At 56.8% G+C, this 46,781-nt stretch carries 45 protein-coding genes and 1 riboswitch (1 of these 46 only partly in view); of the genes, 26 read left to right on the plus strand and 19 right to left on the minus strand.

All coding sequences use genetic code 11. The annotated features are described in order from the left end of the window. Positions 1-436, plus strand: the final stretch of a protein-coding gene (locus IM313_RS13410) for an alpha/beta hydrolase (protein WP_028012457.1). It extends 521 nt beyond the left edge of the window; the window shows 436 of its 957 coding nt (coding positions 522-957); the start codon falls outside the window, past its left edge; the stop codon is at positions 434-436. A gap of 44 nt (positions 437-480) precedes the next feature. On the opposite strand, the gene iroN is transcribed toward IM313_RS13410, so the two are convergent. From iroN to mntR, 7 genes are all read right to left on the minus strand, one after another. Further along, entirely contained in the window at positions 481-2,655 is a 2,175-nt protein-coding gene (iroN, locus tag IM313_RS13415) for a siderophore salmochelin receptor IroN (RefSeq protein WP_192972092.1), read from the minus strand. Between the two features lie 346 nt (positions 2,656-3,001). Further along, positions 3,002-4,042: an aldo/keto reductase gene (locus IM313_RS13420; protein ID WP_192972093.1), complete on the minus strand. Its 1,041-nt coding sequence runs from the start codon at positions 4,040-4,042 to the stop codon at positions 3,002-3,004. Positions 4,043-4,144: 102 nt separating this feature from the next. Continuing rightward, a complete protein-coding gene (locus IM313_RS13425; protein WP_028012454.1) occupies positions 4,145-5,668 on the minus strand; it encodes an efflux transporter outer membrane subunit in 1,524 nt (507 codons plus the stop codon). Continuing rightward, positions 5,668-7,239 carry a DHA2 family efflux MFS transporter permease subunit gene (locus tag IM313_RS13430; RefSeq protein WP_028012453.1) on the minus strand — a complete coding sequence of 524 codons (1,572 nt, stop codon included), beginning with the start codon at positions 7,237-7,239 and terminating at the stop codon, positions 5,668-5,670. The genes IM313_RS13425 and IM313_RS13430 overlap by 1 nt, the downstream gene beginning before the upstream one ends. Next, the gene (locus tag IM313_RS13435; protein ID WP_028012452.1) at positions 7,236-8,330 is read right to left on the minus strand and encodes an HlyD family secretion protein; all 1,095 of its coding nucleotides are present in this window, start codon (positions 8,328-8,330) and stop codon (positions 7,236-7,238) included. The genes IM313_RS13430 and IM313_RS13435 overlap by 4 nt, the downstream gene beginning before the upstream one ends. A 101-nt stretch (positions 8,331-8,431) precedes the next feature. Then, positions 8,432-9,541 (minus strand): anion transporter, encoded by a 1,110-nt coding sequence (locus IM313_RS13440; RefSeq protein WP_049136963.1) that lies wholly within the window; start codon positions 9,539-9,541, stop codon positions 8,432-8,434. Beyond that, a complete protein-coding gene (mntR, locus tag IM313_RS13445) occupies positions 9,538-10,011 on the minus strand; it encodes a manganese-binding transcriptional regulator MntR (RefSeq protein WP_028012450.1) in 474 nt (157 codons plus the stop codon). The genes IM313_RS13440 and mntR overlap by 4 nt, the downstream gene beginning before the upstream one ends. A gap of 183 nt (positions 10,012-10,194) precedes the next feature. On the opposite strand from mntR, the gene mntS reads away from it, so the two are divergent. Then, positions 10,195-10,323 (plus strand): manganase accumulation protein MntS, encoded by a 129-nt coding sequence (gene mntS, locus IM313_RS13450; RefSeq protein WP_014831181.1) that lies wholly within the window; start codon positions 10,195-10,197, stop codon positions 10,321-10,323. 269 nt (positions 10,324-10,592) lie between these two features. Continuing rightward, positions 10,593-12,176: a phosphoethanolamine transferase gene (locus tag IM313_RS13455; protein WP_192972094.1), complete on the plus strand. Its 1,584-nt coding sequence runs from the start codon at positions 10,593-10,595 to the stop codon at positions 12,174-12,176. 118 nt (positions 12,177-12,294) lie between these two features. Here IM313_RS13455 and ompX read toward each other — a convergent pair whose 3' ends face one another. Continuing rightward, positions 12,295-12,813: an outer membrane protein OmpX gene (gene ompX / locus IM313_RS13460; RefSeq protein WP_028012448.1), complete on the minus strand. Its 519-nt coding sequence runs from the start codon at positions 12,811-12,813 to the stop codon at positions 12,295-12,297. Between the two features lie 355 nt (positions 12,814-13,168). On the opposite strand from ompX, the gene rhtA reads away from it, so the two are divergent. The 6 genes from rhtA (at position 13,169) to ybiO (ending at position 19,774) form a co-directional block, all read left to right on the plus strand. Continuing rightward, complete coding sequence (gene rhtA, locus IM313_RS13465; RefSeq protein WP_041910716.1) at positions 13,169-14,056, plus strand: threonine/homoserine exporter RhtA; 888 nt, start codon at positions 13,169-13,171, stop codon at positions 14,054-14,056. Between the two features lie 299 nt (positions 14,057-14,355). Beyond that, positions 14,356-14,859 (plus strand): DNA starvation/stationary phase protection protein Dps, encoded by a 504-nt coding sequence (gene dps / locus IM313_RS13470; RefSeq protein WP_008501171.1) that lies wholly within the window; start codon positions 14,356-14,358, stop codon positions 14,857-14,859. A 361-nt stretch (positions 14,860-15,220) separates the two neighbouring features. Then, a complete protein-coding gene (gene glnH, locus IM313_RS13475) occupies positions 15,221-15,964 on the plus strand; it encodes a glutamine ABC transporter substrate-binding protein GlnH (protein WP_014831177.1) in 744 nt (247 codons plus the stop codon). Between the two features lie 93 nt (positions 15,965-16,057). Further along, a complete protein-coding gene (gene glnP / locus IM313_RS13480) occupies positions 16,058-16,717 on the plus strand; it encodes a glutamine ABC transporter permease GlnP (protein ID WP_003858462.1) in 660 nt (219 codons plus the stop codon). After that, positions 16,714-17,436 (plus strand): glutamine ABC transporter ATP-binding protein GlnQ, encoded by a 723-nt coding sequence (gene glnQ / locus IM313_RS13485; protein WP_028012446.1) that lies wholly within the window; start codon positions 16,714-16,716, stop codon positions 17,434-17,436. Before glnP ends, glnQ begins: the two co-directional genes overlap by 4 nt. Before the next feature lie 124 nt (positions 17,437-17,560). Beyond that, positions 17,561-19,774, plus strand: coding sequence for a mechanosensitive channel protein (gene ybiO, locus IM313_RS13490; RefSeq protein ID WP_192972106.1), 2,214 nt, complete (start codon positions 17,561-17,563; stop codon positions 19,772-19,774). Positions 19,775-19,819: 45 nt separating this feature from the next. On the opposite strand, the gene rlmF is transcribed toward ybiO, so the two are convergent. Further along, a complete protein-coding gene (rlmF, locus tag IM313_RS13495; RefSeq protein WP_192972095.1) occupies positions 19,820-20,731 on the minus strand; it encodes a 23S rRNA (adenine(1618)-N(6))-methyltransferase RlmF in 912 nt (303 codons plus the stop codon). Between the two features lie 243 nt (positions 20,732-20,974). Between rlmF and mcbA the strand changes: the two genes are divergently transcribed. From mcbA to ybiJ, 3 genes are all read left to right on the plus strand, one after another. Next, the gene (gene mcbA, locus IM313_RS13500; protein ID WP_049136969.1) at positions 20,975-21,241 is read left to right on the plus strand and encodes a DUF1471 family periplasmic protein McbA; all 267 of its coding nucleotides are present in this window, start codon (positions 20,975-20,977) and stop codon (positions 21,239-21,241) included. 125 nt (positions 21,242-21,366) lie between these two features. After that, the gene (locus IM313_RS13505; RefSeq protein WP_028012442.1) at positions 21,367-21,633 is read left to right on the plus strand and encodes a DksA/TraR family C4-type zinc finger protein; all 267 of its coding nucleotides are present in this window, start codon (positions 21,367-21,369) and stop codon (positions 21,631-21,633) included. Positions 21,634-21,919: 286 nt separating this feature from the next. Continuing rightward, complete coding sequence (gene ybiJ, locus IM313_RS13510) at positions 21,920-22,180, plus strand: DUF1471 family protein YbiJ (protein ID WP_014883102.1); 261 nt, start codon at positions 21,920-21,922, stop codon at positions 22,178-22,180. 120 nt (positions 22,181-22,300) lie between these two features. Here ybiJ and ybiB read toward each other — a convergent pair whose 3' ends face one another. After that, a complete protein-coding gene (gene ybiB / locus IM313_RS13515; RefSeq protein ID WP_048999192.1) occupies positions 22,301-23,263 on the minus strand; it encodes a DNA-binding protein YbiB in 963 nt (320 codons plus the stop codon). A 255-nt stretch (positions 23,264-23,518) separates the two neighbouring features. Between ybiB and IM313_RS13520 the strand changes: the two genes are divergently transcribed. The 5 genes from IM313_RS13520 to IM313_RS13540 all read left to right on the plus strand — a co-directional run bounded on the left by IM313_RS13520 (position 23,519) and on the right by IM313_RS13540 (position 28,889). Next, positions 23,519-24,055 carry a fimbrial protein gene (locus IM313_RS13520; RefSeq protein ID WP_028012440.1) on the plus strand — a complete coding sequence of 179 codons (537 nt, stop codon included), beginning with the start codon at positions 23,519-23,521 and terminating at the stop codon, positions 24,053-24,055. Positions 24,056-24,124: 69 nt separating this feature from the next. Then, positions 24,125-24,799 carry a molecular chaperone gene (locus IM313_RS13525; protein ID WP_048999193.1) on the plus strand — a complete coding sequence of 225 codons (675 nt, stop codon included), beginning with the start codon at positions 24,125-24,127 and terminating at the stop codon, positions 24,797-24,799. 25 nt (positions 24,800-24,824) lie between these two features. Continuing rightward, on the plus strand, positions 24,825-27,368 hold the full coding sequence (locus IM313_RS13530) for a fimbria/pilus outer membrane usher protein (protein ID WP_192972096.1): 2,544 nt from the start codon (positions 24,825-24,827) through the stop codon (positions 27,366-27,368). A 22-nt stretch (positions 27,369-27,390) separates the two neighbouring features. Next, on the plus strand, positions 27,391-28,380 hold the full coding sequence (locus tag IM313_RS13535) for a fimbrial protein (RefSeq protein WP_192972097.1): 990 nt from the start codon (positions 27,391-27,393) through the stop codon (positions 28,378-28,380). 5 nt (positions 28,381-28,385) lie between these two features. Continuing rightward, positions 28,386-28,889 (plus strand): fimbrial protein, encoded by a 504-nt coding sequence (locus tag IM313_RS13540; protein ID WP_048999205.1) that lies wholly within the window; start codon positions 28,386-28,388, stop codon positions 28,887-28,889. Here IM313_RS13540 and dinG read toward each other — a convergent pair. Further along, entirely contained in the window at positions 28,876-31,053 is a 2,178-nt protein-coding gene (gene dinG / locus IM313_RS13545) for an ATP-dependent DNA helicase DinG (protein WP_192972098.1), read from the minus strand. The two genes, IM313_RS13540 and dinG, sit on opposite strands and share 14 nt — an antisense overlap. 97 nt (positions 31,054-31,150) lie before the next feature. Then, the gene (rhlE, locus tag IM313_RS13550) at positions 31,151-32,533 is read right to left on the minus strand and encodes an ATP-dependent RNA helicase RhlE (RefSeq protein WP_192972099.1); all 1,383 of its coding nucleotides are present in this window, start codon (positions 32,531-32,533) and stop codon (positions 31,151-31,153) included. Positions 32,534-32,738: 205 nt separating this feature from the next. Between rhlE and cecR the strand changes: the two genes are divergently transcribed. Genes cecR through IM313_RS13575 form a run of 5 tightly spaced genes read left to right on the plus strand, consistent with a single transcriptional unit; the run spans position 32,739 to position 38,379 of the window. Next, a complete protein-coding gene (gene cecR, locus IM313_RS13555; protein ID WP_045630915.1) occupies positions 32,739-33,413 on the plus strand; it encodes a transcriptional regulator CecR in 675 nt (224 codons plus the stop codon). Next, the gene (gene hlyD / locus IM313_RS13560) at positions 33,413-34,408 is read left to right on the plus strand and encodes a secretion protein HlyD (protein WP_049136972.1); all 996 of its coding nucleotides are present in this window, start codon (positions 33,413-33,415) and stop codon (positions 34,406-34,408) included. The genes cecR and hlyD overlap by 1 nt, the downstream gene beginning before the upstream one ends. Continuing rightward, positions 34,401-36,140 carry an ATP-binding cassette domain-containing protein gene (locus tag IM313_RS13565; protein ID WP_192972100.1) on the plus strand — a complete coding sequence of 580 codons (1,740 nt, stop codon included), beginning with the start codon at positions 34,401-34,403 and terminating at the stop codon, positions 36,138-36,140. The genes hlyD and IM313_RS13565 overlap by 8 nt, the downstream gene beginning before the upstream one ends. Continuing rightward, on the plus strand, positions 36,130-37,263 hold the full coding sequence (locus IM313_RS13570) for an ABC transporter permease (protein WP_028012430.1): 1,134 nt from the start codon (positions 36,130-36,132) through the stop codon (positions 37,261-37,263). Before IM313_RS13565 ends, IM313_RS13570 begins: the two co-directional genes overlap by 11 nt. A 9-nt stretch (positions 37,264-37,272) precedes the next feature. Further along, positions 37,273-38,379, plus strand: a complete 1,107-nt coding sequence (locus IM313_RS13575) for an ABC transporter permease (RefSeq protein ID WP_041910726.1) — start codon at positions 37,273-37,275, stop codon at positions 38,377-38,379. Here the strand turns inward: IM313_RS13575 and IM313_RS13580 are convergent. Beyond that, positions 38,341-38,751 (minus strand): YbhQ family protein, encoded by a 411-nt coding sequence (locus IM313_RS13580; RefSeq protein WP_028012428.1) that lies wholly within the window; start codon positions 38,749-38,751, stop codon positions 38,341-38,343. The genes IM313_RS13575 and IM313_RS13580 overlap by 39 nt on opposite strands. A 133-nt stretch (positions 38,752-38,884) precedes the next feature. On the opposite strand from IM313_RS13580, the gene IM313_RS13585 reads away from it, so the two are divergent. The 3 genes from IM313_RS13585 to IM313_RS13595 are packed head-to-tail and all read left to right on the plus strand — an operon-like array spanning position 38,885 to position 41,843. Next, complete coding sequence (locus IM313_RS13585) at positions 38,885-39,646, plus strand: endonuclease/exonuclease/phosphatase family protein (protein WP_041910727.1); 762 nt, start codon at positions 38,885-38,887, stop codon at positions 39,644-39,646. Then, positions 39,643-40,881 carry a cardiolipin synthase ClsB gene (gene clsB, locus IM313_RS13590; protein WP_192972101.1) on the plus strand — a complete coding sequence of 413 codons (1,239 nt, stop codon included), beginning with the start codon at positions 39,643-39,645 and terminating at the stop codon, positions 40,879-40,881. The genes IM313_RS13585 and clsB overlap by 4 nt, the downstream gene beginning before the upstream one ends. After that, positions 40,881-41,843: a YbhN family protein gene (locus IM313_RS13595; protein ID WP_192972102.1), complete on the plus strand. Its 963-nt coding sequence runs from the start codon at positions 40,881-40,883 to the stop codon at positions 41,841-41,843. Before clsB ends, IM313_RS13595 begins: the two co-directional genes overlap by 1 nt. A gap of 105 nt (positions 41,844-41,948) precedes the next feature. On the opposite strand, the gene IM313_RS13600 is transcribed toward IM313_RS13595, so the two are convergent. The 6 genes from IM313_RS13600 to moaA all read right to left on the minus strand — a co-directional run bounded on the left by IM313_RS13600 (position 41,949) and on the right by moaA (position 45,428). Further along, complete coding sequence (locus IM313_RS13600) at positions 41,949-42,656, minus strand: Bax inhibitor-1/YccA family protein (protein ID WP_010428846.1); 708 nt, start codon at positions 42,654-42,656, stop codon at positions 41,949-41,951. 64 nt (positions 42,657-42,720) lie between these two features. Next, a complete protein-coding gene (gene moaE, locus IM313_RS13605) occupies positions 42,721-43,173 on the minus strand; it encodes a molybdopterin synthase catalytic subunit MoaE (protein WP_028012424.1) in 453 nt (150 codons plus the stop codon). Between the two features lies 1 nt (position 43,174). Further along, the gene (gene moaD / locus IM313_RS13610) at positions 43,175-43,420 is read right to left on the minus strand and encodes a molybdopterin synthase sulfur carrier subunit (protein WP_192972103.1); all 246 of its coding nucleotides are present in this window, start codon (positions 43,418-43,420) and stop codon (positions 43,175-43,177) included. Beyond that, complete coding sequence (gene moaC, locus IM313_RS13615) at positions 43,413-43,898, minus strand: cyclic pyranopterin monophosphate synthase MoaC (RefSeq protein ID WP_192972104.1); 486 nt, start codon at positions 43,896-43,898, stop codon at positions 43,413-43,415. The genes moaD and moaC overlap by 8 nt, the downstream gene beginning before the upstream one ends. A 3-nt stretch (positions 43,899-43,901) precedes the next feature. Further along, positions 43,902-44,414, minus strand: coding sequence for a molybdenum cofactor biosynthesis protein B (moaB, locus tag IM313_RS13620; RefSeq protein ID WP_192972105.1), 513 nt, complete (start codon positions 44,412-44,414; stop codon positions 43,902-43,904). Between the two features lie 24 nt (positions 44,415-44,438). After that, positions 44,439-45,428: a GTP 3',8-cyclase MoaA gene (gene moaA / locus IM313_RS13625; protein ID WP_059357980.1), complete on the minus strand. Its 990-nt coding sequence runs from the start codon at positions 45,426-45,428 to the stop codon at positions 44,439-44,441. Then, positions 45,416-45,549, minus strand: a riboswitch (molybdenum cofactor riboswitch). (Overlaps the previous gene by 13 nt.) Positions 45,550-45,774: 225 nt before the next feature. On the opposite strand from moaA, the gene yvcK reads away from it, so the two are divergent. Further along, complete coding sequence (gene yvcK, locus IM313_RS13630) at positions 45,775-46,683, plus strand: uridine diphosphate-N-acetylglucosamine-binding protein YvcK (protein WP_136343011.1); 909 nt, start codon at positions 45,775-45,777, stop codon at positions 46,681-46,683. Positions 46,684-46,781 lie beyond the last annotated feature (98 nt).

A 46,781-nucleotide genomic window follows, 5' to 3' on the forward strand; every position in this document is an offset into this window, starting at 1 on the left:
GGGATTGAATATCGATCGGCAGCGTCGCGGCCTGTGGGGGCACTCCTACGGCGGCCTGTTCGTGCTGGATGCATGGCTGTCTTCCCCTTATTTCCGGACGTATTACAGCGCCAGCCCGTCGTTGGGCAGAGGCCATGATGCGCTACTGAGCCGCATCACGGCGGTTGAGCCGTCGCAACACTGCGCCAGGCGCCTGATGATAATGGAAGGTTCGGCGACACCGGGCGATAACCGGGAAACGCATGCTGCCGGAGTGCTGACGAAAATTCATGCCACCCTCGCCACGCTGGAAGATAAAGGCGTCAATGCCGCCTTTTGGGATTTCCCAAACCAGGGACACGGGCCGATGTTCAACGCCTCCTTCCGCGGAGCGCTGTTAGATATCAGTGGTGAAAACGCAGGTAACACAGCAGGCTGTCATTCATTAAGCCGCTAAACACTGCCCGCCTTGATGCGGGCAGTATACCTGTAACACTACGATCAAAATGACGCGGTAACACCGGCATAATAAGCCCGGCCAGGCTCGTTATAGGTATTCGCCCCTTCGGAAGATCGGTAGATCTGTTTATCTAAGATATTGCTGACACCAATGTTAAGACGCAGATTTTTATTAATATCGTAATTGAAGTTCGTCCCCACCAGCGAATAAGCGCCCAGCTCTTTACCTGACAGACCGCCAGTATCTTCACTACGAGTTTCCGAATGAGTACGCGGTTTTTGTCTGCCGTATAACGTCCAGTTGACGCTGGCAGAGAACGCCTGGGTGATGGTCCAGTCAAGCGAGTTATTAATGGTGTATTTCGGGATGATCGACAGCGGGTTACCGGTGTCTTTTTGCTCCGAGGTGATCATCCAGGTGGCATTGGTATTCCAGTTCAGACGATCTTTCACCAGCGGGAACGCCATGCTGGCTTCGATACCGTCCACCAGTGCTTTCCCGCCGTTCTGCCACTGGAGAATATATGCGCCGGAAGCGGTTTGCCCGATAACATTATCGCCGGCCACGATCTTATTCTGGTAGTCATTGCGGAAGTAGGTCACGCTGGCATGGTAATCTTCCCAGGCGAACTCCAGCCCAATTTCTTTATTGATGCTGATTTCCGGATCGAGATCTTTATTACCGATCAGGTAGCAGCCGCCCGATGTAATATCTTTTGGACAACCGTTGCCTTTCGAGTAGAGCAGATAACCTTCGCTGGATTGGTACAGGTTTGGTGCTTTAAAGGTTCTGGCAATCCCCGCTTTGACTTTGAAGTAATCGCCCAATTCCTGCGAGAGGTTCAGGCTGGGGCTGAAGTTACCGCCGGACTCGTTGAGATAATCAAAGCGCAGGCCGGGAATGATATTCGTGCCGGGAACCGGCTCAATATTATCTTCAATATACAGCGCACTGATTTGGGAATGGTTTTTACTGCTGCGATCCGCAGCCGAGCCAGAAATGCCGCCGATATCACTGTCATCCACGGTCAGGCTGGTAGAGGAAGGATCGTCGAGCTCATCTCGGCTCCACTCCGCACCCACGGTCAGCGTTTGATCGACCAGCGCATTCAGCGGAATATTAAGCTCGCCGCTGGTTCGCCAGGAGCTCAGGCGATTGGTCGTGAACTTTTCATCCGCCGAAATACGCCCTTCACCGCCGCCGGATAATCCTTCATTCATGCGGGTGTTATTGGTTTTCTCGTAATAGACACCAAAACGGCTTTGACCCCAGTCCCAGATACCATTATGTGTAATGCCATAATTCTGCCGGTACAGGCGGTTCGTCTCTTCGCCGGATTTCGCCAGGCTTTCAGTGACGGCACTGGAAGAACTGTTTTGCGTATCGCCTGCATAGATATTCCCCTGGCGGCTATATCCGGCTTCGAAATCGATAATTTGCTGCGGATTTAATTTCCACGAGACAACGCCGTTAATATCTTTGTTGCGCACCCCTTCATGCCCGGCCGCGTTTTTCGTACCGGCCGAGGAGTTAATATCCCAGCTGTCGGCATCGGTTTTATTCAGGTTTCCGTACAGGCGCATGGCCAGCGCATCGCCAGCCAGCGGCCCGCTAAGGCTGAAGTTGGCGCGACGCGTAGCGCCTTCGTCGCTGCTTTCCGGCTGGTTGGTGTATAACGACAGCGAACCGTGCCAGTCGTTGGTAGGGCGTTTGGTAATGATGTTCACCACCCCGCCCGCTGCGCCCGAACCGTAGCGTGCCGCCGCAGGGCCGCGGATCACTTCAATACGCTCAACCTGTTCCGGTGGCACCCAGTTGGTGTCGCCGCGGGTATCACGCTCTCCACGCCAGCTATAACGCACGGCGTTGCGCGACGTCACCGGTATACCATCAATTAAAATTAAGGTGTTCTCCGGCCCCATGCCGCGAATGTCGATCTGGCGGTTATTACCACGTGTACCCGAGGCGCTGTTGCCGGTCAGATTGACACCGGGCATTTTGCGAATAATATCGGAGAGATCGTTGACCGGAGGGTTCTTTTTAATATCTTCGCTGGTAATAATCGACACGCCCGGCTGCTGTTTGAGTACCTGCTCAGCGGTGGCTTCCACCACCAGGGTCTCGTCGTTATCATCGGAGGATTTTGCCAGTGATACCTGACTGTTCAACCCTGCCAGGAGCGCAGTGAGCGGCCAGAAGATCTTGATAATTCTCATACCCATTCCCTAATACATGCCTAACGTAAAAGTGATCGATCGTTAAGCTCACATCCTTGCCAGATATTTTAAACTGCCATTATTTTTATAATAAGAATGATAATTAATATCATTTGGAGAGGATTAAGGCAATCCTTAATACACGGATGCGCGCATTAATGAAACGCACGCATTGGCCCGGAGTGATTCTTCCCGGGTACCGCCCTGTGCGTTCGTAAAGCTGGCATACTGAAACAGCGGAAGAAGAGAACAGCCCATTGGTATTTCGTGTAGTGACATAACGTTAATATGTCATTACAAGGGAACGCAGCCCCGGTAAGCGCAAGCGCCACCGGGGAAAGAAAGGTTATTGTTGCGCTAACTGATTGCGACGGTACTCGCCCTGGCGCTCCAGCATCCAGCCAGGATACTCGCGCGGCAGCGCGCTGACCGCATCCAGCTGTTTCAGCTCATCATCGCTCAGCTGAATGCCGGTTGCGGCAATGTTGTCATCCAACTGATCGACCCGTTTCGCCCCGATGATGACGCTGGTCACCGCTTTCTGGTGCAGCAGCCACGCCAGCGCGATTTGCGCCACGGAGGCGCCCTTACTTTCGGCAATCACGCGCATCACGTCCACGCAGTCAAAGGCGCGCTCTTTGTCCACCGGCGGGAAGTCGAACGCCAGACGGCGGCTACCGGCTTCGCTCTGCCCGTCGCGACCATATTTTCCACTCAGCAGGCCGCCCGCCAGCGGGCTCCAGACCATCAGCCCGACGCCTTCGCTCTGCATCATCGGCACCAGTTCGCGCTCAAGGTCACGCCCGGCGATGGTGTAGTACGCCTGCAATGAGGCAAAACGCGCCAGCCCCAGACGCTCAGAGATGCCGAGCGCTTTGGCAATCTGCCATGCCGCCCAGTTCGAGACGCCGATATAGCGCACGTGACCGTGCTGCACAAGATTATCCAGCGCGTAAAGCGTCTCCTCGATGGGGGTCGCGGGGTCGAAACCGTGCAGCTGATAGAGATCGATATGATCGAGCTGCAGGCGGCGCAGGCTCTCCTTCACGCCGCTGATGATGTGATAGCGCGAGCTACCGCGCGAGTTCACCCCCGCTGTGCCGGTTTCACCGAACACCTTGGTGGCAACGACCACGTTTTCGCGCGGAATTTTCAGGTTCTTCAGCGCCTGCCCGGTGATCTCCTCTGAACGCCCTTCCGAGTAGACATCTGCCGTGTCGATAAAATTGATCCCGGCGTCCAGCGCGCGGCCCACCAGCTGCTCGGCGTCGCTTTGCTGAAGCTGACCAATTTTGCCCCACATGCCGCCTTCTCCGCCGAAGGTCATGGTGCCGAGGCACAGTTCAGAAACGAACAGTCCGGTGCTGCCCAGTTTTTGATAATGCATAAGTCATTCCTCGCATGTCGTTTGGGTGTCTGTCAGTTATACCCGCCCATCAGCCATCGCGAATGTGGCGTTCCTGTCCGTTTCTTGCCCAATCCTCTGAATTTATCCGCGCGGGGCGTCGCCAAAGACGCTGTAGTCCGGCAGCTGCACCTGCTGATACGGCTCCCAGCCGCCGCCGAGCGCCTTGTAGAGCGCCACCAGATCGAGGGCGCTTTGCACCTGCGCCTGCGCGCGCTGCTGCTCGGCCTGCGCCAGCTGCCGCTGGGCGTCCAGCACGTCGATAAAGCTGGCGATCCCCTGGCGGTAGCTGTCGCTGGCTAAATCAAAGGCGTTTTGCAGGGCGTCGATGGTTTTCGCGAGGCCCGCTTCACGCTGCTGGTCGGTGCGATAGCTCACCAGCGCGTTTTCGACATCGCCGAGCGCGGTCAGCACCGTCTGCCGATAGTCCAGCACCGCGGCTCCCTGCTGCGCGCGCGCCACCTTGACGCTGGAGACCAGCCGACCGCCCTGGAAAATCGGTATGGAAACCTGCGGGCCGAAGCTGTAGAAGTGGCTGCTCCAGTCGGTCAGCCAGCCGGATTCGCTGTTGCGCAGGCCAAACTGTCCGGAGAGGGTAAAGCTCGGGAACAGCTCGGCCACCGACACGCCGATTTGCGCCGTGGCGGCATGAAGGTTGGCCTCCGCTTCGCGCACGTCCGGACGGCGGCGCGCCAGCGTCGACGGAATGCCGGTCTGCACGATATCCGGCAGCGCGGGCATTGGCTGCGCGGATTGCAGCTCGCTATCCAGCGCCCCCGGAGGCTTGCCGAGCAGAATAGCCAGCCCGTTCATCGCCTGGCGTTCCTGGGCCTGATACTGCGGCAGCTGGGCTTCAAGATTGCCCAGCTGCGCCCGGGCGTTTTCCACGTCCATCTGCGGCGACAGCCCGCCGCGCTGGCGGCTTTCGGTCAGGTCCAGCGTCTGCTGCGCGCTTTTAATCTGAGTATTCAGGGTAGCGATAATGCTCTGCGCCCCGCGCAGCTGGAGCCACGCGCGCGCCACTTCCGCTTCCAGCGACACCAGCGCATCGTTACGCTGTTCGATGGCGGCCTTCTGCTGCGCCTCGGCGGCTTCCACCTGACGGCGCACCTTGCCCCAGAGGTCGATTTCCCACTGGGCGTCGAAGCTGCCCTGATAAAGGTTAATCGGCTGCGTCAGCGGCCCCAGAGCGCCTCTGAGTTCAGGGTCGACATTATCCAGCTGGTCGTACACGCCGTGGGATTTTAGCTCCCCTTCCAGCCCGAGCTGCTGGCGCGTCGCCTGCAGATTGCCGTTCACCGACGGGAAAAATGCCCCGCCCGCCTGGTTAATCTGTTCACGCGCCCCGGCAATGCGCAGTACCGTTTGCTGCAACGTCAGGTTTCCGGCGATGGCGCGTTCAACCAGACTGTCGAGCTGCGGCGAGCCGAAGGTTTTCCACCAGCGCGGATTGGTCGCGGCGGAGGTGGTTTGCGATTTTACCGCGCTGTCGCCCTTATCGTTCCAGTGCGTAACGGCGGGTGGCGCAGGCTGCTGGTAGTCCGGCCCGACGGCGCAGCCCACCAGCAGCATCATTATCATCAGGGGGTGTAAACGTCTGTGTATCATCAGTGTGCTCCTGCACTCCCCTCGCTCTTAACCGGCGAGAGCAACAAACAAAACGGAATCAATAGCAAGGCCACGGCGCTCAGAATGGTGAAGACGTCGATGTAGGCCAGGAAGCGGGACTGCTCGATCATCGTCTGGTACATCCGCCCGGTGGCAATCCCGGTCGGATCGCCCACCTGGGTGGTGAAGTTCTGGATCGCCTGGGCGCTTTCGCGAATCGCCAGCTGGAACTGCTCGTTAAACGGCGAGGCGTGGTAGGCAAGGTGCGCGCTGTGCGCCTGCGCGCGCTCGGTGATGGCCGCCGTCGAGAGTGAAATCCCGATGGACCCCGCCACGTTGCGGAACATGGTAAACAGCGCCGCCGCATCGGCGTTGAGCCGTCTCGGTATCGAGATGAAGGCGATGGTGGTGAGCGGCACAAACAGGAACCCCAGACCAATCGACTGGGCGCTGCGGAACAGCACCAGGGTTTCGAAGTCAATATCCGGCGTCAGCGTGCGCGACCAGAAGAACGACACCGCCAGGCAGGTAAAGCCAAAGGCGATGATCCAGCGCGTCTGCACCACCGGCATCAGCTTCAGCACCAGCGGGATGGTCAGCACGATCAGCACCGCGCCGGGCGAGAGCACCAGCCCGGACCAGGTGGCGGTATAGCCCAGATCCTGCTGCGCCAGCTGCGGGATCACCACCGAGCTGCCGTAGAGGATCATCGCCATCCCAGCCATCAGCAGGCTGGAGATCGCGAAGTTGCGGTCCTTCATGCAGTGCAGATCCACCACCGGCTTTTTGGCATACATCAGCCAGTAGATTGCGCCGATAATGCCGACCAGCGTCAGCACCGCGAAGGTGCGGATAAAGTTCGAGTAGAACCAGTCGTCATCCTCGCCCCGGTCGAGCATCACCTGCAAACAGCCAAGGCCGAGGGCGATCAGGCCGATCCCCGTCCAGTCGATGGTCAGCTTCTCTTTTGATTTGCTCTCCCACGGCGGATCTTCCAGCAGCTGGTAGATCGCCAGTACCGTCACAATCCCCACCGGGATGTTGATAAAGAACACCCAGCGCCAGGAGTAGTTGTCGGTGATCCAGCCCCCCAGCGTCGGGCCGAGCACCGGCGCGACGATAATCGCAATGGAGGAAAGCCCAAACGCTTTGCCCCTGTCCTCCGGCTTGAAGTAGTCAAGCAGCACCGACTGCTGGGTGGGCTGCAACCCGCCGCCAAAGAAGCCCTGCATCACGCGGAACAGGATGATTTGCCACAGCTCGGTGGCGATGCCGCACAGAAACGAGCAGATGGTGAACATCACGATGCAAATGAGGAAGAACTGCTTGCGGCCAAACAGCCGGCTCAGGAACGCCGAGATGGGCAGCACGATGCCGTTCGCCACCAGGTAGCTTGTCAGTACCCAGGTGGATTCGTCGTAGCTGGCCGAGAGCGACCCCGCCACGTGCGGCAGCGCGACGTTGACGATGGTGGTGTCCAGAATTTCCATGAACACCGCCAGGGTGACGACAATCGCCACCGCCCACGGGTTACTGGCGGGCTTCCAGTTATCGTGGCTATGATCCGTCATTCCACGGTGACCTTCGGTTCAACCGACAGCCCCAGCGGCAGCGGCTTGTTCGGATCCAGACCTTTATCAATGACGATTTTTACCGGCACGCGCTGAACAATCTTCACGAAGTTACCGGTGGCGTTTTCCGACGGGAAGGCGGAGAAGCGCGAGCCGCTGCCCTGCTGGATGCTGTCGATATGGCCTTCAAGCTCCATATCCGGCCAGGCATCCACGGAGACGCTAACCTTATCGCCGGGCTTCATGCGCTCAAGCTGGGACTCTTTAAAGTTCGCCACCACCCACACGTTCGGGGAGACCAGCGAGAACAGCGCGGTGCCCGCCTGAACCAGCGTGCCGGGCTGCACGTTGCGTTTGGTGACAAAGCCGTCGAACGGGGCGCGGACTTCGGTGTAAGAGAGGTTCAGGTTCGCGGTTTCCAGCTGCGCTTTGGCCTGATCGACCTGACGCTCGCGGGCTTCGACGTTGGTCTCCTGTTGGCGGATTTGCAGCTGTACCTGCTCCGCCACTTCCAGCTGCGCCTGTGCGCTGGCAAGGCCAGCCTGGGCGCTGCGCAGCTGAGCGTTAGCAGAATCAATACTTTGCTGGGTGGTCGCGCGCGGGTCGACGCCGCGCTGGCGGCGGTATTCCGCCTGCGCGTTCGCCAGATCGGCCTGCGCTTTCAGCACCTGCGCTTTGGCTTCGTCACGCTGGGCGGGATACTGCACTTTTGAGAGCGCCAGCTGCGCCTGGGCCTGATGCAGCTGCGCGATAGCCAGCCCAAGCTGAGCCTGAGCCTGATCGCGCTGGGCGGTGGTATCACGCGGATCGATCACCACCAGCACGTCCCCTTTCTTCACGCGCTGGTTATCCCGTACGCGAAGCTCGGTAACGTAGCCCGCCGTTTTAGGGGCAATCGTCACCACGTCGCCGTCGGTAAAGGCGTCGTCGGTCGTCTCTTCGTTGCGGGTTAAAAACCACCAGACCAGCGCCACGATCACCATCACGATGACCACGATGCCAAGGATAATTAACGGTTTTTTGCCCGGGCGTTTACGCTCGTTATTGTTTTTATCCTGCTCGTCAGCAGGTGGATTTTGTTCTTCTGCCATAATTCAGCAACGGTCCTGTCAGTGAGCGGCATCACACTATGCCGTTCACTAAAGCTAGGACGTTGCTATACATTTGCCAGGAAAAACTGACAAATTGCGCACTATATGAGAAGGAATAGTCCGAAACCGATCGCCGCAGCCCAGAGCAGCATCGGGATCGACCAAAGGTGGAAGCGCCACCAGATGCGACGGTCGTTGGCCATGCGCAGGGCGATCAGGTTTGCCAGGGAGCCGGGCAGCAGCCCAAACCCACCGATGTTCACCGCCCAGGCCAGCAGTGTGTCCGGCGGAACGTAGTTAAGCAGCAGAATGGTGGCAGGCACGTTGCTGATAAACTGCGACAGGCCAATCGCCGTCAGCCACAGCCCCGGCTGCGACAGCGTGCTGACGCTGTGCAGAACGTTTTGCAGCACCGGAAGCTGAATAAGCAGATGCACGTCGATGAACATCGCCATAAAGACCAGCAGCAGCGTCCAGTCCACGCTGACCAGCACGCGCCGCGCCAGCACGACAAAGCCCGCGGCGACGAGCAGGACGCCCGCCAGCTCATACTTCAGCTCCAGGGCGAACAGAAAGACGATATATAATCCGAGGCAGCTCCACACCAGCCGCGGCTGCCACTGCGGGCCCGTGGTCCCGCTATGGTATTGCAGCTTTTTATCCGGAAACGCGAACCAGCAAACCGCCAGCAGCGACAGCATCATCACCAGCGCCAGAGGCGCCATCTGCCAGGTAAAGGCGGCGAATGACAGACCGGAACGTCCCCAGAGAAGAATATTTTGCGGGTTGCCGATGGGCGTCAACAGAGAACCGGCGTTAACGGCGAGCGCTTCAAAGATGATCAGTCTGCTGACCGGGATCTCGCAAAGCTTACGCAGGGTGAGCGTGAGGGGCACGATGATAAACAGCGCCACATCATTGGTCAGAAACGTCGACAGCACCGCGGCGGAGAAGACCATAAACAGGGCCAGCCTGCGCTCGGTGGCAAAACGGCGCACCATTTTACGCCCCAGGACGTCAAAATAGCCGCTCAGCTCGACCCCTTTGGTCAGCATCATTAACCCGCTCAGGGTGATGATGGTGCGCCAGTCAATCGCCGCAGACCAGGCCTGTGGCGCAAACGGCACAAACAGGCTTAACCCGGCGCCAATGATTAATAAGAGATGGAAGAAACGATCGCGTGAGAGGGCCTGCAGTCCAGGGATTTTCATTCAGCGGAGGGACCATATTTAAGGGTAAATTCGCGAAACTTTACCAGCGTCTCTTCGCTAACGTGGTGCTCCATTCCTTCCGCATCCCGACGGGCAATTTCCGGGCTGACGCCCAGCACCAGCAAAAAGTTCTCGACAAGCTGATGGCGCTCGCGGCTCTCCTGCGCAAGCTTCTCCCCTTCCGGCGTCAGAAACACGCCGCGCCAGGGGATCATTTCGATCAGGCCTACCGAGGCCAGACGTTTTAACATTTTAGCGACCGTCGGCTGCGAAACCCCGAGCCTGGCGGCCATATCGACCTGACGCGCTTCCCCAACCTCGCGGATCAGATCGGAAATCAGTTCAACATAATCATCAATCAGTTCACGCCGGTGCGCTTCACGGACCTGGCGAAAACCTTCGACATGTTCTTCAACATTCACCAGTTGCGTCGTTTTTTTAATGGCTGGCTTACCTGCGCGACGGTTCATTGTACTTCCTCATTGGGGTGACGCTTCCAGCGCCCGGTATCGAGAGCGCACATTGTAAACCATCCCTCCACAAGCACAAAAAATTAACGAAATAGCCATAGCTATACAATATAGCCTGTGCTATATCTGTATGTAATGCAGTCACCCTTCACGGATCGAAGGGATCAAACATCAGGAGGTCTCATGAACGAATTCAAGAGGTGCATGACCGTGTTTACCCACTCTCCTTTTAAAGTGCGCTTAATGCTGTTGAACATGCTGTGCGATATGTTTAACAACAAACCGCATCAGGACGACAAACCTTCCCACTAAGCGGCGTTGCGGTACGCCGCTTCATTTTTCTGTCACACTTCCGCTGTAAACTGACCAATTCCCGATAATTTTTGCGGATTTGCAGCCCCCTTCGCAAAACATCTGTTTAGCAACTGTTGACCTTAATTCACGCTCGCACTATCTTCTTGCAGCCCTGCACAATTTGCGGCTCGCTGAAGCGGACCTCTCATTCCCTTTCCACGCACTGTCCGGCAGGCTTTGACCCTTGGCGCCAGGGTGAGCACATGGCGTTTTTGTGATAGTGACCTATGAATGTAACCCTGATAGATACCATCGTTACCCGCAGCCGGGCCTTAAGCCCGTGGACGGGATTTTACTTTTTGCAGTCGCTGCTGATTAACTTTGCGCTCGGCTATCCCTTCAGCCTGCTTTATGCAGTGGCTTTCACCTGCATCCTGCATGTGCTGTGGCGAGCGGCCCCGCGCGCGCAAAAAGCGTTGGTAGGGGTCTGTTCGCTGATTGCTGCGATGTATTTCCCGTTTGGCCAGGCCTACGGCGCGCCAAACTTCAACACCCTGCTGGCGCTGCACTCCACCAATATGGAAGAGTCGACGGAGATCCTGACGATCTTCCCGTGGTACAGCTACGTCGTCGGCCTTTTTATCTTTGCGCTTGGCGTCATCGCGGTTCGTCGCAAAGCAGACTCGAAGAGATCATGGGGAAAAATGGAGTCTCTGTGCCTGGCGTTTAGCGTGGGGACGTTTTTCGTTGCGCCGGTGCAAAACCTGGCCTGGGGCGGCGTGTTCAAGCTAAAAGATACGGGCTATCCGGTGTTCCGTTTCGTTAAAGACGTCGTCGTGAACAATAAAGAGGTTCTCGACGAGCAGGCGCGCATGGCTGAACTTTCCAATATGAAAGACACCTGGAACGTGCTGGCGGTTAAGCCGAAATACCATACCTATGTGGTGGTGATTGGCGAGAGCGCACGTCGCGACGCGCTGGGCGCATTCGGCGGGCACTGGAATAACACACCGTTTGCCAGCTCTGTCAACGGCACCCTGTTTACCGATTATGTGGCGGCCAGCGGCTCGACGCAGAAATCGCTCGGCCTGACGCTGAACCGCGTGGTGGATGGCAAACCTCAGTTTCAGGATAATTTCGTCACGCTGGCCAACCGCGCCGGTTTTCAGACCTGGTGGTTCTCCAATCAGGGGCAAATTGGCGAATACGACACCGCCATCGCCAGTATTGCTAAGCGTGCTGACGAAGTGCAGTTCCTGAAGAGCGGTGATTTTGAAGCCGACAAAAACACCAAAGACGAGGCGCTGCTGAAGATGACGGCGCAGGTCTTTGCTACCCCGCGCACCCAGCCGCAGCTGATTGTTCTGCACCTGATGGGATCGCACCCGCAGGCCTGCGATCGCACTGGCGGTAAATACGCGGAGTTTGTGCAGTCGAAAGAGACCTCTTGCTATCTCTATACCATGACGCAAACCGATGAGCTGCTCAGCAAGCTTTACGATCAGCTGCGCAATACGGGCGAAAGCTTCTCTGTGGTCTATTTCTCTGATCACGGGCTGGCGTTTAAAGAGCGTGGCAAAGAAGTGCAGTATCTGGCGCACGACGACCAGTTCCAGCAGAATTTCCAGGTGCCGTTTATGGTGCTGTCGAGCGATGATAAAACGCATCGCGTTATCAAAGCGCGGCGCTCGGCGAATGATTTCCTGCAGTTCTTCTCGCAGTGGACGGGGATTAAGGCCAAAGAGATAAAAAATGGTTACCCGTTTATCTCCAACAAGAAAGCGCCCCCAGTGTACGTTACCAACTTCAAGTTACAGAAAGTTGACTATAACCATCTGGGTACCGATATTTTTGATATTAAGAGTAAGTAAGCTGTGCGATCTCGTGCGGTCTGATACCCTCACCCTGACCCTCTCCCACAAGGAGAGGGAAAAAGCTAAAAAAAAATCCGCCACATTGGGCGGATTTTTTATTAGCTCACCGAAGTGATTAGAAGCGGTAACCTACGCCCGCGATCCAGGTGCCAACGTCAACGTTGCGGATACGGCTCTGCTCATAGGAGAAGTCCAGCGCCACGTCCTGGATTGGGTTGAACTGCAGGCCTGCGCCATAGGAGAAGCCGTAGTCGCTGTTGCTTGCAGTGCGGTTCAGACCCTGGTTTTCGGTCTGCTGGAATTTACCGTAGCCAACACCTACAACACCGTAGATGCTCGCCCAGTCGTTCAGACGGTAAGCTGGACCAGCAGTGATACCGTAGTACTGGCCTTTGTTGTATGCGCCGTTTTCAGTACGATCTTTCTCGGTGTAGGTGAAAGAACCGATCACGCCCAGCGGGTTGTTATCCTGCTCGTAACGATACTTCAGGTTGAAACCGTTGGTTTTGTTCATCACGCCCTGCATATCGCTCTGAGCGTAACCACCAGTTACAGTAGAAGTAGCAGCTACAGCGGTACCTGCGGAAACAGCCAGTACAGCGGCCAGTGCTGAAAGACATGCAATTTTTTTCATAACCACCTCAAATGTGCTTCAAGTAAGTCCGTAAGTTTTAAATATATCAAAAAATTTTGCGAAACTCTTTGTGATTCGCGATGTCTAACGAGGCCTTTCCTGTAACAGAACGTTTCCAACCTCAGCTAACTCTTTCAAATCACATGCGATTTTTCCTACTAAACGCCCATATTGCGCGTCTGCGCCGTTACATTCATCCAGATTATTCCTAATCTTTCAGGTGATAAATCCACCAGCGCTTAACCATTTTACGGATTTTACGGCTCTTTTTTTTCAACGTAGTCTCAACCGTAGCTGTATATTTCCTTTACACTGCAACCTTTACTCCACTTGACATTAGCTGACAGGAGAAAGGATGCCTGGGTTATCCCGCACGTCGTCGGTCTGGTTGCCGGTAGCCGTCATACTTATTGCCATGTTGTCCATCCAAAGCGGTGCTTCGCTGGCAAAATCGCTTTTTCCATTGGTGGGTGCGCCCGGGGTAACAGCCCTGCGTATCGTGCTGGGAACGGCGATACTGGTCGTCATCTTCAAACCCTGGCGTCTGCGCTTCAAAAAAGAGCAACGTCTCCCCCTGCTTTTTTATGGTCTGTCCCTCGGGGCAATGAACTATATGTTCTACCTCTCCATCCAGACCATCCCGCTGGGGATTGCCGTCGCGCTGGAGTTTACCGGCCCGCTGGCGGTCGCGCTTTTCTCGTCACGTCGTCCGGTGGATTTTATCTGGGTCGTGCTGGCCGTTCTGGGCTTATGGTTCCTGCTGCCGCTCGGCCAGAATGTCTCTGAGATTGATCTCACGGGCGCAGCGCTGGCGCTGGGAGCAGGAGCCTGCTGGGCTGTCTATATACTCACCGGGCAGCGAGCGGGTGAAGAGCATGGCCCGGCAACGGTCGCCCTGGGTTCCGTGATTGCGGCTATCGTTTTTGTCCCGATCGGTATGGCGCAGGCCACGGAGTCTATCTGGCAATGGTCAGTCATGCCCATCGGGCTGGCGGTCGCTATTCTTTCAACGGCACTCCCCTATTCTCTGGAGATGATTGCCCTGACGCGTCTGCCGACGCGTATATTTGGCACTCTGATGAGCATGGAGCCCGCCCTTGCGGCGATCTCCGGGATGGTGTTCCTGGGCGAAACGCTGACGTTTACCCAGACGCTGGCGCTCTGCTCAATTATCGCGGCGTCAATGGGGTCAACGCTCACCATGCGCCCTGAACCTAAAGTTGAGAAAATCGACATCGGCTAACGCCATATATTCTGCATGGCTTCACGGCCATGCAGAATAAAGGCCAGAACATCATCCGTTATAATTTCTTACATAGTTTGTCATATTACCGAAATATCCTCCCGCACCCATTATCCTCTATGCGAATTAAGATTGATCCGCATCAATTTTAAAATTATCTACTAATTTCAACAAATTAGATTATCAACCTCCTTCTTGCTATTAAACCGATAGGCACAGCCAGACCGCAGAGAAAAAATCCGGTGCTATACTTAGTTCCGTAATTACCTGGGACATAAACATCAAGAGGATATGAGATTATGAGTACCGCTAAACTGGTGAAAACGAAAGCGTCTAATCTGCTTTATACCCGTAACGATGTATCGGATAGCGACAAAAAAGCGACCATTGAGTTGCTGAATCGCCAGGTGATCCAGTTCATCGATCTTTCGCTGATCACCAAACAGGCCCACTGGAATATGCGCGGTGCAAACTTTATTGCCGTCCATGAAATGCTGGATGGCTTCCGCACAGCACTGGTGACACACCTCGATACGATGGCTGAACGTGCCGTTCAACTGGGTGGTGTCGCGCTTGGGACCACGCAGGTGATCAACAGCAAAACGCCGCTGAAAAGCTACCCGCTGGATATCCACACCGTTCAGGATCACCTGAAAGAGCTGGCGGACCGCTACGCGATTGTGGCCAATGACGTGCGCAAAGCGATTAGCGAAGCCAAAGATGAAGATACCGCAGACATCTTCACCGCCGCGTCCCGCGACCTGGATCAGTTCCTGTGGTTTATCGAATCTAACATCGAGTAATCCATAAGACTTTCCTGTCAAACCCTCGCCTCTGGTGAGGGTTTTGCACATTTATGGTGCACAGTTTTTGCCTGAGACGGTGCAAAAGTGAATAAATTGTAATAATCACCTCACACAACCGTTAATGGAAGATTGTTTTTTCGTCAGAATTTACGCTTAATATCTCCCCGTCAGTTGACCCAAACGAAGCGCACCAAAATGGTGCTCCATACTGGTGCAACACGACATCATTGCCACGCTTTTTGTGCAATGTATGATTTCATCCCCTTTGTAAAACAACAGCTTGTAAAGTTGGCACGATTTTTTCATTGTGCCAGTCGTTCTCGCAGGGGATCGCCCCGTGGATATAAAAGGAAATGCTATGAAGTCTGTATTAAAAGTTTCACTGGCTGCACTTACCCTGGCTTTTGCGGTGTCCTCTCAGGCTGCCGACAAACTGGTTGTGGCGACCGACACGGCGTTCGTTCCGTTTGAATTCAAACAGGGTGACAAATACGTTGGTTTTGATGTTGATCTGTGGGCCGCTATCGCCAAAGAACTCAAACTGGACTACACCCTGAAGCCGATGGACTTCAGCGGCATCATCCCGGCGCTGCAAACCAAAAACGTCGATCTGGCGCTGGCGGGCATCACCATTACCGAAGAACGTAAAAAAGCGATCGACTTCTCTGACGGCTACTACAAAAGCGGCCTGCTGGTGATGGTCAAAGCGGATAATAACGACGTAAAAAGCGTGAAAGACCTCGACGGTAAAGTGGTGGCAGTGAAGAGCGGCACCGGTTCCGTGGATTACGCGAAAGCGAACATCAAAACCAAAGACCTGCGCCAGTTCCCGAACATTGACAACGCGTATATGGAACTCGGCACTAACCGTGCTGACGCTGTTCTGCACGACACGCCGAACATCCTGTACTTCATTAAAACGGCTGGTAACGGCAAGTTCAAAGCCGTGGGCGACTCTCTGGAAGCTCAGCAGTACGGTATCGCGTTCCCGAAAGGCAGCGACGATCTGCGCACGAAAGTTAACGGCGCGCTGAAAACGCTGAAAGAGAACGGCACTTACAACGAAATCTATAAAAAATGGTTCGGTACTGAGCCTAAATAATTTTACCTGAATTCAGGTTTATAGCGCCCGGCGGCGCTCACGCTGGCCGGGCCTACATTTTTCGTTTTTCACCACGGTATACAGGAATACATCATGCAGTTTGACTGGAGCGCCATCTGGCCTGCCATTCCACTCTTGCTTGAAGGCGCTAAAATGACCCTGTGGATTTCGGTCCTGGGTCTGGTAGGTGGGTTGATTATCGGTCTTGTCGCCGGTTTCGCCCGCACCTACGGTGGCTGGATTGCAAACCACATCGCACTGGTTTTCATCGAAGTGATCCGCGGCACGCCGATTGTCGTGCAGGTCATGTTTATCTACTTCGCCCTGCCAATGGCCTTCACCGACCTGCGCATCGATCCGTTCAGCGCGGCCGTCGTGACCATTATGATCAACTCGGGCGCCTACATCGCGGAAATCACCCGCGGGGCGGTGCTGTCGATTCATAAAGGTTTCAGCGAAGCCGGTCTGGCATTAGGTCTTTCTCGTCGCGAAACGATCCGTCACGTTATTCTCCCGCTGGCGCTGCGCCGCATGCTGCCGCCGCTGGGTAACCAGTGGATCATCAGCATTAAAGATACATCGCTGTTCATCGTTATCGGCGTGGCCGAACTGACCCGTCAGGGCCAGGAAATTATTGCGGGCAACTTCCGCGCGCTGGAAATCTGGAGTGCGGTCGCCGTCGTTTATCTGATCATTACGCTGGTACTGAGCTTCGTTCTGCGCCGTCTTGAAAGAAGGATGAAAATCCTGTGATTGAATTTAAAAACGTCTCCAAGCACTTTGGCCCAACCCAGGTGCTGCACAATATCGATCTGAATATCAAGCAGGGTGAAGTGGTGGTGATTATCGGGCCTTCCGGTTCCGGTAAATCGACCCTGCTGCGCTGCATCAACAAGCTGGAAGAGATCACCAGCGGCGATCTGATCGTTGACGGTCTGAAGGTAAACGACCCGAAAGTGGACGAGCGTCTGATTCGTCAGGAAGCGGGCATGGTGTTCCAGCAGTTCTACCTGTTCCCGCACCTGACGGCGCTGGAAAACGTGATGTTTGGCCCACTGCGCGTGCGCGGTGCCAACAAAGCGGCAGCGGAAGCGCTGGCAAAAGATCTGCTGGCGAAGGTTGGCCTGGCGGAGCGTGCGCACCACTACCCTTCCGAGCTCTCCGGTGGCCAGCAGCAGCGCGTGGCGATTGCCCGAGCGCTGGCGGTAAAACCGAAGATGATGCTGTTTGATGAGCCGACGTCCGCACTCGACCCGGAGCTGCGCCACGAGGTGCTGAAAGTCATGCAGGATCTGGCGGAAGAAGGGATGACGATGGTGATCGTGACCCACGAAATCGGCTTTGCTGAGAAAGTGGCTTCCCGCCTGATCTTTATTGATAAAGGCCGCATCGCCGAAGACGGTAACCCGCAGGAATTGATCGCGAATCCGCCTAGCCAGCGTCTGCAGGAGTTCCTGCAGCACGTCTCCTGATCCCTCGCTACATACCGAGCCGGGCTTGCCCGGCTTTTTTACGCCAGATTGTTCCCAAAAACTCCCCTCCGCCTCTCGCCCTCTATACTTATCATTTTGCACGATATTTTTGTCGGAGGACGCCGTGCCGTGGATCCTGCTGCTGTTGATAAGCCTGTTTAGTGCGCCATCGCTCGCCGTGGCAATCCCCGGCGTCACCACCGGAGCAACTGCTACTCAGCAAAATACGCCGCCTCCGGAGCCGGATGCAGAACAAAAAAAAGCGGCCTATAGCGCACTTGCCGACGTCCTTGAGAATGACACCTCCCGGCAGGAGCTGATCGATCAGTTGAGGAAGGTGGCCGCCACGCCGCCTCAGGATCCGGTTCCGACCATTACGCCACCGCAGATCGAAGAGGAAAAGACGGTACTGGAAAATGTCACCGACATCAGCCGCCGCTACGGGGAAGCTCTGTCATCGCGTTTTGCCCAGCTCTATCGAAATCTTGTTGGCACCTCGCATAAACCTTTTAATCCCCACACCTTCACCGCAGCCGCCACGCAGTTTGCGATTCTGGCGGGTGCCGTATTCATTTTTTACTGGCTGCTGCGCCTGTGCGCCTGGCCGCTCTACCGGAAGATGGGCCACTGGGGACGGAAAAAAAATCAGCATAAAAGCAGCTGGCTGCACCTCCCGGCCATGATTACCGGAGCGTTTATCATCGATTTACTGCTGCTGGCCCTGACGCTGTTTGTCGGTCAGGTGCTGGCGGACCGCCTCAATACGGGCAACAAAACCATTGCCTTCCAGCAGGCGCTCTTCCTGAATGCGTTTGCCCTCATCGAATTTTTTAAAGCGGTGCTGCGCGTCATCTTTTGCCCGCGCGTGCCTGAACTTCGCCCTTTCAACATCAACGACGACAGCGCGAAATACTGGGCCGTGCGGCTAAGCGTGCTCAGCGGGCTGATAGGCTACGGCCTGCTGGTTGCCGTGCCGATTATCTCCAACCAGGTTAACGTGCAGTTTGGCGCGCTGGCGAACGTGCTGATTATGCTCTGTATAACCGTCTGGTCTCTGTACCTTATCTTTCACAATAAAAGGGCGATCACCGAGAGTCTGCTGCATCTGGCCGACCGTTCCCTCTCTTTCTTCAGCCTGTTTATCCGCGCCTTCGCGCTGGTGTGGCACTGGCTGGCAAGCGCGTATTTTATTGTGCTGTGCTTCTTCTCGCTGTTCGACCCGGGAAACAGCCTGAAATTTATGATGGGGGCGACGTTTAAAAGCCTGGCGATTATCGGCATCGCGGCGTTTGTGTCCGGGCTGTTGTCCCGCTGGATCTCGAAAACCATCACCCTGTCGCCGCAGGTGCAGCGTAATTACCCGGAACTGCAAAAACGGGTGAACGGCTGGATGTCGGTATCGCTTAAGGTGGCGCGCATTCTGACCGTCTGCGTGGCCATCATGCTGCTGCTGAACGCGTGGAGCCTGTTTGATTTCTGGAACTGGCTGCATAACGGCGCAGGCGAGAAGACCGTCGATATTTTAATTCGTATCGCGCTGATTCTGTTCTTCTCCGCCGTCGGCTGGACGCTGCTGGCGAGCCTTATCGAGAACCGTCTGGTATCGGATATTCACGGCAGACCGCTCCCCAGCGCCCGCGCGCGCACGCTGTTGACCCTGTTCCGCAATGCGCTGGCGGTGATCATCAGCACCATCACCATCATGATTGTGCTATCAGAAATCGGCGTGAATATCGCCCCGCTGCTGGCGGGTGCAGGCGCGCTGGGGCTGGCGATCTCCTTCGGCTCGCAAACGCTGGTGAAGGATATTATTACCGGCATCTTTATCCAGTTTGAGAACGGGATGAACACAGGGGATCTGGTGACCATCGGGCCGCTGACCGGTACCGTGGAGCGGATGTCGATTCGTTCGGTAGGCGTGCGTCAGGATACCGGGGCATATCACATCATTCCGTGGTCATCCATCACTACCTTCGCCAACTTTGTGCGCGGGATAGGTTCCGTGGTGGCGAACTACGATGTGGACCGTCATGAGGATGCCGACAAAGCGAAGCAGGCGCTGCGGGATGCGGTGGAAGAGCTGATGGAAATGGAGGATATTCGCGGGCTGGTGATTGGCGAGCCGTCGTTTGCCGGCATCGTTGGGCTGACCAACACGGCGTTCACCCTGCGCGTGTCGTTCACCACCCAGCCTCTGAAGCAGTGGACGGTGCGCTTTGCGCTCGACAGCATGGTGAAAAAACACTTCGATCTGGCAAACGTGCGGATGCCGGTACAAACGTATCAGGTACTGCCGCCGCCCGCAGCGCCGCTCCCACCGCAGGAGCCGACGCTGTAGCCGGGTTGCCCGGTGGCGCTGCGCTTACCGGGCCTACGAAACACATTATTTGCGACGTTTGTTATCGTCCATAAACGACCAGGCGATAAAGCGGCTCTGCTTCTGGCCCTGCGCCATCTCTTTTTTCACTACTTTTACGGCACCCCCTTCGCTCAGCGCGCGGTAGAGCGGCGGCAGGTTATCCCCGCGGGAAACCAGCGTCGTGAACCACTTCACCTGACGGCCAAACTGTAGGCTTTCCGCAATCATGCGCAGGATGAAGGCAACTTCACCGCCCTCGCACCACAGCTCCTGCTGCTGCCCGCCGAAGTTCAGCGCGGCGTCTTCCGCCTGACCGAGGTTGCGGCGTTTACGCTCGCTGCCCGCGCGAGCCGCTGCCGCCGAATCATGAAACGGCGGGTTGCACATCGTAGCGTCATAGCTTTCGTTTTTATGAATAATGCCGTTGAAGATGGAAGCCGCCTCTTTCTGACGACGCAGACGAATGGAACGGCTCAGGCCAGGGTTCGCGCTGATAATCGCCTGCGCGCTGGCAAAGGCCTCGGCGCCAATTTCGCTCCCGGTAAAGCGCCAGTGATATTCATGTACGCCAATCAGCGGGTAAATCAGGTTTGCCCCGGTGCCTATATCCAGGATGGAAGCCTGCTGCGGTACAGCGCCGTCACGATCTTCGGCAAGCAGATCGGCAAGGTGATGAACGTAATCAGCGCGGCCCGGCACAGGGGGACAGAGAAAGCCTTCCGGAATATCCCAGTGAGCCACACCGTAAAAATGCGCCAGCAGGGCTTTGTTCAGCGTTTTCACCGCCTGCGGATCGGCAAAGTTGACGGTCGGCTCACCCGCTGGGGTCTGGACAATATAGTCCTGCAGCGCAGGGCAGCTCTGGCACAGGGCGTTCATGTCGTAGCGGCTGCGGTGGCGATTTCGTGGGTGCAATCCCGGCTTTTGGGAAGTCATGGCGTTCTCCTTTAAACAGCGGCGTAAGATACCCTGTGCTGGCCCAGCGGTAAATCTTTCTCTGCGGCGCTTAAAAAAACGTCGTAAATCAAACACCTCTACGTCTATGATCTGTCAGCGAATTGTCAGTTTTTATCGTTCAAAAAATAAGCAGATCATCATCAAATATTTGCGCTAAGTCACACTCGTCAGGCTTCTAAACTTAAAGGGAATCACCTGTTGTTTCCTCATGAGGATGTGATTATGAAAAAGTACCTGACCCTTGCTATTATCGCCGGCGCCCTGGCAACGGCTTCATTTTCTGCGATGGCCGTTCAGTCACTGAATGAAAGTACCGATACTAGCCAACTGCGTCCGGCGGGCACCGTCTCGGTAAGTCGCGCAAGTAACCTGGACGATCTGCAGAATAAACTGGCCGAAAAAGCCCGCCAGGAAGGTGCGAAAGGCTTTGTCGTGAACTCCGCTGGCGGAGATAACCATATGTACGGCACAGCAACCATCTATAAATAATTTTTTTCCTCCACAACAAGACTGCATCTGCCCGCCGGATGCAGTTCATTTCCGCTTTATCTTGATTGTTCATTTTTTTAACCCCATATTAAAAGCAGGGTATAAACCGATTTCAGGAGGATGCCATGGCTTCCGGTTGGGCGAATGACGACGCCGTTAACGAACAGATCAACAGTACCATTGAAGATGCGGTTGCGCGCGCTCGCGGTGAGATTCCGCGCGGCGAAAGTTTGAAGGAGTGCGAAGAATGCGGAGAGCCGATCCCGGAGGCGCGGCGTAAAGCCATTCCAGGCGTAAGGTTATGCATTACCTGCCAGCAGGATAAAGATTCAAAAAATGCCTCACATTCAGGTTATAATCGCAGAGGATCGAAAGATAGCCAGTTACGCTGACTCTCCTTTACCTAAGTTAACCCTGCCTGCACTTACCTTTACGCTCACGGTTTTTAGCGAACCGCGTAGCAAAATGTGCCCTTCATCTTTCTTCTGTAAAGCGCATCCACAAGAAGTGTAAAGCGCTGGTTTGAATTTATTAATATTCAATAAGTTATTTGTCATTCAATTTTTTTGACTGACCACGTCAATTCTCTTCGATTTTATCCCTCAGGAAAAAACGTGATACTTATCACATCGACGGAACATCGTCCCCTTAACAGAAAACACCTGCGAGAGATTAATTATGAAAACCATCAAATATGCTGTAGCTGCTGTTGCCCTGTCCGCTCTGTCTTTCGGCGCATTCGCCGTAGAGCCTGTTTCATCCACTCAGGCCCAGAGCATGAATAAAATCGGTGTGGTAAGTGCAGAAGGCGCGACCACGCTGGACGGCCTGGAAGCCAAGCTGGCTGAGAAAGCCGCTGCTGCCGGTGCAAGCGGATACACCATCACCTCCGCTAACACCAATAACAAGCTGAGCGGTACTGCGGTTATCTACAAATAATCGCCTGAAATGAATGCTGTACCCTCGCCAAACCCTCTGGTGAGCTGCTCCAACCCTCATTGACCCTGTTGTTTGTTACCCTTGCTTGCCCGTCCGCCACTGGACGGGCTTTTTTTTTGCTTAAAACGACTGTGCCACCCGCTGTAACCCCGCTTCCACCGTCTCTACCTCCCCTGTCGCCAGCAAGCAGCAGGCCATTTGCAATTTGATCGACTGTGGGACCGGCACATTTCCGGCCAGGCACTGCGTAATCCAGTGCGCGGTAACCTGCGGATCTTTTGACTCCGGCAGAATCACATCGCTGTTTTCTTCCCCGCGTTCAAGCACAACGCGCGTACCGGCAGAATCGATCAGCATCAGCTGTGGGCAACGCTGCGGATTGGCGTACACCTCCCCTTCTGTTCCGTGCATCAGCAGTGCGCGTCCACCGATTTCGGCAAAGAACTGACCGACGCGCGTCACGTACTCCGGATGAGAAACACTGGAAAGGCGCAGCGCGGCATCCTCAGCAAACGGCGTTGCCAGCTTCGCCAGGGTGTGCGCACTGTTACGCACGCCCATGCGCCAGCGCATGTCCAGCTGCTTTTCCAAAGGCGGGCAGAGCGCACGAACGGGAATATAGACCGGCTGGTTCCCCTCCAGCTTTGCCTGCGCCTGGCCGGCATGGAGAGTCGGTTCAATGCCCAGCAGTTCAAAGATGGTTTCTGTCAGTACGCGCGTGGGATCTTCGCTGACCCCATGAACCACCACCGGGAACCCCAGCTTATGTAACAATATCGCCAGCAGCGGCGTCAGGTTTGCCTGCTTGCGCGCCCCGTTATAGCTCGGGATCACAATCGGCATCGGTTTTGCCACCGGCGGTGTTAAGCGCAGCGTTTGCGCCTGCATCGCCTCGTAGAAACCACGCATCTCCGCTTCGCCTTCGCCTTTGATACGTAGCGCAATCAGGATGCCGCCCATTTCCAGGTCCGGTACCTCGCCGTTGAGCATACGGGTGTAAAGCGCGCGAGCGGTTTCATGGTCCAGGTCACGGGCGTGGTTTTTCCCACGTCCTACCTCTTTGATAATTTTGCGATAATCCACGACATTCCTCCTGACAGCCTATCTTGTTAACACTATAGCCCTGATGAATGGCTATCCGTTAGTTTTTTATCCCTTAAGACAACCTTCTGTTTTAATAGAAAAAAATAAACACAAGCTTTTTTTCAATTATTTGTGATTTCTATAGCAGATTCGTATTCATACATTTTTTGATTAAATAACAAGCGGAAAGTCATTAAGGGTCAACGGTGAAAACGTCCAGGCAACGCTCTCACCCGAAACATATCAGGATTTGCTATGAACAAGGTTGCTTTAGGTTTAATCATCGCCGCAGCGGTGGGATGTTCTGCATCCACGTTTGCGGCAACGAACGGTGAAGGGCAAATAAACTTCACCGGCGAAATTATCGATTCTGCTTGTCAGGTCGTAAATGGATTAAGTAATCCATTAAATGTACAGCTGGGGAAAGTGTCTAAAACGGTATTTACCGGTGCAGGCTCTACCAGCACCTTAACGAAGTTTGATATTCAGTTAACGAATTGTCCTGACACGGTCACCTCCGCCGCCATTAACTTTGGCGGAACACCGGATGCGAATAACAATTCAACGCTTGCCTTAACGCCAGATACCGATGCGGCGACAGGGGTGGCGATTCAGCTGGTGGATGCCTCGCAGCAGCCTGTCAGCCTGTATACGCCGTCTCAGCAGTATCAGTTAACCTCCGGCACGGCAGTTAACGATCTGGAGTTCGGCGCACGCTATATCCAAACCGGCCCGGCAATTACCGCAGGCCCTGCTAACTCCGTTTCAACCTTCACCGTTATTTATAACTGATCTTATCAATCCGGGGATATTAATGCTTTCGCGAGCATTAATATCTTCTCTATTCATTGAGAAATCTTTATGCGCCACGGTTATTTACTGAGCACACTTTTACTGGTAGCAACTGCTTCACATGCTGGGGTCATTATTAACGGCACCCGACTGGTCTATCAGGGAGATAAAAAGGAATCTTCTCTTGGTCTTTCAAATCCAGATGCGACGGATTATCTGGTGCAGTCCTGGGTTGATTCCGGCGGTAAAAACCTGGCCAAAGCCCCGTTCCTGATCACCCCGCCGCTTTTCCGTCTGGATGCGCACGAAGATAACGTTCTGCGCGTGGTGCGTACGGGCGGAAATTTACCGGAAGACAGGGAATCCCTGTACTGGTTGAACATTAAAGCAATCCCTTCCTCAAAACACGTTGAGGGGGTAAATACGCTGCAAATCGCCATTAATACTCGAATCAAATTACTGTATCGCCCGTCTACGGTAAAAGGCAGACCAGAAGATGTGGCGGATAAACTTGAATGGCGCCGTGAAGGGAACGATCTGGTGGTGAATAACCCCACGCCGTTCTATATGAATTTCCAGACCGTTACGCTGAATGGTCATAAAGTCGCGAAAGCCACCTGGGCTGTTCCGAAAACGGAAACGCATTTTGCCTTACCGGGTAATGTCGGGGGTGCGGACGTGACGTATTCCATTATTACCGACTACGGCAGCATCAGCCATACCTGGTCGAAATCCGTTCATTAATTTTTTTCCCGGTAATAAAATAATTATGTACAGCCATAAAAAGCCGTTCACCTGCCGATTGTCTTCATTGCTGGTCATTCTCTGTGGCCTGGCAATGGCGATCTTTGCGCAGCAGGTTATGGCTGATGATTATTTTAACCCTGCCCTGCTGGATATTGATAATCCCCAGCAGGGTAAAACCGATTTGTCCATCTATGAAAAAGGACCAGGTCAGGCGCCGGGGAAATATGAGGTCGCGGTATTTATCAATAATAATAAAATTGATACCCGCAACGTGACCTTTACGCTTCAGAAAGATTCGCAGGGCAACAGCACGCTGCAGCCTTGCTTTAGCCTTGAGGAATTAAAAAGCCTCGGCATCAAAACCAAAAAATTTCCGCAGCTGATGGCCAAAGGCCAGTGTGCTGATTTACATGTCATTCCTTCGGCATCCGCCACCTTTCGCGTTCGCAACCAGCAGCTGCTGATGAGCATCCCTCAAACGGCGCTGGGCCAGGTGCCTCGCGGTTACATTGACCCGAAAGAGTTTGACGAAGGGATCACTGCGGGCCTGCTTAATTACAGCGCCAATGCCAGCCACAGCCGCGCACGACAGCACGGTGAAGAGGACAACAGCAGCCAGTACGTAAACCTGCGCCCAGGCCTGAACGTTGGCGCATGGCGCATTCGCAACTATTCCACCTGGAATCGCAGCACCACGGGCCATGAGGAGGAGCAGAAATTCACCTCCGTTTATACCTATGCGCAACGCGATATTGTGGCAATGAAAAGCGACATCACCGTCGGCCAGAGTTCGTCCCCTGCCGACGTGTTTGACAGCGTTCCCTACACCGGGGTGGAGCTGAAATCCGACAGCGACATGCTGCCGGACAGCGAGAAAGGCTACGCGCCGATTATCCGCGGCACGGCCCACAGCAACGCGCTGGTGGTGGTTCGCCAGAACGGCTACGTCATTTATCAGAACACGGTCGCGCCGGGCGCGTTCGAAATTAACGATCTCTACCCCACCGGCAGCAGCGGCGACCTGCAGGTTACCGTGAAAGAGACCGACGGCAGCGAAAGCCATTTTGTCGTGCCGTTTGCCTCCGTGCCGGTCTTGCAGCGTGAAAAAAACCTGCGCTACAGCGTGACCGCCGGGCGTTATCGTTCCTATGACAACGATGTCGAAAAGACTCCGTTTGCCCAGGGCAGCGCCATCTACGGTTTACCCTACGATATCACCGCCTACGGCGGCGTTCAGCAGAGCAGCCATTATCAGTCTCAGGCGGTGGGCGTCGGGAAAAACATGGGCGATTTAGGCGCCTTCTCCATTGACGTCACTCGCGCCAAAGCCCTGCTGAAAAAACAGCAGGCCAGCAAAGGCCAGTCGTGGCGCGTGCGCTACAGCAAAGATATCGCCCAGTCAGGCACCAACTTCTCGCTGGCCGGCTACCGCTATAACAGCAAAGGGTTTTACACCCTGGAAGACACCATGGAGTCGTATACCCGCTCTGACGACTGGTCTGAACCGCAGCAGCGCCGCGCCCGTACCGAAGCCACCGTCGACCAGACGCTGCCGGAAGGCTGGGGTTCCGTAACCCTGAGCCTGGTGAAAGAGACCTACTGGACCCAGAGCCAGGACATGACATCGGTGAGCGTCAGCTACAACAACAGCTGGCACGGCATGAGCTACAGCCTCAGCTATAGCATGAACAAAAACACCCGCGACAGCGACGAAGACGGCAATGAGGTGACGAACGACAACCAGTTCGCGCTGAGCGTCTCGGTGCCGCTGGACCACTGGATGCATAACACCTGGGCCACCTACAACCTGAACAACACCAAAGATGGCACCACGCAGAATATCGGTCTGAACGGCACGGCGCTGAAAGAAGATAACCTCAACTGGAATATTCAGGAGGGGGTGAGCAGTACCGGCAGCGGCAACTCCACCAGCCTCAACGCCGATTACAAAGCAACGTACGGCGAACTGAGCGGCGGCGTCAGCCAGGACAAATATCAGCAGACCGTGAACGTTGGCCTGCAGGGCGGCGTGGTTGCCCATGCGAACGGCATCACCCTGAGCCAGCCGCTCGGTGAGACCATCGCGCTGGTGAAGGCGCCGGGCACGCACGGAACGCACATCACTAACCAGACCGGCGTTGAAACCGACTTCCGCGGCTACACCGTCGTCCCGTTTGTGACCGCGTATCGCCACAACACCATTGCGCTGGATACCGAAACGCTGCCGGACAATGCCGACGTCACCCACGCCGCTCAGGTCGTCACCCCAACTCGCGGGGCCGTGGTGCGCGCCAGCTTTAACACCCGCGTGGGCAACCGCGTGCTGATGACGCTGACGCACAACGGCAAACCGCTGCCGTTCGGCGCGACGGTTACCACCGAGGATAAGGACAGCGAGTTTATTGTGGGTAATGACGGCCAGACCTATCTTTCGGGTCTGCCGCAGCAGGGGCATCTCGCCGTTTCCTGGGGACAGGACGCGAGCGAGCACTGCATCGCTGACTATGCGCTAACGGATGAGAAAGAGAAAACCAGCATCATTAACGCTGCCGCGCAGTGTCACTGATTCACCGTTCAGGCTAACGACTATGCAAATGATAAAACAGTGCTTTTTCTTACTGATTCTGGGCACCGCGGCATTATTTATGCCGCATGCGAAGGCTGACTGCACTACGCCCGATATGCCGAAAATGATCAACGTTGCCACCATTTCGGTCCCGACGACGCTGGCAGTAGGCGCTACCATTCCCGGTACGGAGCAGACTGTACACGTCGCGGGTAAGTGCAACCATTCTTACGAGAGCGGGATGGAAATCATCTCCTGCTATTACGGAAGTGGTTCGGAGATACCCGGGTTGACCGGCGTTTATGACACAGGCGTGCCTGGAGTCGGCATTGCCTTAAGGAACGACCAGGGCCAGCGCATTTCAGGCGGGGGAAAGGTCGCCTGCGATTCCCGCAGTACGCCCATCGGCTATGTATCGACCGATGGATCTCAGTCCTTTGATTTTAACGTCACGCTTGAACTGGTTAAAACCAGTGATGCGGTACAGTCCGGCACGCTGCTTCAGGCGCAAACAGAGTTCGGTATTGGCGTATATGGCAACGACGGCATTGGTTCACCCAATGTTATCGCCTACGCAGGAAACGTTAACTTCCAGAACGTCACCTGCTCCGTCTCCCCAAAAAACCTGACCATCAATCTGGGCGACTTTCCGGTCAGCGATTTTGTCAGCGTGGGGATGCTATCCAGCCCGGCGCAAAACTTTGACGTGACGGTGAACTGCAACAGCAACGTGCAGCCTGAGGTGAAGGTCACCAGTTCGAACGGCTACGAAACCGGGTTCGAAGGGGTGATCAAACTCACCCAGCAGCCCGGCATGGCTACCGGCGTCGGGGTCAGAATGCTGTTTGACGACCATCTCGCCACCTTTGATACCTACGTGAACACCCAAAGACAGGCAATCGCCAACCAGACGCTGGCGATCCCGTTTGAGGTTCGCTACGAACAAACCAGCAACGTCGTGACGCCAGGCCCGGCCAACACCGTCGCCACCGTTACCCTCGCTTATAAGTGACGCTCATGAAAAAGACAGCTCTGATGCTGGCGCTGGGCCTGATAGCCCAGGCCCACGCCGATGATATTCAGATCCAGATGACGGGGAATATTTACGCCAACACCTGCGTCACTGACAGCGCCAGCCGCAACCTGACGGTGGATTTAGGCCAGGCAGTATCAGGTAATTTTAAAGATGTAGGGGATACCGGGGAGTGGAAAGATTTTTCGCTCTCGGTGTCGCACTGTCCCGCCACGCTGGCGCTTGCCACGGCCTATTTCTACGGTCAGGCAGACAGCGTACACCCGACAAAATTCGCCAACACCGGCAGCGCGAAGGGGCTGGCGCTGGAGCTGGCCGACCGTCAGGACAAGATCCTGATCGCCCCGCAGGCGGCATTTAACGTGCCGATTAACCCGGCTGACCACACGGCCACGTTTCCGCTCTCCGCCCGCTATTACGCCACGTCTATGCCCGTCTCCGCAGGCACGTTCAGCAGCGTGGTGCAGGTGACCTTTACTTACCAGTAGGACCGCGCCCCTTAGCACGGATGCTTTTCCTGCGCCCGGCGGCCAGTTTTGCCGGGCGTTTTTTTACCTCCGGCACCTCCGGCTGCTCAATCGGGAAGATCGGCAGCGCGTTCAGCAGCCTCTGGCCGTAATTTTTGGTGAGCAGACGTTTATCATAGATCACCACCTCTCCCCAGCAGCCGTGGCTACGAATCAGACGCCCGACCTGCTGAATCAGGTTAAACGACGCTGCGGGTAAACTCTGCACCTCAAACGGATAGCGGTTGAGGCTTTTCAGCCACTCGCCCTCGGTGATCACCACCGGGCTGTCGATGGGCGGGAAGGCGATCTTATGGATATGCACCTGCGTCAGGTAATCCCCCTTCAAATCCAGCCCTTCGGCAAAGGACTGTAGCCCCACCAGCACGCTGCGCTCGCCGTTATCAATGCGCTTGCGGTGCGTTTCCACCAGCCGGTAACGGGGCTGGTCGCCCTGCACCAGCAGGAGTAAACGCAGGTCGGTGACGTGCTCCAGGAAGCGCTGCATCGCCCGCCCGCTGGCAAACAGCACCAGCATGCCGGGGTATTTTTTGCTTTCGACCTGCTCGCGGAAGTAGGCCGCCATCTCCGCAATGTGCTGCTCTTCGTTGTCGATAAGCGGCTCGTATTTCATGCGTGGAATGACCAGCTTGCCCTGCTCGCAGTGGTTGAACGGCGAGTCCAGCGCCACAAAACGATCGCCCGCTTTCTCCTTCAGGCCGCTCATCTCCTGCAACCGTGAAAAGCTGTTCAGAGAGCGCAGGGTCGCGGAGGTCACCACCACGTGCGGCACGCTGCGCCAGATCAGCTTTTCCAGCTGATCGGCCACGCGGATGCCCACGCAGTGGAAAAAGAGATGCACCTGCCCGTCCCGCATTTCCCGGGTGGCCCATTTGGTGACCGGCGCGCCCGACGCCTGCGCCATCGAGGCCAGCCGCCAGAGCTTGCTCTGCGCCTCAAACATCCCCAGCGCGCGGTTCATTTGCAGCAGGATGCGGTGCAGCCGCACCACGTCGTGCGAGCCAGTTTTCTCGCTGAGGTCGTTCAGGAACATCTCCGCCAGCCCGCGCAGCTTTTCGAGATGCTTCGCCAGCTGCTGGCAGATCTCCATCACCTCTTCCGGCAACTCGCCCATCGCGAAGCGGTGTTCTGCCTCCTGGGCTGCCGGAAGATAAAGATTGAGGATGTTATTCAGAGACGAGATAAGGCTGTAAACCTCTTCGCAGTGGTCGCTCAGCCGCTCGGGTACCGCCAGCGGCGGCGTGGTTTTCGGGCGAAACTGCTCCATGCAGGTCGCCACCAGTTTGCAGAACAGATCCAGCTGAAGTCGGAACCACGGAGCGGTGATTTCCGCGCTCATCTCCAGCGCGTCCCGCGCCACGTCAGGCAGGTGGTGGCCTTCGTCGAGCACCAGCAACAGGTTTTTCGGCTCCGGCAGCACCGCTTCGCTCTCCAGCGCCGCCATCACCAGCGCGTGGTTGGCGACAACCACCTCCGCTTCCTGGATCTCGCGCCGGGCGACGAAGAACGGGCATTCCCGGTAGTAGTGACAGTTGCGGTTCAGGCAGCTTGCTTTATCGGTACTGAGCCTGCGCCACAGGTCGTCGCTAATCGCCAGGCTGTTGTGATCCCGCAGGCCGTCCCACTTATAGCCGTCGAGCTCGGCTTTCAGCTTTGCGCACTGCTCCTGCTCGGCTTTGTTGTTTGGCGTCAGCTCGTCATCCAGAAAGGCGAGCAGATCCTGCTGCGAGGGCTCGCTGCTGGCCAGCGCCGCCAGGTTACGCGGACAGACGTAGCGCCCGCGCCCAAAGGCGGCGGTGAAGCGGAGATCGGGGATGATTTTGCGCAGCAGGGGCAAATCTTTGCTGAAGATCTGATCCTGCAAGGCCACGTTCGCAGTGCTGACCACCAGCGTTTTGTCCTCTTCCCGCGCAATAGCGATGCCGGGAATGAGATACGACAGGGTTTTCCCGACGCCGGTCGGGGCTTCAATCGCCAGATGTCGCCCGTCGTCCCCGGCGAGCGTTTTTGCCACGTCGGCAATCATCTGCCGCTGCGGCGCTCGGGGGATAAAATCGGGGATCTGCTGCTGAAGCGCCTTATACCAGGCGCCTATTTGCGCTTTCAGCGCCGCGGTTAAAGCCATTGGAAAACCTGAAATACTGTATAAACAGCCACTATTGTGGCACTTTCTCTTCGCCGTCGCAAAAAGAAAAGCCCGGCTTTACGACCGGGCTTCCAGATTACTGCGGGTTAGCAGGCTTGCGCGGGCGGCGTCGGCGCTGCCCCTCGCCTGCCGGTTTCCCTTCGCCGCTGCGCCACGGGCTTTCACCGGCCGGCTTGCCGTCGTTATTACGACGCGGCGGTTTGCCGGATGACTTCGGCGCGCCGCCTTCAGCACGACGCGGCTGCTGGCCGCGACCACCGCCACCCTGACCGCGACCGCCGCCCTGACGACCGTTCTGAATCGGCTCGGCTTTGATGGACGGATCCACTTCATAGCCCGGGGTTTCGATGCGCGGGATCTCTTTCTTCAGCAGGCGTTCGATGTCGCGCAGCAGCTTGTGCTCGTCCACGCAGACCAGAGAGAGCGCCTCACCTGTTGCTGCCGCACGGCCGGTACGACCGATACGGTGAACGTAATCTTCCGGCACGTTTGGCAGCTCGTAGTTCACCACGTGCGGCAGCTCTTCAATATCGAGGCCACGGGCAGCGATGTCGGTCGCCACCAGCACGCGGATGTCGCCGGACTTGAAGTCCGCCAGCGCACGGGTACGCGCGCCCTGGCTCTTGTTACCGTGGATCGCCGCGCTGCGGATGCCGTCTTTATTCAGCTGTTCCGCCAGGTGGTTGGCACCGTGCTTGGTGCGGGTAAAGACCAGCACCTGCTGCCAGTTGCCCTGACCGATCATCTGGGAGAGCAGCTCCCGCTTGCGCTTTTTATCCACAAAGTGAACGTGCTGCGTCACCTGCTCGGAAGCGGTGTTGCGGCGCGCCACTTCCACTTCCAGCGGGTTATGCAGCAGCTTTTCGGCCAGCGCCTTGATCTCATCGGAGAAGGTCGCGGAGAAGAGCAGGTTCTGGCGACGCGGCGGCAGCTTCGCCAGCACGCGACGAATATCATGAATGAAGCCCATATCGAGCATGCGGTCGGCTTCGTCCAGCACCAGAATTTCAATGCTGTCGAGCTTCACCGCGTTCTGGTGTTCCAGATCCAGCAGACGGCCCGGCGTTGCCACCAGCACGTCCACGCCGCCGCGCAGCTTCATCATCTGCGGGTTAATGCTCACGCCACCGAAAACCACCAGCGAGCGAATGTTGAGATAGCGGCTGTACTCACGCACGTTCTCGCCAATCTGGGCTGCCAGCTCGCGGGTTGGGGTGAGGATCAGCGCGCGCACCGGACGACGGCCTTTGGCGTGCGGCTGGTTTTTTACCAGCAGCTCTAACAGCGGCAGGGTAAAGCCCGCGGTTTTACCGGTGCCGGTCTGGGCGCTGGCCATCAGGTCATGGCCCTGAAGCACGGCCGGAATAGCCTGCTGCTGGATAGGGGTTGGCTCAACGTAGCCCTGCTCTGCGATCGCGCGCAGAATTTCCGGGTTCAGGCCAAGGGAATCAAAAGACATAAAAACTCCGAACCGCCCCGACCATCACAGGTGTAGTTTTCAGGGAGATATCACGAATAGAAGGACAAAAACCACAATGTCGCGAAGGTGCGGAGTGTAGCAGCTTTTGTGACGTGGCGCATAAAATATCCCTGTCGTATCCCTCGACGATTTAGCGATTCAGGTATAATTTTAATCAATCGATTGATTAATTTTTAATGCCGACATGAATACGACACCGACGACAACCAAAGGTGAACAGGCCAAAAGCCAGCTTATCGCCGCCGCGCTGGCGCAGTTTGGCGAGTATGGCCTGCATGCCACCACGCGGGATATCGCCGCCCAGGCCGGGCAAAACATTGCGGCCATTACCTACTATTTTGGCTCAAAAGAGGATTTATACCTCGCCTGCGCCCAGTGGATTGCCGATTTTATCGGCAACAATTTTCGCCCACACGTTGAGGAGGCCTGCGCGCTGCTGAGCCAGCCGACGCCGGATCGTACCGCTATCAGGCAACTTATTCTCAATGCCTGCCACAATATGATCCGCCTGCTGACGCACGACGATACGCTCAACCTGAGCAAATTTATCTCCCGCGAGCAGCTCTCCCCCACTGCCGCTTATCAGCTGGTACACGATCAGGTGATTGCCCCAATGCACACCCATCTGACCCGGCTGATTGCCGCCTACACCGGGCGGGACGCCAGCGATACCGACACCATTTTGCATACCCACGCTCTGCTGGGCGAAATTCTCGCCTTCCGTCTGGGGCGTGAAACCATCCTGTTACGCACAGGCTGGGCACAATTCGATGAGGATAAAGCCGCGCAGATTAGCCAGGTCATCACCTGTCATCTCGATCTGATCCTGCAAGGCTTAACGCAAAGGAGCCTGAAGTGATGAAAAAACCTGTCGCCATCGTTCTGGTGGTTGTTGTTTTGCTTGCCGCGGGAATCGGTGGCTGGCTGTGGTATCAGAGCCAGCAGGATCGGGGCCTGACGCTGTACGGTAACGTGGATATTCGCACGGTGAATATGAGCTTCCGCGTCGGCGGACGTCTCGCCTCGCTGAGCGTTGACGAAGGCGATGCCATCAAAGCCGGGCAGACGCTGGGCGTGCTGGATAAAGCCCCCTTTGAGAACGCGCTGATGCAGGCAAAAGCCGGCGTCTCCGTCGCCCAGGCGCAGTATGACCTGATGCTGGCGGGCTATCGCGATGAGGAGATTGCCCAGGCCGCTGCCGCCGTTAAGCAGGCCAAAGCCGCCTACGACTACGCGCAGAACTTCTATAACCGCCAGCAGGGGCTGTGGAAAAGCCGCACCATTTCCGCCAACGATCTGGAAAACGCGCGGTCATCCCGCGACCAGGCGCAGGCGACGCTGAAATCCGCGCAGGATAAATTAAGCCAGTACCGCTCCGGTAACCGCGAGCAGGACATCGCCCAGGCGAAGGCCAGCCTCGAGCAGGCGCAGGCGCAGCTTGCCCAGGCGGAGCTGGATCTGCACGACACTATCTTAACCGCCCCGTCTGACGGCACGCTGATGACCCGCGCGGTAGAGCCGGGCAGCATGCTCAGCGCGGGCAGTACCGTCTTGACGCTGTCCTTAACCCGTCCGGTATGGGTGCGGGCCTACATTGATGAGCCGAATCTCGGCCAGATGCAGCCGGGCCGCGAGCTGCTGCTTTATACCGACGGTCGCCCGGATAAGCCGTATCACGGTAAAGTGGGCTTTGTCTCCCCTACCGCCGAATTCACGCCGAAAACGGTAGAAACGCCGGACCTGCGTACCGACCTGGTGTATCGCCTTCGCATCATCGTGACCGACGCGGACGACGCGCTGCGTCAGGGCATGCCTGTTACCGTGACCTTAAACGACGGGGAACGACATGAATGATGCGGTTATCCAGCTCAAAAATCTGGTCAAACGCTTCCCCGGAATGGATAAACCGGCGGTCGCGCCGCTGAACTGCACCATTCAAAAAGGCTACGTGACCGGACTGGTGGGCCCGGACGGCGCGGGCAAAACCACGCTGATGCGGATGCTGGCGGGGCTGCTGAAGCCGGATGAAGGCTCGGCCAGCGTGCTTGGCCTTGACCCGATAAAAGACGACGGCGCGCTCCACGCCATGCTCGGCTATATGCCGCAGAAGTTTGGCCTGTACGAAGATCTGACGGTGATGGAGAACCTCAATCTGTACGCCGACCTGCGCAGCGTCACCGGTGAAACCCGGCAGAAAACCTTCGCCCGACTGCTCGAATTTACCTCCCTCGGCCCGTTCACCGACCGGCTGGCGGGCAAGCTTTCCGGCGGGATGAAGCAGAAACTGGGGCTGGCCTGTACGCTGGTGGGCGAACCAAAAGTGCTGTTGCTCGATGAGCCCGGCGTCGGCGTGGACCCGATTTCCCGCCGCGAGCTGTGGCAGATGGTGCACGAGCTGGCGGGCGACGGGATGCTGATCCTCTGGAGCACCTCCTACCTCGACGAAGCGGAGCAGTGCCGTGACGTACTGCTGATGAACGAAGGCGAACTGCTCTATCAGGGCGAACCGACCGAGCTGACGCACACCATGGCCGGGCGCAGTTTTCTGCTGCACAGCCCGCAGGAGTCCAACCGCAGGCTGCTGCAGCGGGTGCTGAAGCTGCCGCAGGTGAGCGACGGGATGATTCAGGGCCGCTCGGTGCGCGTGATCCTCAAAAAAGAGGCCACCGTCGACGATATTCGCCGTGCGCCGGGCATGCCTGAGATTGAAATGGACGAGACCGCCCCGCGCTTTGAAGATGCGTTTATCGATCTTCTGGGCGGTGCAGGCACATCGGAATCGCCCCTTGGCGCGATCCTGCACACGGTGGAAGGCACGCCGGGCGAAACGGTGATCGAAGCAAAATCGCTCACCAAAAAATTCGGGGACTTCGCCGCCACCGACAACGTCAACTTTGCGGTGAAGCGCGGCGAGATATTTGGCCTGCTCGGGCCGAACGGCGCGGGAAAATCGACCACCTTTAAGATGATGTGCGGCCTGCTGGTCCCGACGTCCGGCAAGGCGCTGGTGCTGGACATGGATCTCAAGGTCAGTTCCGGCAAAGCGCGCCAGCATCTCGGCTATATGGCGCAGAAGTTCTCGCTGTACGGCAACCTGACGGTCGAGCAGAATCTGCGCTTTTTCTCTGGGGTGTACGGCCTGCGCGGGCGGGCGCAGAATGAAAAAATCCGCCGCATGAGCGACGCCTTCGGGTTAACGAATATTGCGTCCCACGCCACCGACGAGCTGCCGCTCGGCTTTAAGCAGAGGCTGGCGCTGGCCTGCTCGCTGATGCACGAGCCGGATATCCTGTTTCTTGATGAACCCACGTCAGGCGTGGACCCCCTCACCCGCCGTGAATTCTGGCTGCATATCAATAGCATGGTGGAAAAAGGCGTGACCGTGATGGTCACCACCCACTTTATGGACGAGGCAGAGTATTGCGACCGCATCGGGCTGGTCTACCGCGGCAAGCTGATTGCCCACGGCACGCCGGACGACCTGAAAGCGCAGGCCGCCGACGACGCACAGCCAGATCCGACCATGGAGCAGGCGTTTATCACCCTCATCCACGACTGGGACAAGGAGAATGCTCATGCGCAGTAACGCCCTTTCCTGGCGCCGGGTGCGCGCCCTGTGCATCAAAGAGACGCGGCAGATCGTGCGCGATCCCAGCAGCTGGCTGATTGCGGTGGTGATCCCCCTGCTGCTGCTGTTTATCTTTGGCTACGGCATTAACCTCGACTCCAGCAAGCTGCGGGTCGGTATTTTGCTGGAGCAGCAGAGCGAAGAGGCGCTGGACTTCACCCATGCCATGACCGGCTCACCCTACATTGACGCCACCGTCAGCGACAACCGGCAGGAACTGATCCAGAAAATGCAGGCCGGGAAAATTCGCGGCCTGATCGTCATCCCGGTGGATTTCGCCGCCAACATGGCGCGCCCGGGTGCCGATGCGCCGATTCAGGTGATTACCGACGGCAGCGAGCCGAACACTGCCAACTTCGTGCAGGGCTATGCGGAGGGGATCTGGCAGCTCTGGCAGATGCAGCGCGCCGAAGATCGGGGCGAGACGTTTGAACCGCTCATCGATGTGCAGACGCGCTACTGGTTTAACCCCGCCGCCATCAGCCAGCACTTTATTATTCCGGGGGCGGTGACCATCATTATGACGGTGATTGGCGCGATCCTCACCTCGCTGGTCATCGCCCGCGAGTGGGAGCGCGGCACTATGGAGGCGCTGCTCTCCACCGAGGTGACGCGGGTTGAGCTGCTGCTGTGCAAGCTCATCCCCTACTACTTCCTCGGCATGCTGGCGATGCTGCTCTGCATGCTGGTCGCGGTCTTTATTCTTGGCGTGCCTTACCGCGGCTCGCTGGTGGTACTGTTCTTTATCACCAGCCTGTTTTTACTGAGCACGCTGGGGATGGGGCTGCTCATCTCCACCATCACCCGCAACCAGTTTAACGCCGCCCAGGTAGCGCTCAACGCCGCCTTCCTGCCATCGATTATGCTCTCCGGTTTTATCTTCCAGATAGACAGCATGCCGGCGGTGATCCGCGCTGTGACCTACATCATTCCGGCGCGCTACTTCGTGAGCACGCTGCAGAGCCTGTTCCTGGCTGGGAATATTCCGGTGGTGCTGATTATCAATACCCTGTTTTTGCTGGCGTCGGCGGTGATGTTTATCGGGTTGACGTGGCTGAAAACCAAACGGCGACTGGATTAAGGAGCGCACATGTTTCACCGCTTATGGACATTGATCCGCAAAGAGCTGCAGTCCCTGCTGCGCGAGCCGCAAACCCGCGCCATTCTGGTGCTGCCGGTGCTGCTTCAGGTTTTATTGTTCCCGTTTGCCGCCACCCTTGAGGTAACTAACGCCACCATTGCCATTTATAATGAAGACAACGGCAAACACGCCGTCGAGCTGACGCAGCGTTTTGCCCGGGCGAAGGCCTTTACCCACATCCTGCTGCTGAAAAGCCCGCAGGAGATCCAGCCCACTATCGACACGCAAAAAGCGCTGCTGCTGGTGCGTTTCCCGGCGGATTTCTCTCGCAATCTGGATACCTTCCAGACCGCGCCGATGCAGCTGATCCTCGACGGTCGCAACTCCAACAGCGCCCAGATAGCGGCCAACTACCTGCAGCAGATAGTGAAGGAGTATCAGCAGGAGCTGATGGAGGGCAAACCGAAGCCTAATAACAGCGAGCTGGTGGTGCGCAACTGGTACAACCCGAATCTGGACTACAAGTGGTTTGTGGTGCCGTCGCTGATCGCCATGATCACCACCATCGGGGTGATGATCGTGACCTCTCTGTCCGTGGCCCGCGAGCGCGAACAGGGCACGCTGGATCAGCTGCTGGTTTCCCCGCTCGCCACCTGGCAGATTTTCGTCGGCAAAGCGGTGCCGGCGCTGATCGTCGCCACCTTCCAGGCCACCATCGTGCTGGGGGTGGGAATTTGGGCCTACGAGATCCCGTTCGCCGGATCGCTGGCGCTGTTTTACTTCACGATGGTGATTTACGGGCTGTCGCTGGTGGGGTTTGGGCTGCTGATTTCAGCGCTCTGCTCCACGCAGCAGCAGGCGTTTATCGGGGTATTCGTCTTTATGATGCCAGCGATTCTGCTCTCCGGGTACGTGTCGCCCGTCGAGAACATGCCGGTGTGGCTGCAGGATTTAACGTGGATAAACCCGATTCGACACTTTACGGATATCACCAAGCAGATCTATCTGAAGGATGCGAGTCTGGACATTGTGTGGGGAAGTTTGTGGCCGCTACTGGTCATAGCGGCCACGACGGGGTCAGTGGCCTATGCGATGTTTAGACGCAACATTGCGTAGCTTTTTCTCTTTAGTGAGCAGCGACACTACCGCTGGCCCTGCAAGGATTGCCAGACCCGCGAGGGCCAGCAGCAGGTTGTTTTGCAGCACGCGTGAAAGCAGCCACAGCACGATCATCGCGGCACCAAAGTACCAGGTGGTGGTGAGCTCTTCGAGCACATCACCCACCTCGCGCCAGCGCGCGTCATGGTGGCGCTGTAAGAACAGCATCGACAGCACGGTGACGCCATAGAGGACGCATAGCCCTAAGCCAACACGCACCAGCGTGCCGCTCATCAAGCCCATCACCAGTACGGCCACGACCAGTAAATGCAACATTATCTGCCAGCAACTCAAACCCGTTGCGACACGAACACGTTGTTGCCACTTCATGGCTTCTCTCCTGAAGGATTTTTCTCTGCTTAATCAGACTACCGCACTTTACGGAAAATTCCGTAACGCCGCATCTTTTTGTGACGCCGACTACACTTTATTTTCATCGGGATAGTCACCCAGGAAGGTGTTTATGAGCAAAAAAACGCAGCATTTCTCGCTTAAGGTGCTGACGATAAACATTCATAAGGGCTTCACAGCATTTAACCGCCGCTTCATTTTACCGGAGCTGCGCGACGCGGTACGCACCGTCAGCGCGGACATTGTCTGCCTGCAGGAGGTGATGGGCGCGCACGAGGTACACCCCATGCATTTTGAAAACTGGCCCGATACGCCGCACTATGAATTCCTGGCCGACACCATGTGGAGCGATTACGCTTACGGCCGCAACGCGGTCTATCCGGAAGGCCATCACGGTAATGCGGTGCTGTCGCGTTTTCCTATAGAACATTATGAGAACCGGGACGTTTCCGTCGGGGAGAGCGAAAAGCGCGGGCTGCTTTACTGCCGCATCACGCCGCCGGAACTTGACGTTCCGGTTCACGTGGGCTGCGTTCACCTCGGACTGCGTGAAGCCCACCGCCAGGCGCAGCTGCAGATGCTGGCGGACTGGACCAATGCGCTGCCGGAAGGCGAACCCGTGGTGGTCGCAGGGGATTTTAACGACTGGCGGCAGCGCGCCAACCATCCGCTGAAGGTCAAAGCGGGACTGGAGGAAATTTTCACCCGGGCACATGGTCGTCCCGCACGGACGTTTCCGGTGCGCTTCCCCCTGCTGCGCCTGGACCGCATCTACGTGAAAAATGCGCATGCCAGCAGCCCGACGGCGCTGGCGTTACTGAACTGGCGACATCTTTCCGACCATGCCCCGCTGAGCGCGGAGATCCACTTATGAAATGCACATGGCAGGAAGGTAACCGTATTACGCTGCTGGAAAACGGCGATAACTTTTATCCGGCGGTCTTTGAGGCGATTAGCCACGCACAGCAGAAAGTCTACCTTGAAACGTTTATCTGGTTTGAAGACGACGTTGGCAGGCAGCTGCACAGCGTACTGCTGCATGCCGCCCGGCGCGGGATACAAATCGAGGCCCTGCTCGATGGATATGGCTCGCCGGATCTTAGCGATGAATTTGTTAACGAGCTCACCGCCGCCGGCGTGGTGTTCCGCTACTACGATCCCGGTCCGCGTCTGTTCGGCATGCGCACCAACCTGTTCCGCCGCATGCACCGCAAAATCGTCGTAGTGGACGAAACGGTGGCGTTCGTGGGCGGCATTAACTACTCCGCCGAGCATATGTCGGATTACGGCCCGGAGGCCAAGCAGGACTACGCGATCCGCATTGAGGGACCGGTGGTTCAGGACATCCAGCTGTTCGTGCTGGAAAACTTGCCCGGTAAAGAGGCCGCTCGCCGCTGGTGGCGACGCCGTCATCGCCCGGAAGAGAACCGCAAGCCCGGCGAAGCGCAGGCGCTGTTTGTCTGGCGGGACAACGAGGAGCATCGGGACGATATTGAACGTCATTACCTGAAGATGCTGGCCAATGCGAAGCGCGAAGTGATTATCGCCAACGCCTATTTCTTCCCCGGCTACCGTATTCTGCACGCCATGCGCAACGCGGCCCGACGCGGCGTGAGCGTTAAACTGATTGTGCAGGGCGAGCCGGATATGCCGATTGTGAAGGTGGGCGCGCGCCTGCTCTACCGCTACCTGGTGAAAAGCGGCGTGCAGATATATGAATACCGCCGCCGCCCACTGCACGGCAAAGTGGCCGTCATGGATGACCACTGGGCAACCGTCGGCTCCAGTAACCTCGATCCGCTGAGCCTGTCGCTTAACCTGGAAGCGAACCTGATCATCCACGACCGTCAGTTTAACCAGACCCTGCGGGATAACCTTCAGGGACTTATCCATAAGGACTGCGTACGGGTGGATGAGTCCATGGTACCGAAACGGAGCTGGTGGAACGTTGGCATCGGCGTGGTGGTGTTCCACTTCCTGCGCCACTTCCCGGCGATGGTCGGTTGGCTGCCGGCGCATACGCCGAAGCTGGCGCAGGTTGATCCGCCGGTACAACCTGAAATGGAAACCCAGGACCGCGTTGAAGCGGAAGATGGAGGCAAACCCTGATGTCAAAATCTCATCCTCGCTGGCGGCTGGCGAAAAAAATCCTCACCTGGGTATTCTTTATCGCGGTCGCGGTACTGCTGGTGGTCTACGCGCAGAAAGTGGACTGGGAAGAGGTGTGGAAGGTTATCCGCAACTATAACCAGCTGGTGCTGCTGGGTGCCGTAGGGCTGGTTATCGTCAGCTACCTGATGTACGGCTGCTACGACCTGCTCGGTCGCGCCTACTGCGGCCACAAGCTGGCTAAACGTCAGGTGATGCTGGTGTCGTTTATCTGCTACGCCTTCAACCTGACGCTGAGCACCTGGGTGGGCGGCATCGGCATGCGCTATCGCCTGTACTCGCGTCTCGGATTACCGGGTGGCACCATCACCCGCATTTTCTCGCTGAGTATTACCACCAACTGGCTGGGGTATATCCTGCTGGGTGGAGTGATTTTCACCATCGGCGTGGTGCAGCTGCCCGCGCACTGGTATATCGACGAGGCCACGCTGCGCATTCTCGGCATCGTGCTGCTGCTGATCATCGCCGTGTATCTGTGGGCCTGCGCCTTTGCCAAACGCCGCCATATGACCATTAAAGGGCAGAAACTGGTACTGCCGTCGTGGAAGTTCGCGGTGCTGCAGATGGCGGTATCCAGCGCCAACTGGATGGCGATGGGGGCGATCATCTGGCTGTTGATTGGCGAGGACGTGAACTACTTCTTCGTGCTGGGCGTGCTGCTGGTGAGCAGTATCGCCGGCGTTATCGTGCATATCCCGGCAGGGATTGGGGTGCTGGAGGCGGTGTTTATCGCGCTGCTGGCCGGAGAACATGTTTCACAGGGGACGATTATTGCCGCCCTGCTCGCCTACCGCATGCTCTATTACTTCCTGCCGCTGGCGCTGGCAACGGTCTGTTATCTGGTGCTGGAGAGCCGGGCGAAAAAGTTACGGGCGAAAAATGAGAAGGCAATGGCGAAATAAAAGCAAAACGGCAACTTTGTTGCCGTTTTTAGTGTTTGTTCCCTCTCCCGTGGGAGAGGGTCAGGGTGAGGGCACCAGACCGCACCGCCACCCGGTAAAGCAACCTCAGCGACGGTTGCCGAAAATCCGCAGCAGCATCAGGAACAGGTTGATAAAGTCCAGATAGAGCGTCAGCGCACCCAGAATCGAGTATTTGCGCAGGTTGGAACTGTCGCGCACGTCGATCTGCTCGCCGATGTTTTTCAGCTTCTGAGTGTCGTAGGCCGTCAAGCCAACGAAGACCACCACCCCGATATAGGTCACGGCCCACATCAGCGCGTCGCTCTTCAGCCACAGGTTCACCAGCGATGCCAGCACAATCCCGATCAGCCCCATAAACAGCATATTACCTAAGCCGCTCAGGTCACGTTTAGTGGTGTAACCGTACAGGCTCATCACGCCGAACATCCCGCCGGTCACCACGAAGGTGCTGGCGATGGAGGAGTAGGTGTAGACGATGAAAATGCTGGAGAGCGTCAAACCGGTCAGCGCCGAATAGAGCATAAACAGCGTGGTCGCCATTCCGGCACTGAGTTTCTGCACCAGGCCGGAAAGCACAAACACCAGCGCCAGCTGTGCGATAATCAGCCCAAAGAAGGTGATTTTGCTGGAGAAGATAAACATCATCAGCTCAGGCGTGTTCGCCGCATACCACGCGATAAACGCGGTAAGCAGCAGGCCGACCGTCATCCAGCCGTACACCTGCGCCATATACGTCTGCAGCCCGCTACGGGTCTGCTGTACTATTGAATCGGAACGCGGAAATCGGTCCATGATTCACTCCTGATTAAGGTTAAGAAGACACACACGTTAAGAGTAACACATCCACGTAAACCGACTACCAACGGCTGGCGGCCTGTTTATCGCTGTCGCGAGATTCCACCCAGCGGTCGCCTTCCGGCGTGGCTTCGCGCTTCCAGAACGGCGCTTTGGTTTTGAGGTAATCCATAATGAACTCCCCTGCCGCAAAGGCGCTACCGCGGTGCGCGCTGGTCACGCCGACAAAGACAATCTCTTCGCCGGGCCACATCTCGCCGATGCGGTGGATCACCGTGACCCGCCCGAGCGGCCAACGGCCTCGCGCTTCATCCACAATTGCCGCCAGCGATTTCTCCGTCATGCCCGGATAGTGCTCCAGCGTCAGCGCTTTTACGCTGTCGCCGAGATTGTGGTTACGCACTTTACCGGTGAACGTAACGACCGCGCCGTCTTCATCGCGCTCCGCCAGCCAGTCATATTCTGTACCGACGTTAAAGCGCTCGGGACCGACCAGAATTCGGGTTTCAGCCATCTTAGCCCCCTGTGACCGGCGGGAAGAAGGCCACTTCATCCCCTTCAGTCAGCGGGTGGGTGAACTCCACCAGCGTCTGGTTAACGGCCGCCAGCAGCTTGCCTTCGTCGAGCGCCAGCGCCCAGCGGTCGCTTTGTGCCGCCAGGTGCGCGCGCAGGGAGGCGACGTTTTCAAAAGAGGCGTCCAGCGTCAGGCTGTCGGTATTAACCAGCTCACGCACCTGGGCGAAAAAGAGCACCTTAATCATGGCTGTCCACCTTAAAATCGCCGGATTTGCCGCCGCTTTTTGCCAGCAGACGAACCGGGCCAATCACCATATCTTTCTGCACCGCTTTGCACATGTCGTAGATGGTCAGCGCGGCGACGGAGGCTGCCGTCAGGGCTTCCATCTCCACGCCGGTTTTGCCGGTTAAGCGGCAGAGGGACTCAATACGCACGCGGTTGTGCTCCGGCTGCGCCTGCAGGTTCACTTCCACCTTGCTCAGCATCAGCGGATGGCAGAGCGGGATGAGGTCCCAGGTCCGTTTTGCAGCCTGAATACCGGCGATGCGGGCGGTGGCAAAGACGTCGCCCTTATGGTTGCTGCCGTCGATAATCATCGCCAGCGTCTCAGGCAGCATGGTGACGAATGCCTCAGCACGCGCCTCGCGCACCGTTTCGGCCTTGGCGGAGACATCCACCATATGCGCTTCGCCAGCGGCGTTAATGTGGGTCAGTTGTGACATAGTTTACTTCTTCAAATGGGGATGAAAATTACACGGACGGGTACGGGCATCCAGCTGCGGGGCAATAATATTTTCCCATGCGGTGCGGCAGGCTTTGGTCGAGCCCGGCATGGCGAAAATCAGCGTGTTGTTTGCCATGCCGGCCACCGCGCGCGACTGCAGCGTGGAGGTGCCAATCTCTTCAAAGGAGAGCATGCGGAACACTTCGCCGAAGCCTTCCACCTCGCGGTCAAACAGCGGGATTAGCGCCTCGGGGGCCTGATCGCCCGCGGTTAAGCCGGTGCCGCCGGTGATCAGCACCACCTGCACCTCAGCACTGGCGATCCACTGAGAGACCTGCGCGCGAATGGCGTAGCGGTTCTCTTTCACAATCGCTTTATCGACGATGGTATGCCCCGCGTCATGGGCCGCCTCACGCAGCCAGTGGCCGGAGGTATCGTCCTCTTCGCCACGGCGGTCGGAAACGGTAAGAATAGCAATGCGTGTCGGGATAAATTCTGCGCTGACCTGACTCATCTTCTGGTTCCTTCTAAAGACTGATTACCCGCCGATGTAGGACAGGTTCTGAGTAATGCCGGTATTGCCCTGATGCAGGAAGTGGGTCTGTTTTTTGTGCGTCAGCGCCTCGGAAATGCGTGCTTGAAGTGCGCCCTGCTGCGCATCGTCTTCCAGCAGATCGCGAAGATCCACGCCACCGTCGCCAAACAGGCAGAGATGGAGTTTGCCGACCGACGATACGCGCAGGCGGTTACAGCTGGCGCAGAAGTCTTTTTCATAGGGCATGATAAGCCCAATCTCGCCTTCGTAATCCGGGTGACAGAAGACCTGTGCCGGGCCGTCGCTGCGCTGGCGGATCTGGTGGATCCAGCCGCGTTTCAGCAACTCGTCGCGCAACACCATGCCGGAGATGTGATGGCGGCGGAATAGCTCGCTGCCCTCGCCCGTTTCCATCAGCTCGATAAAACGCAGTTGAATGGGACGGGATTTAATCCACGCCAGGAAGGTGTCCAGCTGATGGTGGTTTACGTCGCGCATCAGCACCGTGTTGACTTTGACCTTTTCGAACCCGGCGGTAAACGCCGCATCGATGCCGTCCATGACTTGGCGGAACTTGTCCTGACCGGTAATGGCGTGAAACTGGCGTGCGTCGAGGCTGTCCACGCTGACGTTGATCGCGGTTAGGCCAGCGTCGCGCCAGTTGGCCACGTCACGCGCCATGCGGTAACCGTTGGTGGTCACCGCGATCTGGCGGATGCGTTCGTTTTCGCGTACGGCGGCAATGATGTCGGGGAAATCGCGGCGCAGGGAGGGTTCGCCACCGGTCAGACGGACTTTTTCGGTACCGAGCTCAGAGAACGCACGCGTGACGCGGCGCACTTCATCCACGGAGAGAAAGCCATTATTGGTGACGCTGCCCGGCTTGTAGCCATCGGGCAGGCAGTAGGTGCAACGGAAGTTGCACACATCGGTAATCGACAGACGCAAGTAGTAAAACTTACGCGCGAAAGCATCAGTAAGTTGTGAAGCCATGTACACCTTTCCAGATCGGGAGGCACAGTCATTTCTTTCTGTACCCTGGTGGCAAATCCGCCACGGCCAGGGCGCCATATCATTCGACACAGGCGCCAAGGCTAGAGTGTATGTTTTCAGTTTTGAAAACGTGGTTATGGCGATAGTAGCGTGGAAATCGACACTCCGCCATTGTCGCTTTTCGCTATATAATTATGTATATAGCGATTCAGTCCTGCATTTTCGCTACAGAATACCTAAAAACCGCATTTTCGCATTGATATACGTCATTTTGCATTGGGTGAGGCATCGTCTTTTGGGGGTAGTTAGGTTACTGTTACGCGATCGAACGTGATAAGGAATACGTATGCGCAATCGCACTTTTGCGGATCTTGACCGAGTGGTCGCTCTTGGCGGAGGCCACGGCCTGGGCCGCGTCATGTCTTCTTTGTCGTCACTGGGCTCACGGCTGACAGGGATAGTGACAACCACCGACAACGGCGGCTCAACCGGGCGGATCAGGCGGGCTGAAGGCGGCATTGCCTGGGGAGATATGCGCAACTGCCTGAACCAGTTAATTACCGAGCCGAGCGTCGCGTCGGCGATGTTTGAGTACCGTTTTGGCGGCAATGGCGAACTTTCCGGGCATAACCTCGGAAATCTGATGTTAAAGGCGCTGGATCACCTGAGCGTACGGCCTCTGGAAGCCATCAACTTAATCCGTAATCTGCTCAAGGTGGACGCATTCCTGATCCCCATGTCTGAACAACCGGTTGACTTGATGGCAATCGATGCCGAAGGGCATGAAGTTTACGGCGAGGTGAATATTGACCAGCTCCTCCTGCCGCCAACGGAGTTGATGACCTATCCGAGCGTACCCGCCACGCGGGAAGCGGTAGAGGCCATTGGTGAAGCGGATCTTATCCTGATCGGTCCAGGCAGTTTTTATACCAGCCTGATGCCCATTCTGCTGGTAAAAGAGCTGGCGCAGGCGCTGCGTCGCACCCCTGCCCCGATGGTCTATATCGGTAACCTGGGCCGTGAGCTGAGCCCGGCAGCGGCGAGCCTGTCGCTGGCGGACAAGCTGGACCTGATGGAGCAGTACGTCGGTAAGAAAATTATCGACGGTGTCGTGGTTGGGCCGAAAGTGGATGTGTCAGGTATTGGCGATCGCGTGGTGGTGCAGGAGCCGCTGGAAGCCAGTGATATTAAATATCGTCACGACCGCCACCTGCTGCGCGAGGCGCTGGAGAAAGCGATTCAGGCGTTGGGTTAGGTTCGCTTTGTGCGGCCTGATGCCCTCACCCCAGCCCTCTCCCACTGTACGGTCCGGGGACATAGTGAACACTTGTTTGGGGACATGGTAGACACTTA

The organism is Enterobacter cloacae complex sp. P2B (assembly GCF_014895985.1).
GTDB lineage: Bacteria > Pseudomonadota > Gammaproteobacteria > Enterobacterales > Enterobacteriaceae > Enterobacter > Enterobacter bugandensis.

Bases quoted from the DNA above. Each gene is read 5' to 3' on its own strand.
- iroN (WP_192972092.1), bottom strand. From the start codon at position 2,655: ATGAGAATTATCAAGATCTTCTGGCCGCTCACTGCGCTCCTGGCAGGG.
- IM313_RS13420 (WP_192972093.1), bottom strand. From the start codon at position 4,042: ATGCATTATCAAAAACTGGGCAGCACCGGACTGTTCGTTTCTGAACTG.
- IM313_RS13425 (WP_028012454.1), bottom strand. From the start codon at position 5,668: ATGATACACAGACGTTTACACCCCCTGATGATAATGATGCTGCTGGTG.
- IM313_RS13430 (WP_028012453.1), bottom strand. From the start codon at position 7,239: ATGACGGATCATAGCCACGATAACTGGAAGCCCGCCAGTAACCCGTGG.
- IM313_RS13435 (WP_028012452.1), bottom strand. From the start codon at position 8,330: ATGGCAGAAGAACAAAATCCACCTGCTGACGAGCAGGATAAAAACAAT.
- IM313_RS13440 (WP_049136963.1), bottom strand. From the start codon at position 9,541: ATGAAAATCCCTGGACTGCAGGCCCTCTCACGCGATCGTTTCTTCCAT.
- mntR (WP_028012450.1), bottom strand. From the start codon at position 10,011: ATGAACCGTCGCGCAGGTAAGCCAGCCATTAAAAAAACGACGCAACTG.
- mntS (WP_014831181.1), top strand. From the start codon at position 10,195: ATGAACGAATTCAAGAGGTGCATGACCGTGTTTACCCACTCTCCTTTT.
- IM313_RS13455 (WP_192972094.1), top strand. From the start codon at position 10,593: ATGAATGTAACCCTGATAGATACCATCGTTACCCGCAGCCGGGCCTTA.
- ompX (WP_028012448.1), bottom strand. From the start codon at position 12,813: ATGAAAAAAATTGCATGTCTTTCAGCACTGGCCGCTGTACTGGCTGTT.
- rhtA (WP_041910716.1), top strand. From the start codon at position 13,169: ATGCCTGGGTTATCCCGCACGTCGTCGGTCTGGTTGCCGGTAGCCGTC.
- dps (WP_008501171.1), top strand. From the start codon at position 14,356: ATGAGTACCGCTAAACTGGTGAAAACGAAAGCGTCTAATCTGCTTTAT.
- glnH (WP_014831177.1), top strand. From the start codon at position 15,221: ATGAAGTCTGTATTAAAAGTTTCACTGGCTGCACTTACCCTGGCTTTT.
- glnP (WP_003858462.1), top strand. From the start codon at position 16,058: ATGCAGTTTGACTGGAGCGCCATCTGGCCTGCCATTCCACTCTTGCTT.
- rlmF (WP_192972095.1), bottom strand. From the start codon at position 20,731: ATGACTTCCCAAAAGCCGGGATTGCACCCACGAAATCGCCACCGCAGC.
- mcbA (WP_049136969.1), top strand. From the start codon at position 20,975: ATGAAAAAGTACCTGACCCTTGCTATTATCGCCGGCGCCCTGGCAACG.
- IM313_RS13505 (WP_028012442.1), top strand. From the start codon at position 21,367: ATGGCTTCCGGTTGGGCGAATGACGACGCCGTTAACGAACAGATCAAC.
- ybiJ (WP_014883102.1), top strand. From the start codon at position 21,920: ATGAAAACCATCAAATATGCTGTAGCTGCTGTTGCCCTGTCCGCTCTG.
- IM313_RS13520 (WP_028012440.1), top strand. From the start codon at position 23,519: ATGAACAAGGTTGCTTTAGGTTTAATCATCGCCGCAGCGGTGGGATGT.
- IM313_RS13525 (WP_048999193.1), top strand. From the start codon at position 24,125: ATGCGCCACGGTTATTTACTGAGCACACTTTTACTGGTAGCAACTGCT.
- IM313_RS13530 (WP_192972096.1), top strand. From the start codon at position 24,825: ATGTACAGCCATAAAAAGCCGTTCACCTGCCGATTGTCTTCATTGCTG.
- IM313_RS13535 (WP_192972097.1), top strand. From the start codon at position 27,391: ATGCAAATGATAAAACAGTGCTTTTTCTTACTGATTCTGGGCACCGCG.
- IM313_RS13540 (WP_048999205.1), top strand. From the start codon at position 28,386: ATGAAAAAGACAGCTCTGATGCTGGCGCTGGGCCTGATAGCCCAGGCC.
- dinG (WP_192972098.1), bottom strand. From the start codon at position 31,053: ATGGCTTTAACCGCGGCGCTGAAAGCGCAAATAGGCGCCTGGTATAAG.
- rhlE (WP_192972099.1), bottom strand. From the start codon at position 32,533: ATGTCTTTTGATTCCCTTGGCCTGAACCCGGAAATTCTGCGCGCGATC.
- cecR (WP_045630915.1), top strand. From the start codon at position 32,739: ATGAATACGACACCGACGACAACCAAAGGTGAACAGGCCAAAAGCCAG.
- hlyD (WP_049136972.1), top strand. From the start codon at position 33,413: ATGAAAAAACCTGTCGCCATCGTTCTGGTGGTTGTTGTTTTGCTTGCC.
- IM313_RS13565 (WP_192972100.1), top strand. From the start codon at position 34,401: ATGAATGATGCGGTTATCCAGCTCAAAAATCTGGTCAAACGCTTCCCC.
- IM313_RS13570 (WP_028012430.1), top strand. From the start codon at position 36,130: ATGCGCAGTAACGCCCTTTCCTGGCGCCGGGTGCGCGCCCTGTGCATC.
- IM313_RS13575 (WP_041910726.1), top strand. From the start codon at position 37,273: ATGTTTCACCGCTTATGGACATTGATCCGCAAAGAGCTGCAGTCCCTG.
- IM313_RS13580 (WP_028012428.1), bottom strand. From the start codon at position 38,751: ATGAAGTGGCAACAACGTGTTCGTGTCGCAACGGGTTTGAGTTGCTGG.
- IM313_RS13585 (WP_041910727.1), top strand. From the start codon at position 38,885: ATGAGCAAAAAAACGCAGCATTTCTCGCTTAAGGTGCTGACGATAAAC.
- clsB (WP_192972101.1), top strand. From the start codon at position 39,643: ATGAAATGCACATGGCAGGAAGGTAACCGTATTACGCTGCTGGAAAAC.
- IM313_RS13595 (WP_192972102.1), top strand. From the start codon at position 40,881: ATGTCAAAATCTCATCCTCGCTGGCGGCTGGCGAAAAAAATCCTCACC.
- IM313_RS13600 (WP_010428846.1), bottom strand. From the start codon at position 42,656: ATGGACCGATTTCCGCGTTCCGATTCAATAGTACAGCAGACCCGTAGC.
- moaE (WP_028012424.1), bottom strand. From the start codon at position 43,173: ATGGCTGAAACCCGAATTCTGGTCGGTCCCGAGCGCTTTAACGTCGGT.
- moaD (WP_192972103.1), bottom strand. From the start codon at position 43,420: ATGATTAAGGTGCTCTTTTTCGCCCAGGTGCGTGAGCTGGTTAATACC.
- moaC (WP_192972104.1), bottom strand. From the start codon at position 43,898: ATGTCACAACTGACCCACATTAACGCCGCTGGCGAAGCGCATATGGTG.
- moaB (WP_192972105.1), bottom strand. From the start codon at position 44,414: ATGAGTCAGGTCAGCGCAGAATTTATCCCGACACGCATTGCTATTCTT.
- moaA (WP_059357980.1), bottom strand. From the start codon at position 45,428: ATGGCTTCACAACTTACTGATGCTTTCGCGCGTAAGTTTTACTACTTG.
- yvcK (WP_136343011.1), top strand. From the start codon at position 45,775: ATGCGCAATCGCACTTTTGCGGATCTTGACCGAGTGGTCGCTCTTGGC.